This window comes from Paenibacillus sp. Marseille-Q4541 (genome assembly GCF_018310695.1).
Classification (GTDB): domain Bacteria; phylum Bacillota; class Bacilli; order Paenibacillales; family Paenibacillaceae; genus Paenibacillus.
On the sequence record NZ_JAGXCY010000005.1, the window covers coordinates 1 to 57,671 of the forward strand.

Consider the following 57,671-nt stretch of genomic DNA (forward strand, 5'->3'; position numbering starts at 1 on the left):
ATATGAAATCATATGTAATGGATTGAAATATTGGAAATTCAAACTTTCGAAATATACGTATGAAATCATATAAAGGTGGTTGTTCTATGAAAAAAATAATACTCACAATTGTGATTGTGTTGATTACCATTCTTCTATTAATGGTTGCCAATATTCTTATTTATACTTTTGGATTGAAGGGAACAACTTACTGAATAATACATAATACGGACAGGGCTTGAAGGGCAGACAACATGAAAAATATGAAGATTTCACTTATCGCTGTAATTTGTATTATCGCTTCCATTGTCGTTTACATGAGACTCAATGGAGGAGAATACAATATCTTTGTTAAACCAACGAAAGAGTCTATTGATTCAACCCTCTCTGTTCATTTAAAGAAAGAAATAGATACGAAAAAGATCGTATCACTAGACAAGGAAGTTTTCTTCGTTGCTATGATGAATGATCAACCAGGGTTAGGTCACCTCACGAAAAAATGGGGTGAAAAGTATAGCTTTGAATTCCTTAAATCGAGTGCCGAATCATTTCAAGATATGATCTTACAAACCAAAGAGGGAGCATACTATGTTGCTGGCGGTCAGAATAAGGAGAATGCCGGGATGATCAAAGTTTTAATTGAGGATCAATTCTACGATCTTCCTATACCGGAGGGGGAGCATTATATTGCTTATGCACCCATTCAGTCTACAGATGTAGAATCTCGTTCTGGATATGTCATGTACGACCGGGAAGGCAATGAACTAAAGCAACTGCTGAGCCAAGAAGAGAAAGAAAAATTGAAGCAAGAACAGGAATCAATACTTCGATAAAAGAATGTAGACAGGCAGAAGCATGTTACCCCTATAAAATGGTGAGAAGTAGCCCAAAAGGAGACTTGATCTGCATATGAGTGATAATATACGTTATCCCATCGGTACATTTAAGCCTGTCTCTATTCAAACTCCTGAAGAACGAGCCGAATGGATTGAGCAAATGCCAGAACTTGCAAGCAAGTTTCGTAAATTAACCGCGCCGCTTTCGATTGAACAGCTTCGCATTCCTTATCGTACGGATGGATTTCGTTTTTATACGCTGCTTAGAACATTACACCACGAGCAGTTTTAGCGAAAGTTACGAACAGAATTGCTGGGGAGTATCTCACTTGATATAGCACTTCAGCGCTTTGTGTGGCATGGGCACCATCACTTGTCCCAGATGGAAGCTTTTTGTACCAGACAGGGATTGTAAAAGGCTTTTTTATTTGTTTTCACTGTCATTTTGTTCTCTTCCGGCTATCAGTTCTTTTCGAAATAAAGATATTTCCCCAAAGAATCAAACGAAACTGCATTGGTCTTGTTTATTAAAGCAAGGGAGTTTAGCGGAGAATTCGGACGGAGTGCTTTTAGGCTTTTGCTGCTGGATAAGGGTGAGGTGGAATACGAAATGAAAAGAAAGTATACAACACAACTCTCCAAAAAAGAATGTATCTCTTTCGTCAAAGATAACGTTGATTTTATTCGGTTTGATTTTTCTAATGAATATTTTCGGGGATGGACCAAACTTGGAATTTTCAGTATTTCCTATCACGATGGAAAACGCGAGCGAGGAAGAGGAGTCTACAATAAGGCTATAGGTAGAATTTCCGTGAAGAATGGGAAAACACAAGTTCAGTTTCGTTTATATAAAGGGTGGACTGACTTGTTTTCAATTCTATACACGGTTATGCTTTCCACATTTGTCGTGTTCATTTCGGGACCTCCATTCATTCCTTACGCTTTTCTAATCACTTTGATTCTACTCCCGATCATTATGGTTCCTTACACGTGGTTGTATACGACCTTATCAAATGATGGTCATTATAATGAAGTGACTTTACTTACTTATGTGGAACGTGTATTCGAACTTCAACCTGTGCTGGAGGAGCAAGAGGTGTCGTCTAATTGAAGCCTATCAGATGGAAAAAGCATTTCATATATTACGGCTGCTGGACTGTTGCTATTATTTGTCTGGTTGCAACTCTATATTATCATCGTGATCTTCCGTTCAATAAAAGCTTTGACGCCATTATCTATTCTCCGGATACGACTTTTGTGAAGCAGACTGTCGTGACGTTAGTTGGCGAGAAATACAGAAGATTATCCGGTAAACACCGGATTGCAGGTGATATTACCTTTGACCAAGATGTGTCGTATCCCTTTACCGCTGATCTTGATGGGAATCAGTATGAATCGATGATTCCTTATTGGTCTGAGGACGGAAGTCAGCTCACACTTGGTATTATTCATATTTCCAAGGACTTGGACCAAGTGTGGATCAAGTCGAATGAAATCATTAGCCGTTATCAGCTTCAAGACGGGTATGTGTATGGTCCGGCAAGTTCAAAACAGGACGTGGGTAGGTCTTTAAATAAGATGCTATACGGCAAGTAACCACGGCAAGCCTGTTCTATTTTTGATACAAGGAGATTTGAGTTATATGTTTGTTATTTCGATGGCTGCAAGAGCTCAGGGACATTAAAGAAATGCTAGAGGAAAGAAAGATATAACTTTTTTGAGAGTAAAACTTAATAATAAGGATTCTCGTCTTAAGTGGAGCCGTTTTAGGGAAGCAGGCAGATATACATACATCACGAATGAACATCAGGAGGACAATAGCAGCAATGGACGTCGCAGATGTAAAAACAACCCCGATTCCATGGAGAAGATATTTTGCCAGAACGTTTGATTATATCATTCACCTCACCCTTTTTATATTGGTTTGGGCATTGATCGATTACGAAAAAATGATGCGAGTAATGGATTACGGCTCGGCGGCTATTGATTTCATAATGGTTTTTGTATGGATTCTTTTTGAAGGGATCTACATGGCTACGTTTAGAACAACGCCCGGCAAAAAGCTTATAAACATTCAAATAGTTCACCCAGATGGAAGCCCGATCGGCAGATATGAAAGTTTTGTTCGAGCGCGAATGGTTTGGTTTCGGGGGATGGGTATTGGGATTATGATCTAAGACTTATGGTGCGGCATGGACGACTTGGCACTTTTCGGATCGTTTTATACATGATTTGTGTGTGTATTTGTTTCTTTTCAATGTTATTTCTATTTGTTAGGTATCATCTCTCTTTAATTTAGAGAAAAACGGTGGTGCAGTCGGACAAAGTACCGTATGATATGTACAGTATGAATTAAGACCTTTATTAGGAAAAGAGAGGGATACATCGTATTCATGAAGATTACTATTGATTTAACGAAAGAAGATTACTGGAAACTAAACAAGTTTGTTATGTTTCATATGCCCAAATACCGAAATATGCTGTTGTTGACCATCATTAGTTTGCCTATCGTCATCATTGCCTTGTTTCGGTTCGTGCTGGATTATTCTTGGCTATTTTCCGTCATTACCGGAATACTGGTGAGTGCACTTTCCATGTTCTATATGATGTTTTCGATTAAACGAAAAGTGATGAGACTCGTGAAAACGAACGACGGGATCGTGGGTGAGCATGTCATTGAGCTGAATGCGGAAGGATTACATGAATCCACCGTATATAACCAAGCCCATTATTCATGGAAAGGCATTGAAGATGTCAAATCAGATAAGGATTATATTTATATTTTCGTAAACAGTATTCAAGGAATTAACATTCCGAGACGTGCTTTTGCGGATCAAGAACAAGAGCAGGCGTTTGTCAAACAGTTGGAACAATATACGCACAAAAAAGTGTCATAATGATTTGAACTAACGTAGGCTGCATCATAGACGAATCTGAGAAGGTGAGTCAGGAATGAGAAAAGACCATGAGCGAATTTGTGCTGATGGTCTTTTTTTTTTGATTTTGACAGGAGAGTCCCCTGAAGATCACGAAGAGAAAACAGAAGACATCGTCATTTACATATTTAGGAACTCATAAAGTAAATAAACATACAAAATATGGATTAGAACGTGAATGGGTACGAATTCAAGGGAGGTAGGAAGGATGGAACAAACCACTTCGAACATGACCTTTTTCCGGGAGGAATTAAAGGTGCAGGTGTATGCTGACCGTAAACAGATGGGCCAAGATGCGGCTGCCCTTGTGGCAGATCAGATGAGGAATCTCTTGCAAGAGCAGGAGCGGATTCGCATGATTTTTGCGGCTGCGCCTTCCCAAAATGAATTTTTGGATGCTTTAGGAAAAGCGGAAGAGATAGACTGGAGCCGTGTCGATGCTTTTCATATGGATGAGTATGTCGGATTGCCTGAGTCTGCGTCGCAACGTTTTGGGCATTTTCTCAAGCGAGGTTTGTTTGACCGCGTTCAGCCTGGGAGCGTTCATTACATTAACCCATCTCATAAGGCGGAGGAAGAATGTACTCGTTATACGGAGTTACTGACTGCTTCCCCAGTAGATATCGTGTGCATGGGAATTGGGGAAAATGGCCATATCGCCTTTAACGATCCACCGGTGGCTGATTTTACAGATCCGTTCTGGATGAAGCGCGTGGAACTCGATGAAGCATGCCGTGAACAGCAGGTGAATGATGGTTGTTTTTCGCACCTGAGTGAAGTGCCAACCCACGCTTTAACACTAACGATTCCAGCACTTTTATCTGGCAAACATATCTATTGTATGGTCCCCGGTCCCCTCAAACGAGCAGCAGTAACAGCAACCCTAACAGGTCCGATTAACACAAGCTGCCCTGCTTCCATCCTTCGTACACACCAAGGTGCCATCTTGTTCTTGGACGAAGAGTCGTATGATGCTGAGCTCTCTCTTGGGAAGGAATGATCTCATATGATGAACGAATGGATTGATGACTCTGTGGATGGAATTCATTACAGAACTGGGGAACGGATTAGAATCAACTTCCTGGATGGAAGGATTAGTGAAATCAGGGTGCTATCGCTACCAGTTGAAGGAGTTAGTGAGCTGAACAATCATCTTCATCTGAAGAAGAGTGAAGCACTACCTCTTATTGGTCCCGGACTGGTTGATCTACAGATCAATGGTTTTCGGGGCTACGACTTGAATGATCCTCTTCTAACTCCAGAAACGGTAGTAAAGGTCACGAGCTTACTTCAGCAGGAGGGAGTTACTTCTTATTATCCGACCCTGATTACGAGCAGTTCGAATCACATTGAGCAAGCCCTTCTTGCTATTGCTACTGCCTGCGCCGAGGATGAAGATGTGGCGAACATTATTGCCGGGATTCACGTGGAAGGTCCTTATATATCACCTAAAGATGGAGCAAGAGGAGCTCATGCAGCCGAATGGGTAAGAAGGCCATCTTGGCAAGAAATAGCACGTTGGCAGGAGGCAGCGAAAGGCAGAATCAAGATACTTACGTTGTCTCCGGAATGGAAAAATGCTGAGGATTTCATCCGAAAATGTGTTGATGAAGGAATAACAGTATCGATTGGTCACACTTCCGCGTCGTCCGCACAGATCAGAACAGCGGCAGCTGCGGGAGCTTCGATGTCAACACATTTTGGCAATGGCATTCAGCCGCAGCTTCCTCGGCATCCCAATGTATTATGGGATCAGCTTGCGGCAGAGGAGTTGTGGTGCTGTCTCATTGCAGACGGATTTCATGTTCCTCAGGAAGTGCTCAAAGTGGCTATGAAGGTAAAAGGGGACCATGCTCTGCTCGTTAGTGATGCTGTTGCACTCTGCGGGATGCCGCCAGGGTACTATAACACCCCCGTTGGCGGGAAAGTTATCCTTACTTCAGAAGGAAGACTCCACCTTGCCGATTCCCCTGAACTTCTGGCGGGTTCTGCGCAGCTGCTGACAAGAGGGATTGAGTATCTTACACGTAGCAGAATATGCAATCTTCACACCGCTTGGGACATGGCTTCTGTACGTCCAGCAGTTAAGATGGGGCTGGCTACAGCGCTCGGGCTTAAAGTTGGTGCACCTGCTGATTTGCTACTTGCTTCTTGGGATGGAGATGCTTTCAAGGTTCATGGAACTTATAAGGCGGGGAAGCTTATTAAAAACGCACGGTTATAAGACTTATGTAAATATTTATTTATCTAAAAAGCAACCTCACCCTTTCTGTTGACGTTATTATTACATACGTGCATAAACATAGAAGATAAACATAACAGAGAGCGGAGTGTGAGCGTTGTGAGCGTTGTAGCAAATGAGCCTGCTGGCTTTTGGATACGTTTAGGAGCAAATATATTGGATGGACTCATCCTTTCCATCCCATTATCTATTTTGTCTTGGATGATCACGGGATCTGGCGATGAAAATGTTGTGACGGAAACGATCACCTTTTTATATATTTTGCTGCTTCCGGTTTTCTGGAATGGTTATACCGTAGGCAAATACATTTGCGGAATCAAGATCCGAAAAGTAGGTGTTGAAGATCCTCCTGGTATTGTAAATATGCTCCTTCGTGTCATTATAGGAAATCTTGTGTACGCCTTTACTTTTGGAATAGGTACCATCGTTAGCGTCTGTATGGTTGCTTTTCGGGAAGACAAACGGTCTCTTCATGATTTCATTGCAGGTACGGAGGTTGTACGTAATTAAGCAGGGGGAGGTTACTTTGCAACTCCTTGGGTTACCGTGCTCCTTACAATTCGAGATTGGATCAAACCGACTGCTGCATGACACGTAGTCGGTTTTTTTATACGGAAAAAGGTAACAAAACACACCATTAGAACGTCCTTTACTTATAACCTAACAAATTTTAACATTTGCTCTGTAGAGAGGGGACTTCATTTGGTAAAGAACGCGGATAAGAAAAAAACTTCTCTTAAAAAATGGCTGCTGGTGCTCGGTATTATGATGTTGATCTTCATCGTAAGCAATCCAGATCAAGAAAATTATTATGCTTGGCTGGAACGGGAGTACGGCATCTCGTTAAATGAGTACAACTATGTAGATGGCAGAACATTCATAAAGGATGGAGAACAAGTATACGAAGTGGGGCATATACGAAACACTTTATTTTTCACGCAGAGAGAATCGGAATATTACTCGGTAGACGATAATGAGCTTTTATTAGAGATAAAAACGGTAGGTGTATTACGTACATTTTTCGATGTGGGATCATAAAAAAAGGGAGCTGGAGGTAACCATGAAGCCAGTCAAAAGATCTAAACTTCGTATAAAAATAGGAACGGCATACTATCGAAGCAGAAGGTATATAGAGTGGTATTTTGGAAGGACTCGTTTTGCTGAAAAACGAAGCCATACAATCCTGCCCTATGAAATTGCGAAGCACCAGACTCCGCTGCTACGGAAATTGAAAGACGTAGATATGTGGCTGCAATATAACAAGATAACAAATTTAAAAATTGCGATGAAACGTTTGAACGGCATTATAATTCAGCCAGGGGAAACCTTTTCCTACTGGAAGCTAATCGGTAATCCCAATCGCAGCAAGGGATATGTTGAAGGAATGGTACTATTTTACGGGGGGTTCAAACCTGGGGTTGGAGGTGGCCTCTGCCAGTTGTCTAATCTCATTTACTGGATTACTTTACATACACCTCTGCAGGTAACGGAAAGACATCGTCATAGCTATGATGTATTTCCCGACTCTGGACGAAGTCAACCCTTCGGAAGCGGAGCAACCTGTGCCTATAACTATCTCGATTTACGAATTACCAATGTTACGGATCAGCCCTATCAGCTTATTCTGCAAATAACGGATGAATTTCTGATTGGGTCGTGGAATAGCGTAGTTCCGCAGGAGCAGGTTTATGAAGTGTACGAGAAGGATCACAAGATTACTCAGGAACACTGGGGAGGTCATATGAGACATAACCTATTGTATCGACGTGTCTGGAATCAGCATGAGGAGCTAATTGATGATCAGTATATTACAGAGAATCACGCATTAATGATGTATCAACCTTTTTTAAAATCAGAGAATGAGCCTGCGGCGAAGTCGGAGTAACGAGTAAATTCAAGGGGAGGATCCTATGGAACATATTAAAGCCGTTATTTTTGATTTGGACAATACACTGCTGGATCGAACAACTACATTTCGCCGGTTTGCAGAGAGGTTTATGAAGCATTACTTTAGTCATATCGAATCGGCTGATCTTGATCTGCTGCTGGAGAGGCTGATTGTCCTAGATGAAGATGGCTACAAAAATAAGCCTGTATTATTTGCAGAGTTACTGAATGAATTTCCTTGGAATAAGGAACGGAATAAACCTCTTGTTGATGATCTAATGGAATATTATGCTGAGAACTATGTCATAAGTGCAGTGCTTATGGAACAGGCAGAAGAAGTCATTACTCATGCCAAAGGAAAGTATAAGATGGGGATCATTACGAATGGTAGAAATGCGGTTCAGTATGGGAAGATTGATCATCTTGGGATAAGGGATCATTTTGACGTCATTTTAGTATCGGAAGAAGCCGGATCCAAGAAGCCTGACCCACGTATTTTTCAATTGGCAATGGAACGACTGAACGTAAGACCTGAAGAATGCTTATTTGTAGGAGATCATCCCATTAATGACGTGGAAGGGGCTTACATACTAGGGATGCATACGATCTGGATGAAGGTAAATCAGCCTTGGTCTGAGAACAACACCGCTAAGCCGCTGCATACGATCCATCAGATTCAAGAACTGCTTAGCATTATGTGAACATCTTTATACAAAACTTTTATATGTTTTTTGGTAATTAATTTTGTATTAAGAAAGGGTGCATTTTAATGGCTTTTTCCTATTCGATTCAGATCAATGACAAATTGGAAGATCATGAAGTTCCCGGACTAAGAGAAAGTGTGGGATGGGCAAGAAGGGATGAAGATTACCCGGCACTTATCGATCATTGTTTGCTGTGGGGGAGTGCACGGGACGAATCTGGAAGGCTAGTTGCCTTTGGGTATATCACGGGGCCGGGTTTTGCATTTGAACATGGTTACATGGAGGATGTGATCGTGCATCCGGATGAGCAGGGAAAAGGATTAGGCAAATCTCTTGTACGCTCGTTACTGTGGGCAGCAGAGGGAAAGGGGCTTTCTATCGTAACGGTTAATTACAGTAAGCGGCATGAATCGTTCTATAAGGAAGCTGGATTCACACCATGTGGTGGGGCGGTTTGGAGAGCTGAAGAAGCTGAAAAGGAATGAAGATGACAGCGTCGCGACTAAAATTAGGTGCTGGCATCGTGCTCGTTCTGATGGGCATCTTCCTCCTAATGTCAGGAAACAAGGAGCAAGATTCGGAGATCCTAACTGCTACCCAACTAGAATCAAAAGATAAGACTCAACTTTATTTGCTGGACGGTGCAGGGGAAAAGTGGAATGTTCAAGACTATACCATACTGATTGGTGAGGGTCAGATTATGAGGGGCAAAGCAGAACTCACGTTTAAAGGAGACCCGAGCGAGCTAGAGAAGACACGTCATTTCGAAGTCGTTTTTTACGAACAGACAGCGGATGGGGAGAAACAGGGTGTTTTTTCTACGGAGTATCATGTGATGAGCACAGCCCAAACTCCGCTGAATATTATTACTAACGTAAAAGAATTAGGCTTCTTTTCACAAGAATATTCCTACGATGAGTTAAAAAAGGATGTAACCACATATGAGTCCACATTTGCTGAAGTTAAGTGGGATGATGAAACCGGAAAGGCACATGAGGAAGTGATTGAGCTTAATATCCGCAAACAAGCGGAACTTGCTGACTACTCGGATGAAGACAAATCATCAATAGATAAGTAGGGGATTACTTGAAGCAAAAAAATAGATTTCTTAAAGTATTAACAGTTCTGGTGCTTTTTTGGCTGGCATTTTATTGCTATTATTCGTTCCAAGGCTATGTTTTGACGGAACAAAAAGCGCTAAACTCGTTACTGAGAGGTAAGGAAGCGCAGATTGTATATAAGAAAAAGGTGGATGAAGAACACACATTACTCATGCTGCAAGAGGGACAATATGAAGAGGCTATTCATATCTCGACCCGCTTAGGAATGTGGTATCGTGTGGATGGAAGTATGTCTTTGAGTAAGAGGCCACCCGAAGATTCAATGGATTATACATGGTCTGCCAGTACCAATCCGAATGGAAATTATGATCTAATGGTAGCCGTAAAAATTATGGATCCTAAAATCACGAGAGTTGTAGTAAGTAATGATGGAACTTATGAATTTGGCATTGATCCTGAAGAAAATTTAGATGACATTATGTTTTTATCCTCGGTTCATATGGATCTTGAACTGGAGGACGGGTACGGAATAGCATATCGGGAAATTCCAATCAATGAAAGTACAGCAATGGTCTTCCGTGGTCTTGATAAAGACGGAAATATGATCAGCAGGTTATGGTGAGAAATGAAATTCATAAAGTTTTTTAACAGAATCTCTGTTGCTTAAGTGACGTTTCAATGGATGAAAGCTGAGACAAAAAGCGAGACAAAAAAGATGAAACGGAAATAATACCCGATTCACCTTGATCTATCATTTTATTTAGATCTTATATTTTTCAGTACAATGTTGCTATGAGGGAGAGAAGGCATGTCGTTAAAGCTGTAACTGAAATCTTGCTCTGGGATGTCATAAGTTATCTTATTGGCAAGATAATCAAGGCTTTCCTTCATGATTTCAAGGGTAATAAATTCTCCTGCACAGCGATGTCCTGTGTCGTGATCACCGCCGCCTTGCGGAATGAAATTAAACGGCGTCCCTCTCCAGTCTTTGAAACGATCTGGCTTAAATTGTTCCGGCTGATCCCACAGGTCAGGATGGTGATTAGTACCATATAGATCAAGCAGAATAAGTTCACCTTTCTTGAACTCATAACCTTGCCATGTGAAAGTTTCCTTCACTCTGGCTCCGGTGAAAGGGAAGAAAGGATAGAAACGTCGTACTTCCTGGACAAAGTTCTGTAAATAGGATTCATCCCCAGCTGTGAGTTTCTCACGTTCTTCTGGCTGCTGGATTACCGCTAAGGCAGTAAAGGTGATATAGATGGACACTGCCACAATTGGACGTATAATATTAATAATTTCGACTGCTGCTGTTTCGGCATCCAATAATTCGCCTTTTAAATCCCGATGCCAAGAGAAAGTATACAGTGTGGTATCTTCTGCCTGATTTATATTGCCCTGACGGACATCTTCCACGATGCTTGTCATCCATTTTTCTGCTTTGGAACGCGCTCTTTTGCCTTTCATATGAGCTACGCCAATGGCGGCAGTTGCTTCAATCATGGCAGCAAGCCATTCACTCTTTTCTTTCACTTCATCGATAGATAGGGGGACTCCTGCCCATTCACAGGCTACCCGGCACAGAATTTCCTGGGATTCCTCATAGATTTCTATTTCTTTTTTTGTTTCCCAGCGCCCCACAGCAAGGCCCCAATGTTTGTTTGTGATCTCTCTCATTTTGCGGAGACCCTCACGAGACATAAGGGACATGAACATGGCTTTCCGGTGGTGATGTTCATCCCCATCCAGTGTTTGTACGCCATTTTCTCCAAACAACGTTTTTAACACACGTTTTGGAGCAGCACCATCTCTGATGAACTTTTCATTGTCATAAAAAAGCTGAGCCGCTTCTTCACCGCGCATACAGATGGCTTTTTCTCCAAGGAGACGTGTTTCAAATAGATCGGATTGAAATCCGATCGTTCGGTTGGTGATGTATAAATAGCCTTCTTTTAACACACTCAGGGTATTATCTAATCCTTCTTCTTTTGGAAACGGTTTTGTTTCTTTCACTTCAAGTGACACCTCCTGAAATCTCGCCCTATGTAAATTAGTATTATCTAATTAATACCCTGATAAGTTTTTTTATAACAGGAAGGAAGAAAAAGGGAGGTGCCAATTTCGTATTTCAATTCATTACCAAAATTTTTATTACTAAATGTAATCCATTTATTTATGTAATCGTTTCACTGCTGACCGCCACTGTCCCTGCGGGTATCATATATGCGCGGTAGCTGCCATCCTCCATAATTTCAAGCGCATTTAATTGTTTTCCATAAGCACATGCCCCATCAATTCCGATCTTATCATCCTGAAACCAGATGTCTGCTCGCTCGTGTAAATGAAGGGTAGGGGTATGTCCGAAGACAACCATTTTGTCCAAATGGGTAGCTTGGTCATGAAACATTTCCCTTATCCAAATGAAATCATCTTCTGGTTGATCCTTAAAATCAGTATAGAAGGGATTAATACCGGCATGTACAAAGAGATGAGTGTCCGTTTCATAATAGTAAGGCAAAGAAGTAAGGAATTCGAGATGATGGGAAAAGTGTGTTTTAATATAAGCTTTTGCTTCTTCGTATGTTGCTTGATCTAGCTGTTCGGGAGATAAGGATATTTCGCAATAACTTTCTAGCGTCTGACGAGCACCATTCCTGATCCATCTTGCGTCTTCATTCTTTAGGATGGCGTCCAAAAATAACTGATCATGGTTGCCTCTAATAACAACGATTCCATGTTCGCGCTGCAGCTGCATAATTTGATCGACTACCTCTTTACTGCGGGGTCCGCGATCAACGTAATCACCTAGAAGGATAAGCTGATCCTGCTCGGGTTGATATTTTACTTTGCGGAGTAAGGCGTTAAACTCGTCATAACACCCATGTAAATCACTGATAACAATTGTTCTGATACCGAGCACTCCTTTCAAGGGTATAGATGAACAATGAGTCGAATTCATTATTATAAATTATATCTGAATCGAATGGATTTTGGGATCTTTTATGAAAATATGCGCAAATCTGATAGATACACGTTAAGAGATGAGTCAGGGGGATTACTGTGGGTTCACGAATGATGCATTATTGTATTTCTAGTCTAATTAGCAGGCATTTAAAAGTAGCAGAGAATGAATTTCTACTAGGTGGTATAGCACCTGACGTTCACAAAAATATGAATGAGCCGAAAAAATCCTCTCATTTTATTCGTGAGAATGAAGCTGGCATTTCTTTTGTAGACGATCAGGCTTTCTACCACAAATATTTGACGCACCAATATACTGATTTTCATTTGGGTTATTATTGTCATTTAATTTCGGATGAAATCTGGTTGCAAGAAGTTTATATGAAAAAAATAAAGTGGCTGCCGCCAGAAAAAAAGAAAGAAGCTCAGCACCAATCCTATCGTGATTTCTTACGTTTAAATGGGAAAATAGCTGATTATTATGATCTCCAGCCAAGAGAATTTCAGATTGAACCGGTGCATGTGGATGAAATCGACTACCGCTACTTACCAGAATTGATTCGTGATTTACATCGTGATTTTGAAAAAATGGATGAAACGAAGGGGGAGGCACTTGAACTGCTGGATTTTGATGAAGTGGTAGCAATTCTGAATGATTCGGTACAGGCATGTTTGCATGAGGTGAGAGGTTTTTTTGAGTGAAGGGTAAGATGGTCCATGCTGTATTTGTCCAATCTACCAATCTATCGTTTATAAATCCCTTGATACGTTTAATTATCTAGCAACAACAACAATAAGGGAGAGACAGATCATGGCAGAGAACAGAGATCATCTAAAAAAGCGTAAAAGTAAAATAACTTACGGCGTAATCGTAGGAGTAATCCTTATTGTAGCATTCTTTTTATATTACTTTGCTAACTTAACAGCAGTAAATGGTGGCTAGCTAATAAGTTTGATGATATCGAAAATGCTACATATAGTTTTAACAACCCTCGCATGATGCGTGGGTTTTTTTGTGTTTTTTTAAGAGATCAATAATAAAATATAGATATCCCAGAAATTAGAGGTTAGACTAATGAAAAGGAGGCGGAAAATGAACCTAGCCCATCGAATTACCTTTGCTAGAATTGCACAGATTCCCTTATTCAGTTCGTATGTGGAGCTGAATGTTTCAGCTGGGAGACTGCAGGAAACTTGGACTTCTATGAGCTATGTTCTGACCGTGTATGTGTTTCTACTTGCTGCTTGGAACGGATACGCTCGTGACCATGTTCTCTGGTTGTAACTACATTATCCGTAACCTTACCTATATTAAATAATGAGATGACTTACTGTGATGGAGGAATCATAGGTGATGAAATCGTGATAAGAAGTAAAGACATCGCGGAACATTATATCTGGGGAGAAGGCTGTGATGGTTGGAAGCTAGTCAATGATCCGGATATAAGCATCATTCATGAAAAGATGCCTGCGGGGACATGTGAAACAAGACATTACCACGAGACCGCAAGACAATTTTTCTTCATTCTGTCTGGTACAGTAGAACTGGAAATAGACGGAGTTACCAGCTCCATTTCGCAACAGGAAGGGATGGAAGTTCACGCAGGAACGCCGCATCAAATATTTAATCGTTCCCATGAAGAGGCAGAGTTCCTAGTCATTTCTTCACCAAGATCAGCCGGTGATCGGATCGAGCTTCCATAAGATGATTGTACCTTGTAGTCAAACAAAAAAAGGGAGCTGTCACTCCCTTTTTAATTACTTGCTTTGAAATTATATAGAGGTTTAATAATCTCTACAATGTCTAGTGCGTCCTTCGTATTCTCCAAAATCTCTTCTATTGGCTTATATGCCATGGGTGCTTCATCGAGCGTCTTCGTACTCACGGAAGAGGTCCACACATCTTGCATCGTGTCTTTGAAATCATTCATGTGGATCACGTCTTTAGCACGGGAGCGGCTCATTAATCTTCCAGCTCCATGGGGAGCGGAATAGTTCCAGTCTGGATTCCCTTTTCCGATGGCTATGATAGATCCGTCCCGCATATTGATTGGGATAATAACTTTCTCGCCTTTTTTCGCCGAGATCGCACCCTTACGAATCATCTTATCTTCGGGATGAATATAGTTGTGAATCGTAGTGAATTTGTCTAGGTTCCTGTAGTCGAGTTGCAAAAATTCAGCAATTGCTTTGGACATGCCTTGGCGATTCAGTAAAGCAAACTCTTGAGCAGCATACATATCCTCCAGATATTCATCTGCCCCTGCTCCTTCAAGGAACATAAGCGGTTTCGGTACTCTGTATAATTCGATCTCATCATCATACTTTTGAATAACAGATGGAATACGGTCTATCTCCTCCGACTCACGCAACAGGCGAATTTCTTCTTCACGTTGCTGCGCAAAATCCTGTAACCGACCCGAGCAATAACGTTCTGCCTTCTTCTGATGGTGAGTTGCTACCTGAAGTCCCAAATTGTGGATTCCAGAGTGAATAACTACATAAAATTACTCCTTACGATCACCGTTATTAATTTTAGTGAAAGTGTATCGTCCAGGTATTTCCTTGTTAAAGCTAATATTTGTTTTAAAACATTCTATCTTGTTATTCTTTGATGACGAGTCCGAAAATTTTGGTGAATAAAATGGCTTGTGCAGGAGAAATAATGCATCCCTGAAGATCCTCAAGTGTGACGCCCAGATTGAAAAATTCGGTGTTACTGAGATCAATGCCTTTGAGACTTGTTCCAGAGAACTGTGCCTCGTTCAGCATACAGCGGCTAAATTCAACCTTCGTAAATTCCGAATGATAAAAGTCCGATTTTAGCAAAGAGTTGTCTTGGAAAGAAACCAGTTTCATGTTACTGAATCGGAAGGTAGCATAATCCCCGGCGCAATCTGTAAATACAATATTTCGAAGTGTGGTAGCTGTCAGGTCCATACCGATAATTTTGCAATGCTCAAATCTTACCCGATGAAGGACAGACTCGCTAAAATCAACGTTAGATAAATCACAATGGGAGAACACGACATCGGTTAGCTCTGCATGCGGAAAGGATACATGGCTAAAGGTTACGTGGTGGAATTGCATTTGATCGAAAAGTACTTTGTCCGCCGTAACGTAAGACAGCTCTTGTTCCTCGCATACTGACTGTGCTAATTCTGATCGGTCGTCGATCGTCGTTTGGGTTAGGTCTAGAGTTTCAAGGTGTTTAGGCAGCTTGGGACGTATGATTTTGAGAGGTGCAGTTTCTGTGTTAGACATGGAATGCCTCCTATGAATAGATGGTATATGTAAATAAATGATCTGTCATAAACAATGAGTGTGTCTTCATTGTATTGTAACAAAGAGCGCTGATCAACGAGGAAGGATGTCGTAAAATGAAATGGAGACCCGTCGTGAGAAGCAGGCGGACAGTATTTTTTAACCCCGGACTTGGTTTCTTAAATATAGTGAATGATGGCCTATTCGTGAAACCTGATTGGTCTTGTTATAATAGGGGTAACGGAGCATATTAGCGAATGGTGACGAAGAACATAAAACCGTGTATGTGATTTGCATATATATTATAAATAGGGAGTGCTTGTGCAATGAGACAACAATTTCTGATGAGTTCTTGGAAGACTGCTTCCAAGTTGATATCGTCCTATTTCAAGAAAAACTGGTCCATTCACGACTATCCTACTGAATGTAGACAGCTATCAGGTCAGGGTTTGCCTGGTGCGGGGGAGGAGCCGTTTACATGGGAAGCCCGGATTATTAACTGGTACTGGATGAGTGGAAAAGGTCATACCAAACAAGAAGCTTATGCAGCTTTACAGAATAGTTTTGAAGCCTATCAGGCAGAAGGAAATGAATTGCCAAGACCAGGCAGTAAATCTGGCATCGTATTTACCCGTGTCGATCAGATTAACTATCTGGAGCCCGAAGGGATTATTCTTTTCAAAGAAATATTTGGGATGGATTATTATGGTATGTTTGTATCAGATGAATCTACGTTGTATGACTTTTGTGATTCAAAAGAGAAGATACAGCGGCAAATCGCCAAAATTCAGGAGAAGTATGGAATTCGGATTGAGGATATTACAGGTCTCCGGATTGTCGGTATTCTGGAACGCATGAGGGAAGCGGGAGTATGATCATTTAATTAATTTCCTTAGGGAAATATCTTCTGGTTTGGAAGGAGAGATTTCTTTTGCAGATGCCAACACACATCGTTGCCGCAGGCGGTATCGTTGAAGATGGGATGGGTCAGATCTTGCTGGTAAAGACACACCATGGTGGCTGGGTTTTTCCTGGAGGACAAGTAGAGGTCGGCGAGAACGTGATGGATGGTCTGATTCGGGAAGTAGAGGAAGAGAGTGGAGTCCACATTGAGGTCCTGCATCTGATCGGAGTCTATTCTAACACAGGGGTGCATATGTGGCATGATGGTCAAACCGAGGTGCCAACAAAGGTGATGCTTGATTTTATATGTAGAAGCGTCGGTGGAGAACTACGTATTTCCGATGAAACTTCCGAGGTTCTATGGGTGCAGAAGGACAAGGTTCTAGATTATATTACATCGGGTGCCATACGTGCTCGGTATGAGGTATACCTTGAATATCAAGGGGCGGTAAGGTATATGGAATATGTAACAAAACCAGCATTTGTAATGAAGGAAAGCCGAGATATTTAGGTTATTTTCGCTGGTAAATTGCTATTACAATACACCATTATAAGGAGATGGCATCTCAAAAGTGTAATATCCTTGGTGTAGTGTCGATGATGTGCGCTGGAGGTATTATGAAGAAATCGGTTATAGCAAGGAGAAAGAAAAGGAACTACGACAACAATTTGGTTTTGAAGAAGTGTACAAGTATTGGAAACCGTTTGAAGCTTATGCAGTAACACAAATCTTGAAGGAATACGATAACCATGTCATTGATTTTGGGGCAGGGCATTCTGTATATGAAGAGCAATGTGCAGAAGAAGTTATTGAAAGGTTAGTCCTGTAGTAGATAAATTGGGTAGACAAAAAAATTTGCAACATGGTACATATATCAACCACAATAGTAACGAGATAGCATACGAAAAGAGCTATGAAAACGGGCATCACATTCCGTGGAAATAGCTCTTTTTTGATGTGAAGAAGGAGACGGCTAAGAACATCGCGAAAATGAGAAGTAGATTGAAGGGCTGAAAGTGAAGTAGTGAGATGTCTACAATACGACTGGGGGTAAGGTAGTGGAGCAATTCCGTGTTTATCATTATGATTCATTTACGTCTATTCCTCATCAGGGTAACCCGGCGGGAGTTGTTTTTAAGGCAGATAGGCTATCCGATTCTGAAATGCAGCTTATTGCTCATCGTGTTGGCTTTAATGAAACGGTGTTTGTACTAGAATCAAATCGAGCGGATATCAGACTACGATACTTTACACCCGGTCATGAAATCGGTCTATGCGGACACGCAACGATCGCGTCTATCTATGGTTTACACTCTAATGGCATGTTTGGCGATGTAGATTCGATCACGCTAGAAACGAAAGATGGCATTTTGCCAGTGTCGTTTTCCAATAAAGATAACAAACTATATATTAAGATGAAACAGCACAGTCCCCAGTTTCTTCCTTTTGAAGGGAAGGTAGAAGAACTTTCAGCATCGATTGGGATTTCTCCTTCTGAAATGGAGATGACTCTTCCTATCGTATATGGTTCAACTGGAGCATGGACGTTACTAATTCCGGTCAAAAGGTTATCTAGCTTCAGAGAAATGAAGCCGAATAATAATCAATTTCCGAATATACTTAAAGAGATGCCAAAAGCGTCAGTACACCCTTTTTGTATGGAGGTAGTGAACTCGTCTTCTCTGATGCACGCTAGACATTTTTCATCTCCATTCTCGGGAACGACAGAAGATGCAGTTACGGGTACAGCTTCGGGTGTGATGGGTGCGTATTACTTGGAGTATATGGATAATGAGAAGGATGAAGTTCAGTTCATCGTTGAGCAGGGTCAAGAAATTGGTAAAGATGGAAGGGTTCATGTGGATGTAAGGAGGAATCCTGAAGGAATCGACGTCTATATTGAAGGAACCGCTGTATATGTAGGTGAGGTCAATTGGAAGAAATGATCATACAAATGAAGGTTAGCCCGGTCTTGAAGATTCCAATATCTGAAGGCAGGGCTTTATTATTTATGAGGTGCGAAGACGAAAGCTCAGGAGGCAGATTATGTTTGTAAAAATGTACATCTATCATGTGAACCTCTCCCGGCTAGCGGAATACAGAAAAATTATGAAAAGTGCCGATGAGCTGTATAAACGTTATGTGGACTATGAGCTTTTTTATATGGAGAGTGAGGAAACACCAGGGAAGTTTGTTGAAATTCAGACTTATGCCTCGGAGGAATCGTATGTTACAAGTCAAAAGCTGATTACAAAAGACCCGGAGATAACAAACTTATATGTATCTTTTGAAGCAGTATTGACACCGGATAACAAGCAGATTAAAGAAGAGACGCTTCGTGATGGTTATTAGTTTGCAGTAATTACTTGGAATGAAGAAGCGCCATGAAATATTCATGAGTGCTTCTTTCTTGCGGAGAAGAACATGCCCCTATTGTGCAGTTGCACAATAAAAATCGTCCTTTTCCCAATATATATTTTTCTCAATCCCCTCTATACTGAAAGCGTATTCAGAATACGCATTCAAAAATTTAAAATTTGACACATAGGGGGTCATACACAATGGATGGATTAACAATTAGCTGGATCGGGGCTCTTGCCGGGCTCGCCATTGCGATCATTCTTATCCTGAGAAAGCTGAATCCGGTGTATGCATTATTTCTAGGGGCCATCGTTGGTGCACTTATCGGCGGAGCCAATCTGGAAGAAACAATTAACGTACTTGTAAGCGGAACACAAAGTGTAATGGGCACCGTACTTCGGGTACTCGCAGCGGGTGTACTTGCTGGTGTTATGATGGAATCGGGTGCTGCCGAAACGATAGCTCAGGCCATCGTGAAAAAGTTTGGCGGTGGCAAAGCGATACTTGCTTTAGCACTTGCAACGATGATTATTACCGCAGTTGGTGTATTTATTCCGGTAGCAGTTTTGATCGTGGCGCCTATCGCTTTATCTGTAGGTAACAAAATGGGCATTTCGAAAATCGCCCTACTGCTCGCACTCTCAGGTGGGGGTAAGGCAGGAAACATTATCTCACCGAATCCGAATACCATTGCGGCTGCGCGAGGTTTTGATCTTGATCTTAGTCAGGTGATGATTGCAGGATTTGTACCTGCCTTATTCGGACTTGCTGTAACCGTTATTGTCGCTACGTTATTGAAGAAAAAAGGGGTTATGGTAACAGAAGAAGAGGCAGCTGGCAAAGGAGAAGCAGACATGTCTTCCTATCCGCCGCTCAAAAGAGCCATTGTCGCTCCGCTCGTTGCAATTATTCTGCTAATGATCAACCCTATTGGAGCCATTCTTGGTATCGATGCATTAGAAGCTTTTAAAGTGGATGCACTTTATATTCTACCGATCGCTGGTGTAATTGGAATGCTCGCTATGGGAAAAGCAAACAAGATATTGGATTATTCCGCATCCGGTCTGAACAAAATGACAGCTACCGTGCTGATTTTGATTGGTGCAGGGGGAATTGCAGGGCTGATCTCGAATTCTGATTTGTCTACTCAAGTGGTTAGTATCATTGAAGCATCGGGAATTTCAGGGACTTTCCTTGCTCCGATTGCCGGTATTCTGATGGCGGCAGCAACGGCTTCGACATCAACAGGTGTAATTTTAGCAACAGGTTCCTTTGGAGAAGCTATTCTTAATATGGGAACAGCACCTCTTGCCGCAGCAGCAATGGTACACACCGGGGCGACGGTTATTGACTCCCTTCCACAAGGTAACTACTTCCATGTCACTGCAGGAAGTATGAATATGTCAATTAAACAACGGATGGGACTCGTACCTTACGAAGCCATTGTTGGTGGAACGATGACGATTGTAGCAACGCTCATGTACGGATTTTTTTCATAAAATAGGTTAAGAGGTGATCATATGAAACAGCAAACATTTGTACTCGCACCTGATTCTTTTAAAGAAAGTATGACGGCTAAAGAAGTGTGTGTTGCGATGGAAAAAGGATTGCGTAAAGCTTTTCCGGATGCAAATTACTTGCATGTTCCCATGGCTGATGGGGGAGAAGGCACCGTGCAATCTCTTGTGGATGCTACGGGCGGAAAAATGATCGAAAAACAAGTTATCGGTCCTCTTGGAAACCTGGTAACTGCGAGATATGGTATTATGGGAGACGGCACAACAGCTGCTATAGAAATGGCTTCGGCTAGCGGGATCCATTATGTAACCAAAGAAACAAAAAATCCGCTGATTACGACCACCTATGGAACTGGTGAGCTCATACGCGAATGCCTCGAGCAGGGGATTAAGAAAATTATTATCGGCATTGGTGGCAGCGCAACAAATGATGGCGGAACAGGTATGGCGGAAGCGCTTGGTACAAAATTTCTCGATAGCGAAGGAAACACACTTCCTCGTGGTGGGGGCAGTTTAGGTCAGCTTCACTCCATCGATGTCACAGAACTTGATCCAAGACTACAGCAAGTAGAAATCATTGTGGCTTGTGATGTAACCAATCCACTGTGCGGTGAGACAGGTGCTTCTCATGTATTTGGCCCGCAAAAAGGCGCTACGCCGGAAATGGTTCTTGAGCTAGATACGAATCTTGCCCATTACGCGGAAGTAGTGAAAGCACAGCTGAATAAGGATGTTCGTGATATTCCTGGGGCGGGTGCGGCAGGTGGCCTTGGCGCAGGACTTCTTATTTTTACAAAAGCAACATTACAAAGAGGTATCGATATCGTCATTGAGTACACAGGGCTACGTGAAAAACTTGCGGGAGCAGATTATTGCTTCACGGGAGAAGGCGGAATAGACTTCCAAACGAAATTTGGTAAAACTCCTTACGGCGTTGCCAAAGCAGCAAAAGAAAAAGGAGTTCGAGTCATTGGACTTGCTGGATATATTGGAGAAGGCGTGGAAGTATTGTACGAGGAAGGGATCGATGCGATCTTCGGTATAGTCCCTGGAGCGTCTGAGATTGATAAGCTGCTTGCCGAAGGTCCTCGGAACGTGGAGCGAACCAGTGAAAATATCGGCAGATTGCTCAGAATGAGTATATAAAGAACACGAATGAAGTTAGGAATTTAGATAGAGAGATAGAGATAACATTGGATAGAGTGGTTTCATAGAAAAGCACAACCGGGACTCTTCACTTGCGAAGAGCACTGGTTGTGCTTTTTAGTAGCGTAATCTTAGCGTTTTTGTACTGTACCATGTGTTACTTGAATAGAGCTAGTAATCCATGTGTTAATTCAAACAGTTCAAATACATTTCGGGGGTCTTTACCCGTGAGGTCGTGAATTCTTTTTAGTCGATATTGAAGGGTATTGCGATGAATATTGAGATGTGTAGACGTCAAGGATACGCTCCCATTATTATTAATGAAAGTCCGCAGAGTATCCAGTAGATCTACTGACTCCTTGTCTTCCAGCTTCATGATGAGCTGCTCCGAATGAGTTAAATTCGCATGGCTTAGTTTTACCAGAAATTCAACCTGAGGATAGGGAATCATGCGATTTTGCAGCTGAAGAGCTTCAGCAACATGCATAGCGGATTGGGCCTGGTGATAACTGTCTGCGATAAAAGGTTCATGTTTTCCCATACTTATTTTGCACCGCTCATCTTTAAGAAGCTGTGTTATCATTTCATCCACTGCACTTGTCGACTGAATAAGAAATATATACGTGTTTGTGCTTTCATCGATAAGAAAAGAGGGATGCAGCATCAGCAGATGGGATCGATCTTGGTTTACTCGAAGTCCCTTAATGTATAGGACAGTTGTGGGTAGCGTTAAGTTAATCTTATAGAAGAGCGCTTCTTTTCTCAGCTTCTGGGTGTACAATCCACGTTGATGGAGCAAAATCTCGAGTAACGCTTTTTTCTGCTTCTCTTCATTTTGGATGGTATGGAGGGCGATTCCTTGTTCGATTAGAAGAACAACCGTAGTTCTGACAATATTGCAAAAAGGACGTACTTCTTCCGGATTACCGGTAATTCCAATGACACCAACACGGGAATTTCCAATAACAATGGGTTCGTTGGTCCCTTTTTTCTCGTATTCACCATCTTCCCACACTTCAATCATCTCACCGCTGGACAAAGCACGTACAGCACCTTGATGTTCGGTCCCGACGCGCTTTCGGTTTCCGCTTCCAATAATGATGCCTTGTGCATTCATAATATTAATATTGTAAGGAATATCCTTCATCATTTTATCCACGATATCTTGTGCTAAAGTTTCTGATAATTGATATAACATAAGGCATTCGCTCCATATCAGCTTGGTCTCTTCCTATTTGTGTCCTATTCTAAGAATTAGTATAACGCAGTTGTGCATGTGAATGAAGGAAGCGAAAGGGAAATAGTAATCTACTAAAAGAGGGATTTATGTAATAATGGAAGAAATTAGGGGTGGAGGAACCCTTCTTGCGGAAGTAACGTAGAGAGAACTTTTTGATGAACGGAGGACACCCTATGAAATCGACAACGAACATAGCAGGTTTGTTTATTCTTTTTATTGTACTTAGCTATCTGCTTGTGTCGTGTAGTTTTGCTTCTTCCGATTCATTCAATCGCAAACCTTACGATGGAAGGATACTGAGTATTGGTATAGTCGGTGAAGTGCCCGATGTGAGGGAAAAACACATTTTATTTCAAAAAATACATCTTCATCAAATGAAAGAAGCGAGTATAGGGCATAACTTGGATGCAATTTTCATAAGCAAAGAATTTTTATCGGCTGCAGCGGCACCCGAGTTTGCAAAAGTATATAAGGGAGCAGAGATCCCGGTGTTCTTTTTGGAATCCGAACGAGGTTATGTTCCTTTCTATTATGAAGGGATTAGTTATGAAGATGCGCCGGACACATTTGATCTTACATACGCTACTGCGCTTGTCCCGGAGTCTGGGAATGAAATGAAGTATTGGGGCTTCGGGCTAAACAATGACAAGAAGAACAAGAAAAATATTCAGTCAGCGTATTCGGATATGTTCCAAGCCATTGACAAGGGATCTCTTAATAATGAATAAGAGGATTTAGGAGGGAAAACATGATGGATACATTTTTAGTAGAACCAACGCAAGAGTATAAGCGGGAATATTTGGAAATGATTGCGGAGTGGAGAAATACGAAAGAAAAAATGGTTCCGTTTGTGCTGCGATCAGATCCTACGGATTATGAAACGTTTCTAATGGAAATGGAGGATTTAAAAACGGGCAGGAATCTGACTCATTTGAAAGTCAAGAGTTCGACTTTTTGGCTAGTTCGATCCGATCGAACCGTACTAGGTGCCGTAAATGTACGGCATGAGCTGAGCCAGCGACTTCTCGAAGTCGGTGGACATATTGGATATGGAATCAGGCCGAGTGAAAGAAAAAAAGGATATGCGTCCCGTATTTTGGCTCTTGGGCTAGAAGAGGCACGGAAATTAGGAATTCGCAGGGTACTTGTGACCTGTGACAAAGAGAATACGGGATCAGCAAAAACGATTATGAAAAATGGCGGTGTTCTAGAATCGGAAGCCGATTTGGATGGGATACCGATTGAAAGGTACTGGATAGAGTTAGATTAAAAACTATAGCAATAATCATATAATTTTTTCCATATTAATAGTATAATAGGGAAAAATGTTTGAAAGGACTTGAGCGCCGAGGCAAGCAAGTCCTTTTTATTTTTACAGTCTAACAAAAAAGTGGGGGATATAACCATGGATCAAGGCATGGGAGTAATGTACGGTTTTAGTATAGTAGCCATACTTTTTCAGCTATTGTATCTCGTCTGTATTGGACTAGGAATTTATGGTTTGGTGTTGTTCATCAAACTAGCGCGCAGGGGTATTACTGCACTCGAAATATATATCGGGAAACATAGGGATCCTAACCAACGTATGGATCAGAACAATAGGGTATGAGATTACCCCATTCAGTATCATTACTTTTTATACGGATTACTTAAGATTCACAGAAAAGGAAAAACAGCATTTTTATGTACTCTTCATTTTAGGAGCAAGTCAGTTTTTTGGAAATGATCAAACGCCTGTAGATCTTATAGTCATGCTCGGTGTAGCAAAAAGTATTTCTTTTCTTTTTTCATTCTGATATTTTGCATCATATATGGAGTTCTACGCTGGAATGAGCTGGGCGAGGAGTAAAATCATTGTCATTATCGTTCAATTAGAAATGTGAAAATAACAATAAAAAGTGGATTCATTTTTCGGAATGAATCCACTTTTCACTTTTTTCTTCAAACACTCATTTTTCCTGTTTTACTGTCGTAATGCCTGATCCATCGCGGTTATTAGGGTTGAAGTCGGGTCACATGTATACTCCCAGAACATGATACCAGCAAGATTTTTCTCTCTGACATAAGTGCTTTTATAGGAGAGGGATTCGGGATCATCATAAGTGATAAAGGTACTCCCATCGAACAGAAAAGGCGCTTTGGCTTCATCATCCCAGTATCTTGTAAACGTTCCGCCTCCGATGTATTCCTGCACAAGTTTTCCGTAGTTTGGACCGTAACCTCCGGATGATGGACTCATTTGTAGATATCCTGAGTTTGTACTCGGGACATTCTTCCACATTCTTGAATAAAAAGCGGCACCAATGACAAGTTTATGAGCCGGAACCCCAGCATTCATGAATATTTGAACAGAAGCATCTACACTAATACGGAATAGATCTCCTGTTGAAGTGTAGAGGTTCGTATGATGGCCGGTTAGTGTCTGAAATCCGCCGCGCATATCGTAAGTCATAAGTTGAACATAATCGAGATAGGGGTGAACAAGGTTCATTTCAGTTCCATCTACATAATATTGATCTGCTCCTGCAGCAATAGTAAGTAAGTAGTAACGACCTGTCTGTTCGCCGTACTGATCGAGCCTCTGCCTAATTGTTTTCAGCAGCAGGGTGAAATTGGTTTTATCCGCTGGGGAGGATGTAATCCCCGCTTCTGAATAACACGGGTACTCCCAGTCAAGATCAATTCCATCGAACGGATATTTACTTAATAATTCTTCGCAAGATTCAGCTATTTGAATACGGCTTTGCTCAGAAGCAGCTGCTTCCGAGAATCCTCCAGCACTCCACCCCCCAACAGAAATCAATATTCTTAGATCAGGGTTTATTGCTTTTAGCCTCAATACTTGCTGAATGGTAGCTCTGCTATCATAGTGAATTCTTCCATTAACAATGTGTGCGAAAGCAACATGAATATGGGTAAGCTTAGCTGCATCTTGTTTTGTTACATCGGATAGCCCAGCGCTTGTCACATAACCGCAGAGAATGTAATCTGACATGTGTATTTTTACCTCCTTCAGATTTAGCATTAATGAGAGTGATTCGCACTAAATGTAGTCTGCAAGGAAAAAGATGTCAATGAATTTGAACTCTATACACGAAAAAAGAGAGAAATTAGGAAATTGTTAACCTGTCGAAAGTGTTCTTACACATGGTAAGCTAACTTATGACAATAGGTTGTATTTGTTTTCTGCTTTCAACGATTAACATTGCAGCAAATTCAACACACTATTTTGCTAAATAATTAAGTGTCATGTCATTAAATATAACACAAGAATGGCCTATAAACGGCTTTAATAGCGAGAAAATTACGTATTTACGAATTTTAGGAGAATAGATAAACTTTGTATGAATGCGATTCCATTGCTTTCATATCAAGGTTTTGCATCTTCATTTCGCGCTTTCTTTGTTACCACACTGGATTTTATATGTGTTAGGTAATATAACGAAGGGAAAGCGAAGAAACCTGCTTATTTCATTAGAACAAAGGGGTGAGGCATACCTAGTAAGGCGGCAGTATAACTGCACATCATCGAAGATTCAGGCTTTGCTTTTTGTATGTCTTTTAGAAGGCAAGTTGTATTTGGGTGTCATGATTGGTTCAACTTATGAGCTGATTCCTGTTATTTATTTATGTAGAGAAACAGAGAAAAGGGAGGATATTTCATGAATAAAAAGCTTCTGAAAACCGGTTTGGCTTTGACATTGTTCACCTCACTTCTAGCAGGTTGTGGTACACCTAAAAGTGCCAGTACAGGTCCGTCTGATACAGCAGCAAATGTAAGTAAAGAAGGGTTTCCGATTGTAGAAAAGCCGATTACACTCTCCATGATGGGTAAAGATACGGGTATGCAAAACTGGAACGACATGGTCGTATTTGACGAAATGGAAAAACTTACAAATATTAAATTGGAATTTAGAAATGCACCAATGGATAGTTTTGATACGAAAAAGAACTTGGTCTTCGCTAGCGGTGATCTTCCGGATATGTTCTATGCAGCAGAATTGACGAAGGCAGAAGAAGTCAACTATGGTACTCAGGGAATTCTGATTCCTTTGGAACAGTTAATTGAAGATTATGCTCCTAATATTAAAAAAGTATTGGAAGAAAATCCGGATATTAAAAAATCAATCACTACACCGGATGGACATATTTATTCTTTGCCAAGAATTGACCTTACGGCTGTGTGGAATCATGGACCTATCTGGTATAACGGAGCATATCTAGAAGCACTCGGTGTAGATAAACTCCCAGAAACTACAGAAGAATTTTATACGTACTTGAAACGTATTAAAGAAGAAGATCCGAATGGAAACGGTAAAGCAGATGAAATTCCGCTCGTATCTGTAAAAATAGAAGATATTCGTCGCTATTTTGAGGGTGCCTTTGGACTTTATGATGAAGTTATCTATACGGACGACGACAACAAAGTTCGTTACACTCCGATGGAAGAAGGGTATCGTGGATATCTGACTTACCTGAACCGTTTGTGGGAAGAAAAGCTGCTTGATCCAGAAACATTCTCTCAAACCGACGAACAGAAAAAATCAAAAGGGAAGTCTGATCGTGTAGGTCTATTCTCTGACTGGCATCCATACTTCACGCTTGGCGGTGAACCGGACACAGCTGACAAAATGATGATCCCACTGAAGAGTGATATGGTGGACAAGCCTGCCTATGGTAAAAGTACGGGGCTGAGCACAGGTGCATTTGCCATTTCCAGTACGAATCCGGCTCCTGAAGCGACAATGCGCTGGGTTGACTATCTGTACACGTATGAAGGATCCACTTTGTTTGATAAAGGCCCAGAAGGCACGATGTGGAAATACGTAGGTGAAAATACGAAAGAAAAAGAAGAAGTGGCTATTCCAGGTGGCGGTGATCGCGAAGAGTTCCGTGCTACGTTGACACCTAACTATGGTATCGTTTCGCCAGGTATCACGATTCCAGAAGTAAATCTAGGACTTAAAACTGAATTTGATGAGTGGGTAGATAAAGAAACAGCAGAGAAATTGGCTCCAATTGCTCGAGTTCCTTATCCAAACGTCTATCTGACACCAGAAGAACAAGAAGAAGCATCCCGTCTGCGTTCTGATCTGGATAAATATGTAGAAGAAATGGAAGCTAAATTTATTACAGGTCAGGAATCTCTTGATAAATGGGATAGTTATGTAGAGCAACTGAAAAAGATGGGCGCTGAACGCGTAGCTGAAATTTATCAGGGTGCTTATGACAAATGGGCACAACAACCAAGCTAAGCTTTTGCTTAGAATCAATCAAACCGTAGAAATAGCCGCTTTCAGCCTTGTGCTGGAGGCGGTTGTTTTTTTGTGGACTTGTTATCGGAATTGTCGAAACAAAGTGGCTATCCATCACGTTAATGTTCATGTAGACTAGACATTTCCAATACAACTTTATAGAGGAATGAGACACGGATGATGAGCGGGAATTATGCCTCTATCAACATTGAGAAATATACAAGGTAACGCACGACTCGCTATCCTGCTTATTTTGATTACGATTGTTGCTGTCTATCATGAACCTTTCCTCATGCCGAGGTATAAGGAATTTGTAGATCAGAAGACCATGATTCAATCGTTTACTTTATTGGAGCATTATAAAAGGAGTGGTATTTCTGATTCGTGTTCAGACAGAGATTACAATTAAAAGACCGATTGAGTGTTGTTTTGACGCAGCGAGAGACTTGGATTTACACACTCGTACGGTATGGAATCATACACAAGAAAAGATTGTTTCCGCTAATGAGGGGCTGATTGGCCCTGGAGAGATAGTAACCTTTGAGGCGACTCATTTTTTTGTGCGGCAGCGACTCACATCGAAGGTTATCGACTTTGAGCCTCCCTATACGTTTACGGATCAAATGCAGCAAGGTGCGTTCCGTAGCTTGATACACATTCACGAATTTGAAGTTCTTCACCAGAATGAAACATCCATGAGGGATACGCTTCATTTTGAAGCTCCTTATGGATGGATGGGCAGGCTGGCGGAACGTTTTATTTTACAATCGTATATGAAAAACTTTCTTGAATACAGAAACAAGCAGTTGAAGAAGATGCTAGAATCATAGTGTACAGAGTACATATATATAAGGAGACGACGACACAATGTCAAACCGATCAAATGATATTGAAGTTAAATTGTACACCATGTGCGTAGTACGAGACGGGGACCGAATCCTATTAATGAACCGGCCTAATGAGAAAGGATTTCCAGGGTGGATTGCTGCAGGAGGAAAAGTAGAGTTTCCGGAGAGTTTGACAGAAGGGGCAATACGAGAAGTAAAGGAAGAAACAGGCCTTACCGTAAGCAACTTGATATACAAAGGGCTTGATGAATTTGTAGACCCGAATAAGCGGTATCGGTACATGGTATTTAATTATATTACAGATTCATTCGAAGGTGAGTTGCGAAATGATCCTCCTGAAGGAGAGCTTCAGTGGGTTTCGCTCGGTGAGTTGAATGACTATCCGATGCAGGATTGGTTCAGGGAGCGGCTAACTTATTTTTTTGAAGACGGAACCTTTGAAATCTATGCCCTCTGGGACGAAGATAAACAGGATACACAAAAGCAGACCATAACTAAATTATAAATGATACAAAAATAGCTCCGTTGTGCTGGCCGATCAAAGATACAATACACAACAACAGACATAGAAACATATGGGGGCAAAAAACAACAATGAATCATATTCCTTTTGGAAATCTTGATTATTTACTTGAGGGCAGTGAAGTGCAGCAAGCAGCATACCGAGTGCTTAGAAAATACAAAGTGATGGAGATTCTATCACCTTTTACTCCCGTCTTAACGGGTACCATCCCCATTCATATTGATATTGAAGGCAGTGATCTTGATATCATCTGCGAGGTATATGATTTTCACCATTTTGAGCAATTACTGCGTTTTGAATTCGGAAATCGGTCTGGCTTTGTTTTGAAGGACCATGTTGTGCAGGGGATTCGAAGGATGAAGGCGAATTTGCAGCTTGATCAGTTTGAGATCGAGATCTTCGGTCAGCCGATTCCGGTAACGGAGCAGAATGCCTATCGCCATATGATCATCGAGGATCGTATACTGCGATTGTCAGACGAAGAATTTCGCCAGATGGTTCGTTCACTCAAAAGAGATGGATACAAAACAGAACCGGCTTTTGCCATACTGATGGGTTTAGAGGGGGACCCGTATGAAAGTATGTTTGAAGTGAATCAGTGGACTGACGAGAAGATTGCAGAGATAGGGTGTTCTTTTACTGAGATCGTCACTAGAGTATATGAATTTACTGAAAAAAAGGAGTATCACTTCCCGCTAGATACGAGAAACATAGAGTATACAGGAGAGGAAGAGAACCGAGAATTATTTGCTGAGAGGTATCATAAAGATCATTCCATTTATGTATCACGTGGGAAAAATCGGAATGAAGCACATCTGTTCTTTCGAGGTGCTAGCGATTTTACTTGTCGTTGTACCATTCTGGATCTATCACAGGAAAAATTCCCGATTCTTGAAGCGATGGAGGCCAGTGTCATTGAAGACACGAGCGATGATAATTATGACTATTATGATGTTATCGATACATTTGGTGTGATTGAAGTGACGAATTGGGAATGGAGTACCCTTATTTCCTCAAATGTGGAGAAGCAGGGTACTGAGTTTTTTGGATTTATCGAATCTTTTTTGCTTACCTATTTTCGTCAGCTCGTCTTTTCAGCTAAAGACATGGAAGGGCTAGAAGTATTCATGAAGCAGACTTTACCTTGGGCCAAGTCTTTTTACTATGAAGGTGAATTGTACTATAGATTTAAATACTTCTGATTAGGTTAGTTTTGGTGAATAAGAAATAGAGTGAAACCATTGTTGGTTTACAATCCATAGGTGGATATTAGTACCTGGCAGGAAGGATCTTTTGGCGAATAGGGCCGAAAGATCTTTTTTCATATATAGAATCAGCTTTACTGGCAAGGTAACTTAATCAATGATAAACTTATCATTTTGGATGATATAGCGCTTACAATAGGCGAAAAAGGAGGGGAACACAAAATATACCAACGTATATATGTGGAATTTGCTTATGACATTGCTATGAAAGATGGGAGGTCAGGTAAAAATTCAATTGTCATTTCGTCAGAATACTGGATTAATTCCTAATTCAAACAAATCAAACACACTATTTCACAATTAAGCGCGATTTTATGTGAGGAAAGATAACGACGTAATAGCGTTTTCATTGCTTATTTATTCCAATAGACAATCGAAAATGACATATTGTCGAAAAAGCGGGGAATGAGTAGTATTTTACATGAAGGCGGTATCAATCCTTTCCTGTCCACGTTTGCAAGCTCTATATCCTATAAAACACGGAAATCCAGATGAATCAGTTTGGAGAACTGAATAGTGATGTGGTGTTAAGAAAGATTACAAACATTCAGTGGAAAGGCGCCAATATTTTGGAAAAGAGGTGACTCGATGCAACAAAATGGACAAGTGACAGCATCAGTTTCAAAGGCTGCGATCCCACGGAGAAAGGGACTCGTGAAAAGAATCCTTCAAAACTGGGAGTTGTACGTGCTAATCGCACCGGCTTTCTTCTATTTTTTAATTTTCCAGTATGTACCGATGTACGGAGTTCAGATCGCATTTAAGAACTTTATTCCTACGCTCGGAATCAATGGAAGTCCTTGGGTTGGATTCGATCACTTTGAGCGTTTCTTCAATTCCTATTATTTCTGGGATTTGATATGGAATACGCTCAGCATCAGCTTGTATGAGCTGGCTGTAGGTTTCCCGTTGCCGATCATTTTGGCATTGGCTTTCAATGAGGTGAGGAATGGAAAGTTCAAAAAGACAGTACAGACTGCTACTTACGCACCGCATTTTATTTCGGTCGTTGTAATGGCAGGGATGATCATTACCTTCTTGTCTCCCTCATCCGGGATCATCATTCACCTGATTGAATGGCTAGGCTTTAGTTCACCCGATTTCCTGACGGATCCAGCATGGTTTAAGACGATGTATGTTATCTCAGGGGTTTGGCAAAGTACGGGCTGGGGAACGATCATTTACCTAGCGGCATTATCCGGGGTAGATCCACAGCAGCATGAAGCTGCAATTGTTGACGGAGCTTCCCGCTTCCAGCGGATTTGGTTCATTAACATTCCGGCGATTGTGCCTACCATTACCATTTTGCTCATTCTGAATATGGGCGGTTTGCTTGGTGTCGGGTTTGAGAAAATTCTACTCTTGCAGAATTCACTCAATATGACATCTTCTGATGTCATCTCTACGTTTGTTTACCGATCAGGTTTGCTTGATGCACAGTACAGCTTCTCGACAGCAGTCGGATTGTTTAACTCTGTCATCAACGCATTTATGCTTGTCCTGGTGAACCAGATTGCTCGTCGTACAAGTGAAAACAGCCTATGGTAAGAGAAGGGAGTGAAGGGTAAATGTTGTCTGGAGTAAAAGAAACGAAGCGTGACAAAATTTTTATGTTTTGTAACTATCTCTATCTGACGATTGCTTTTGTGCTTGTCGCATACCCGCTTGTTTACATTTTGAGTGCATCGATCAGTGATCCGAGAGTAGTTAGCTCAGGAGAGATGTGGCTTTTCCCGAAAGAAATTACGTTTGAAGGTTATATCAAAGTGTTTGAGAATAGCAAAATATGGAACGGTTATCTGAATACGATCATTTATACGGTGGTAGGTACGCTAATTAACCTAGCCGTTACGATTCCAGCGGCTTATGCTATGAGCCGTAAAGACATGGTAGGTCGTAATTTCTTTATGGCGATGTTCATGTTCACGATGTTCTTCAGTGGCGGACTCATTCCTACATACCTGCTTATCCGTGATCTTGGGATGATCGACAGCATGTGGGCACTTATTTTACCTTCTGCTGCTTCGATTTGGAATATTATCGTGTCGCGTACGTTCTTCCTGTCCAATATTCCGAGGGAACTTCAGGAAGCTGCACAGATTGATGGATGTACGAATCTCCGGCTCTTCTTCAAAATTGTCATTCCGCTCTCCATGCCAATTATTGCGGTTATGGCGTTGTTCTACGGGGTTGGTCATTGGAACAGTTACTTTAGTGCTTTGATCTATCTGAATACAGAAGATAAATATCCACTTCAAATGGTGCTTAGACAGATTCTAGTCTTGCAAGAGATGACAGCTGAGACAGGTGGAGCTAATGCAACCGTTGCTTCTGCACTGAACAGTAAGGCAGAAATTGCAGCGCTTGTAAAATATGCAGTTATTATCGTATCCACTCTTCCAATCATTATCGTTTATCCATTCTTGCAACGTTTCTTTGTTCAAGGTGTCATGATTGGTTCTGTAAAAGGTTGATTGTAAACGGTTAAAAATCTCATTACTACATCTCTAGATTAGGAAGGTAGGATTTAAATGAATAAAAAGTTATATAAAACAGGAGCAACTGCTCTTACGATTACACTTCTCGGTTCATTGCTTGCAGCATGTGGATCTTCCGGTGATTCAGCGGGATCATCCAATACAGCAGCTGTTGTAAATAAGGACGGATATCCGGTCGTGGAAGAACCGATTACCCTTACGATGATGAGTAAAGATACAGGGATGCAGAACTGGAACGATATGGCTGTATTTGATGAAATGGAGAAGTTGACTAACATCAAATTTGAATTCGCAAATGCACCTATGGATAGTTTTGATACGAAAAAGAATCTCGTGTTTGCTAGTGGCGACCTTCCGGATATTTTCTACGGAGCTGATCTGAAACCAGGCGAAGAAGTAACCTATGGTAGTCAAGGAGTCTTGCTTCCTCTAGAGGATCTGATTGACACTTACGCGCCGAACCTCAAGAAACTACTGGACGAAAATCCGGAGATTCGCAAATCCATTACAACACCGGACGGACATATCTACACCTTGCCTTCCATTAATCTTTCATCCATCTGGTACCAAGGTCCAATCTGGTATAACGGTGATTTCCTGAAAGCACTGAAGGTTGAAGAACTGCCGAAGACGACAGAGGAATTCTACACTTATCTGAAAAGAGTGAAGGAAGAAGATCCTAACGGCAATGGTAAAGCAGATGAAATTCCGTTAACTTCCGTAAAACTTACAGATATCCGTCAGTTCCTATTGGGAGCATGGGGCATCTCTAACATGGAGTACTATGCGGATGAAGAAGGGAAAGTTCACTACACACCAATGGAAGAAGGCTACCGTGAGTACCTTACTTTCATGAACCGCCTATGGAATGAAAACCTTCTGGATCATGAAACATTCTCTCAAACGGATGAGCAGAAGAAATCCAAAGGTAAAAATAATCAAATTGGTGCATTCTCTGACTACCATCCATACTTCACGTTGGGCGGAGAACCTAGTACTGACGATAAAATGATGTACCCCCTGAAAAGCGACATGGTAGATGAGCCAGTCTATGGCAGTCATCCAGGTATTACAACAGGTACATTTGCCCTTAGCCTTACGAACCCTGCTCCAGAAGCAAGCATCCGCTGGGTAGATTATCTTTATTCCGTTGAAGGAGCTACCATGTTCGCAAGTGGACCAGAAGGCGCTCTATGGGATTATGTAAATAAAGAAACGCATGAGAAGAAGTGGCTGCCGTTAGAAGAGGGTGTTGACCGTGAGGAAACACGTGCGACCCTGACACCTAACTATGGTATTGTGCCTCCTGGTCTTGAAAATGAGGAAGTTAAATTAGGTCTGAAAAATGACTTTGATGAATGGATCGATAAAGAAAACGAAGAAAAATTAGTTCCTTATGCAAGAGTGGGCTACCCGATTGTTTATTTGTTACCAGAAGAGCAGGATGAAGTATCACGTCTTCTCTCCGATTTAAAAACTTATGTTGAGCAAATGGAAGCGAAATTTGTAACTGGACAAGAACCACTAACGGGCTGGGATAGTTACTTAGCACAAGTTAAAAAGATGGGCGGAGATCGCATAGCAGAGATTTACCAAGCTGCTTATGATCGTTGGAATCAGACCGGTAAAAAAGAGTAATTAGTAATAAAAAAGGGAGCGGCAAGCCTGACGGCTACCGCTCCTGAACATTAGTAATCTCTTGATCGTCCTCAGCGGACGCATGCAGTTTTCGATATTGACCGGGTGTATGCCCTGTTTCCTTTTTAAACTTACGAATGAAGTTTGGCGTATCTTGATATCCGACTCGAGTAATGATTTCTTTTAATGGATCGCTGCTAGTCGTCAGTTGATGGATGACTTCCTGCATTCGTTTCTGCCAAATGTATTGAGAGAAATTAACTCCGACCTTCTCTTTGAAGGATCGGCTGAAATAGGAAGTGGAAATAGAGAACTCCTGAGAGATTGTTTCCAGGCTCAACTCGTATTCCGTGTAATGTTCATCAATGTAAGTAACAATCTGATCCATCAGAGAACGTTCTTCGGTCTCTTCATTGCTCTCTACCTGAACACAGATAAACGAAGCTATCGTTTGTAAGTAATGTTCAAGGTCTTGCGTAGAATGGAAATCAGATGGATTGCGAATATCATGAATCACACTATGAATTCCTAGTTCTGACGCAGTTTTCAGCAGTATATTCAATAGATCAAAGCTAATGCATCGCATAAGCTGTAGTGGCATCTGTTGAGATTGAAGTGTTTCAATCGCTGTCGAAATCGTTTGTTTTGCTACATCATAGTTTCCTTGTTTTAAACTTTGAGACAACTTGAGCAAGACATCCTTTGAGATCCAGAACGCTTCATCTTGTGAGAAAGATAATTCTTCAAAGAAGGCGATTACGTTATTACCATTCACCAGCCTTGATTCGTGAGCAGAATATGCCTCGATAAAGGATTGGCTGAGCGAAGTAGCTTCTTGATAAAAGGATCCAGCTCCCATTTCGGGCGGTGTGCCAACGAGTTTCGTAATCCGTTCATGAATCGCTTCGACAAGGCGATGGTATCTGTCGGCAGAACCTTCAACCTGATCATCATCAAAACCGACGATAAATGCCATCTGGTTGGTTTGGGTAAGCTCTACTCCGTATACTCTTGCACCCATAGTAGGGAATTCCATGTCTGTCATCTGGCTGACCGTATTCATCCGTTCTGGTTGCACCAGTGGAGTTAGCGATGTATCCTTCCATTCCGTAATTAAAGCGAAATAATGACTGCGATCAAATTGGATCCCAAGGGTATCCATCAGTTTCTTCGGAATCATTCGTCCGCTTTGACCATATTTCAGCATCATTAATAAATAATGATTGCGTGCATAAGGTTCATGGAGATTGGCCCGGAGATTTTGCTCCTGAAGTGCTCTGCGAATATGTTCTAGCTCGTTCCCTTTTCTTTCATAAGGTACGTCCTTACTAGTCGTAGAGGTGGAGTAAGCATACTGAGCAAGATCAAAGATAGGATGAACCTGTTTTCTGGCAAAAAGAATGGCCATGATGGTTCCAATAAGTAAGACAGCAGTAAACAAAATAAGAATGAAGCTGCGTATATGTATAACACTGCTGAAGAATTGATCGCTAGGCATGAGGGTCACATAACTCCATCCGTTGTCTTCGGATTTGACAGTCACAACAGAGTGTTGTTCGTCATTAATAATCCGATTATGAATTCCAGATTCAAGTCCTGCAATCTCAGCTGCTTCGGGATCAGTAAGTGTTTCTCCATTGCGATTATTCGCGAGTATCTGACCATTGTTATCAAAGATATAGGTCATCCCTTGGTAATTGCCGAGAATGGATGAGATTAGTCCAGTTAACTCTTGCTCAGGAATAAGAAATAGTACAGTTCCATAAGGATGAGGATTGTTGGGTGTAATCGGTACCATATAAGACAAAAGGGATTGCTGCCGTGTCGTATTTAAAGTAACCATATCCGCAGGACGAATTGTAGGAAACGTAACGTTATTCATATCATCAATCAGTTGATCAGGGTTCCAGTTTCGAAAAGCAAACTGGTCTGTAAATACATTCAGGCTGGACGTGCCGTCCGCGGAGTAGATCGTATCGTCTCCATGGAAGAAGAGAAACATGTCCCCAATGATAGAGCTGATAGATTGATATTTCTCAAGAGCCTGAACAGCTTCAAAGCTGTAGTAAGGATGATGGGCACGGTACGATGTCAATTGCTGATCGTAAGCCATTTGGGAAGCAATTTGATCCAGTTCTTTCATCCGGCCATCAATGATTGTCTTAGCTTGAGTCAACTGATTCAAATTGGATCGTTCAATCTCTTCTCTCAAATTACCGGCTGCATTGTGGTACATAAGCACGGTGAGAAGAAGTAAAGGAATCAACAAGATACAGAGGTAAGACAAGGTATATTTCAAAAACAATTCGGACTTTAAATAGTTTCGCATTTCTTTATCTGCCTCCTGTTGGTTGTCATTGTGTGTGGGAAATAGATTCATATTAAGGAGTACTCGAATTGAAAAATTACACTCATAAGATTCATCATACCAAATTTCTTCTAATTTGGAACCAAAAAAATGATGAATTATGGGAGAAGTGGAGATGATTGCGCTTGAAAATGAGTGGTGTTCCTGTACCTCAGATCCCATTCTCACCGAAGCATTATTACTGTCAAAGAGCGGTTACTAAGCCTCATTTGGATGGACGTTTAGACAAGCCTTTCTGGGCAAATGTCCCATGGACAGAGGAATTTGTTGATATCGAAGGGGATCTAAAGCCACTACCTACGAAGCAGACTCGGGTGAAGATGCAATGGGATGACGAATATATGTATTTCGGTGCGGAACTAGTGGAAGATGAAATTTGGGCCACGCTGACAGAACGGGATTCCGTCATTTTTTACGATAATGATTTTGAAATTTTTATTGATCCCGATGGAGATAGCCATCAGTACTATGAATTTGAGATGAATGCCTTAAATACAGTGTGGGATCTCATGTTAGTCAAGCCATATAGGGACGGTGGTCCACCTGTGAACAGCTGGGATATACAGGGACTTCAGACCGCTGTACATATTGATGGTGAACTAAACAATCCAAGCGCGAATAACCGAAAGTGGACACTCGAGGTAGCCATGCCATGGAAGACTCTGAAAGAATGTGCGGCAGATGGCCGTGCACCGCTTACGGGTGAATACTGGAGGGTTAACTTTTCACGAGTTCAATGGACAGTAGATGTTGTTGACGGAGCCTATGTGAAGCGGAAGGATACAGAAACAGGGCGGCCACTTCCAGAAGATAACTGGGTATGGAGCCCGATGGGGATTGTGAACATGCATTACCCTGAACTATGGGGGTATGTGGTTTTTGTAGACAAAGCAAATTCTCATAAGGAATTCGTCCCGCATCCTGATGAACGGTTGAAATGGCAGCTCCGACAAGTTTATTATCGCCAGCGTAATTACTATGAAGAGCACGGTAAGTATTGCCCTGATCTTCAGTTGCTAGTCTCAGATGATCCTTGGAATGAGGATATTCAATTGGAGACGACAAGTGTTGGATTTCATGCTCAGGTTCTTTCAAGTGACAGAGACAGCCACATTCACATCAGGGAAGATGGATTGACTTGGAAGGATTAACAGGTAGAAAATAGCAATGAGCAGGAATTGGTAAAAACATCATGTCAGCAATACGTATTTCCTGGAAAATAATTATGGAAAAGAAAACCCTTAAGACAGATGTACGGCTCTTAGCTCTATAAAAAGTCGAAGGAGGAGCTGTAATGACAACACTATCAGCATATGGATTGGATACAACTGTACTGGAGCGGAAATTTGAGGAGAAGCGTGCCCTTGGGAGCGAAAGGCAGGAAGATTTGTTTGATATCTTTAATGCTTTGCTTTCAGAGGAAGAGGAGATCCTTCTTAAATTTTTATATGCCTATATGCCTGTTCATGATATGGCCGATTACGATGGAGTGTTTTTTCTAAACCATGTACGCAAGGCGCTTCAAGTCCGCAAGGAAATGCCATGGGGGGCAGCAATTCCAAACGAGATTTTCCTTCATTTTGTGCTTCCTTACCGGGTGAACAATGAGAATATCGATGATAGCCGCAGTGTAATTTACGAAGACTTGAAGGGCCGCGTATCTTCACTTGGAATGAAAGAAGCGGTTCTAGAAACGAATTACTGGTGTCATGAAAAAGCGACTTATGTCGGCAGTGATATGCGAACCGTATCACCGTTAACCCTGATGCGAACCGCGCTCGGACGCTGCGGAGAGCAATCTACGCTTGCGGTAACTGCGCTGCGAAGTATCGGGATTCCGGCGAGACAATGTTACACTCCGCGCTGGGTACATTGTGATTCCAATCATGCATGGGTGGAAGCTTGGACGGACGGAGAATGGCATTTCTTAGGCGCGTGTGAGCCAGAACCTATGCTTGATGAAGGCTGGTTCCGTGCACCTGCACAGCGAGCCATGCTTGTAAACACTCGTGTTGCAGCGGATTACCATGGACCAGAAGAGGTATGTTCCAGACAAGAATGGTATGAAGAAATTAACATGCTTGATCGGTATGCTTCCACAAGAAGAGTTACCGTCCTTGTGACAGATGAACAAGGAAAGCCGCTTCCTAAAGCTGAGGTTCATTTTCAGGTGTACAACTCTGCAGAGTTCTTCTCGATTGCCACACTCATGGCGAATGAAGAGGGACGAGTAAGCTTAACGACTGGTTACGGAGACTTGATTTTACACGGAAAAACAGCGGATCGTTATGGCTGGATAAAAGCAAGTGTACGGGAAACTGCCGACTTCGAGCTTAGGTTATCTATTCATCATGAGCAGCAAGAATATGTGGAATTTGATCTTGTTCCGCCCCCGGCAGCTCCTGCTTCCGAACAATCGGTTTTGGCTGAACAGCAGGCGAAGCACGATGAAAGGCTAAGAGAAGGAACGGAGATCAGAACTCGTTTTGAAGAGCAGTTCATTTCAGCAGAACAAGCTGCACGAATTGCTGAGCAGTGTGGTCTTCCTGAAGATCGAGTACAGCGTGTTCTTCAATTAGCGAAAGGAAACGGAGAAGAACTTGCTTCTTTTCTAAAAGATACATCGGAAGAATGGCGGGAACTTGCTTTACGTCTGTTGGAATCACTACGAGACAAGGATCTTGCGGATAGCAATAAAGCCATGCTGGAAGATCATTTAAAAGGGTCTAAGCAATACTCCGGTCAAACAAATGATGCTGCATTTTTTGATGAGTATGTGTTATGCCCTCGGGTGTACTTTGAGATGCTTGCTCCTTACCGAACCTATTTCCAGCAGCAATTTACGGAGATGGAGCAGTCCGTATATGCTATCAATCCGAAACTTCTTGCGGACCGGATTGATAGCATGGTGAAAGTCGTAGACGGATTCGATCGTTATCCTCGGATGGCTACACCAGCTGGTGCGTATCGCCTCAAAGTGACCGATTCTGGTAGCAGGGACATCCTTTTTGTAGCAGCTGCAAGATCGATAGGGATTCCGGCACGACTGGAACCTCATCACTTGGACCCTGAATATATGCTGGATGGGGAGTGGAAGCGCGTTTACGCTGATGTCGTCACAGCGGAGAACGATTTCCCTAAGGGGGCTGTTCGGTTCATCGAAACAGAAGGAGCAAGAGAGCCTGCGTCTTACTTTGAAAATGTGACACTGGCTCGTTTAGAAGAAGGTGTATACCAGACGCTGAACATGCCTTACGGAGAAAAAGACCTATACGACAAAGCCATTGAAGTGATGTCAGGTGAGTACCGCTTAACGACAGGAGTAAGACTTAGCGATGGTTCCGTGAAGGTACGTTTGGAGTTCTTCACCGTACACGCAGGTCAGGAAGTACAGCGAACGCTCATCTACCGTTACCAAGAAACAGAGGTTCCGGTCATTGGTCATCTAACGCCGGAGTTATTTCCACAAGTTCCAAGTACAGTGGGCGAAGAAACCATTTCTAACTCCAGCGGACTAATTCTCGCATGGATGGAACCGGAACGGGAACCGACGAAACATCTACTTCGTGAGCTGAGAGAGCTAAGAGCAGAGATGGAGGCGGAAGGCGCACAGATTTGTCTGTATGTGCAGGATGAGCACGACAATACCATGCTGCAAACAGAAGGACTGCCTGCAGGAACTTGTAAGATCATAGATCCTGAGCTCACATCTTTGCAGAAACTGGCAAAACGGATGGGGGAAAGTTTTGGACTGAGAGGCACAAACCGTCCGGTAGTTCTTTATGTAGATCAGGATAGCAATATTCGTTATTTTATTCAGGGCTACAAGCTAGGAATAGTCAAAGAGCTAATACAAACGATGCAAAACTTGAAAGTGAAAAACTAATTCAACATTTTTACCAACGGAGAGGGGAAACAACACATGAATCAATTGCCAACAGCGGTGACACGCACAATGGAAGAAGCGAAAACAATCCTTGCAGGGGAGCCAAAACTGCTTGAACTGTTCCTCAATTGTTTTCCAAATACACTGACAACGACTACGAAAACTCATGAGGATGGAACCTCTTATGTTTTTACAGGTGATATTCCAGCAATGTGGCTTCGTGATTCCAGCGCTCAAGTAACTCAGTACCTGACTCTGGCTAATGAAGATGAGGATATTCGTAACATTATCAAAGGGCTGGTCCGTAAACAGCTTGGTTATATCCAAATTGATCCTTATGCTAATGCTTTTAACGAAACAGAACTTTCGATCTCAGACCTGCATTATCAGGACGAAACAGAGCTGAATGGCTGGGTATGGGAGCGTAAATATGAGATTGATTCCTTGTGCTATCCACTGCAACTGAGCTATCTCTACTGGAAGGAAACCGGCGATGCTTCCTTATTCAATGATGAATTCAAAACGACAGTAGACATCATTACGAACTTGTGGAAAACAGAGCAGACTCACCGGGAAAGTTCATCTTACCGTTTTGTGCGTCATGATTGCATGCCTTCTGATACACTTCCGGAAAATGGGCTTGGTACTCCTGTAGCTAAAACAGGTATGACTTGGTGCGGCTTCCGTCCGAGTGACGATGCATGCCAGTATGGCTATTTGATTCCATCTAATATGTTTGCGGTAGTTGTCCTTCGTTATGTAGAAGAAATTGCACGTGACGTATACGGAGATAACGCTTGGGCTGGACAAGTAGCAGACCTTGCAACTGAAATTGATGAAGGTATTCAAAAATATGGTATCGTGGAACACCCAGAATTTGGTCCGATTTACGCTTATGAAACAGACGGTATGGGTAACCACAACCTGATGGATGATGCCAATGTACCAAGTTTGCTGTCGATTCCTTACCTTGGTTACAGAGACGCAAAAGATCCGGTATATCAAAATACCCGCCGTTTTATTTTGAGTGAAGAGAATCCGTATTATTATGCAGGAACGGCTGCATCAGGCATCGGAAGTCCGCATACGCCAAAAGAGTACATCTGGCATATCAGTCTTTCCATGCAAGGACTCACTTCCATTTCCGAAGATGAGAGAAAACAACTGCTTGAGACCCTTATTTCCACAGATGCAGGAACGGGATATATGCATGAAGGTTTCCACAAAGATAATCCAGCGAAGTTTACACGCGATTGGTTCGCATGGGCGAACAGTATCTTTTCACAGTTCGTCTACCAAGAGAAACTGAAGTCTGCACGCAAATCGATGACATCTTGATTTTACTTGAGGAGGATATTGACATGAACAAAAAAACAGCTCACGTTATTTCACATACTCACTGGGACCGCGAATGGTATATGCCGTATGAATATCATCACAAACTGTTAATCGAGCTTATGGATACACTGCTTGAAACGCTGGAAAAGGATCCGGAATATCGCAGTTTCCACCTCGATGGTCAGACGATTATGCTCGAAGATTATTTGCAAATTCGTCCTGAGAAGAAAGAGGAACTGAAACGTTACATTCAGGAAGGCCGCATTCATATCGGACCTTGGTATATCCTGCAGGATGAGTTTTTGACAAGCAGCGAAGCGAATGTTAGAAACTTGCAGATTGGACATAAAGACGCGCGCGAATACGGAAATATTTCCAAACTCGGCTATTTCCCGGACAGCTTCGGTAATATGGGACAAGCACCGCAAATGTTGAAACAAGCAGGAATTGATGTAGCTGTGTTCGGCCGCGGCGTTAAGCCAACTGGATTTAACAATATGGTATCGGAAGAAGCCGGTTATGAATCTCCGTTCTCTGAGATGGTATGGCAGTCGCCTGACGGTTCCGAAGTACTCGGAGTGTTGTTTGCGAACTGGTACTGTAACGGAATGGAAGTCCCTGTTGATCCGGAAGAAGCGAAGATATACTGGGACAAAGCGCTGTCTAGTGCTGAAAAATTTGCATCGACAGGACAACTGCTGTTCATGAACGGATGTGATCATCAGCCGATTCAGACTGATTTGTCAGCTGCACTGACTACAGCACGTGAACTGTACCCGGATGTAGATTTTGTTCATGCAAGCTTTGATGAATATGTAGAGGCTCTGCAAAAGGAACTTCCTGAGCGTCTTCAGAAAGTTCATGGTGAGCTGCGCAGCCAGCGTACCGACGGCTGGTATACCCTTGTTAACACGGCATCAAGCCGAGTGTACCTCAAGCAGATGAATGCGAAAGTACAAAATCTGCTAGAGCAAGTTGCTGAACCATTGTCAACAGCGGCATACCTGACTGGAAAAACTTATCCACATCACTTGCTGGAATATGCATGGAAAACACTGATGCAGAACCATCCGCATGATAGCATCTGTGGCTGCAGTGTGGATGAAGTTCACCGTGAGATGGTGACTCGTTTTGAAAAGGCACAGCATATGACCGAAGCAATTATTGATGATGCACTGAGCGGTATTGCCGGGGAAATCGATACGACGAAGCTTGGAAGTGAGCAGGAAACAGTGGAGATCTCAGGTGATGTTCCATCCCGTATTCCATTTACCGTATTTAACGGAACAGGTGATGAGCGAAGTGGTGTTGTAGAGATTACGCTTCAGCTAAATCGTCGTTATTTCTCTGAAAATTACCCGAATGTACTTGCTCGTGAACTGAGAGAACAGCCAATTCCTGCTGGACGTCTTGTGAGTGAAGACGGCAGTGAAATCATCTGTACAATTGAAGATGCAGGTGTTCAGTTCGGATATGATCTGCCTAAAGATCGTTTCCGTCAGCCTTACGTTTCACGCTGCATCAAGCTTACTTTTGAAGCAGAACAGGTTCCTGCTGTTGGATATCGTTCGTTTGCTTTTGTACCAAATAACAGTGTTCTCTCCCTAACGGATGCAGCAACACCGGTCATTCTTGGTGCAGATGCGAAAGTTTCATCTGACGACTTGTCCATTACTGCACGCTCCATGGAGAATGAATATGTACGTCTGAATATTGCGGAAGACGGATCTATTGAACTGACGAACAAAAAGACAGGTCAAGTTCAGACAGGGCTTGCTGTGATTGAAGATTCCGGTGATATCGGAAACGAATATATGTTCAAAAAGCCAAACGGCGAAGTTCCACTGACGACGAAAGGATCACAAGCCAGCATCCGCATCGTAGAAGAAACGCCTTATCGTGTAGCTATGGAGATTGTGCATGATATGCAGATCCCTGCTTCTGCTGATGAACTTCTTGAACAAGAGATGACTGGACTGGTTGGTTTCCCTGCCCGCAAAGCTGGACGTTCTGACGTTAAGGTTAGTCTTCCTGTTACTCTGCGCGTATCCCTTGAGAAATCATCACGTAGAGTCGATGTGGATGCAACGATTCTCAATCAGGCCAAGGATCACCGTGTACGCGTATTGTTCCCAACTGATTTCACGGCGACATCTCATCAAGCGGAATCTATCTTTGAATGTGCGGAGAGACCAAACATCCCTGCACCGGAGTGGGAAAATCCGAGCAACGATCAGCACATGCAGTCTTATGTCAGCATGAGTGATGGTACTCAGGGTCTTACGATTATCGGAAATGGCCTTAACGAATATGAAATTCTGAACGAGCGAAATACCATCGCAGTAACGGTACTTCGTTCAGTAGGAGAACTAGGGGATTGGGGCGTGTTCCCAACACCGGAAGCGCAGTGCCTCGGAGAACAAAAAGCAAGCTTCTCCATTGTTATTCATGAAGGCGATGTGATTACTTCAGGAGCATACAAAGAAGTGACATCCCGTAACACGCCTTGGTTTACAAAACAGCTGCCTGTGCAAGAAGGTACGCTTCCAGCTACACACAGTTTCTTGTCTTGGAACGGAACAGGCATGGCATTCTCTTCACTGAAGGTGAGTCAAGTGAGTGGAGATGTCGTATCTCGCTGGGTGAATCTGACGGGTGAGCAGCAAGAACTGAGCTTAGAATCGTTAACGAAGGGTACGGATGCTTACCGGAGTAACCTTCTGGAAGAACAGCTGGAGAAAGTAGCTTTCTTGAATGATAACAATGGACTCTCCCTCCCAGTACAGAAGGCAGAGATCGTAAGTATCGGATGGAAACCAGCTAAAGTATAAAAGTACAACCGAATCTAAGCCAGAAAAGGAGCTGTATAGAGTGGGGAAACGAATTCATTATGTGAATACACTTCAAGGTACGGACTCAACTTATCCTTTTTCCAATGGGAATACACTTCCTTTGACGGGCATGCCTTTCGGAGCAGGCGCATGGACGCTTCAGACAAATGAAGCGGGCGGGGGCTGGTTTTTCAGCCCTCACCATAATCGTCTCGAAGGAATCCGCTATACTCATCAGCCGAGCCCGTGGATTGGTGATTACGGACACATGGTGTTTATGCCTCAGACAGGGCCACTGAAACTAGGTGCGATGGAACGTTCTTCTTCCATCCGCCTAGGTGACCTGGTCACAAGACCGGATTATATTAGTACTCATTTACTGCGTTACCAGACACAATTTGAACTTGTGCCGACGGAGCGTTGTGCAAAGATACGACTTACGTTTTCAGACCTAGAGGCAGCAAAGACAGCAAGATTCATATGTGCTCCATTTGTCGGGGAATCTGCTTTTACCATTGATTCAAAGCAAGGGTTGATTACAGGATATACGACTGCAAAAGCAGGCGATACCCCGGTTCATTTGAAACAATACTTTGTAATTCGCTTTGATTGTCCTGTAGTAGAGCAAGAAAGCAGCTGTTTTACAGCGCAGTTTAAGCCTGTCTCTACGAATGCTCAGGATGCAAAAGGGGAACGAGTTGGAGCCTATGCCGGACTTGAAGTACCGGAAGATGGCATCGTTCATGTCTCTGTTGCTACTTCACTGATTAGCATTGAACAGGCATGGATCAACATGGAGCGTGAGCTGGGTGAACAATCTTTTGCGGATATAGCACAGCAAGCTGAGGAGAGATGGGAGAAGCAACTGGGCGTCATTGAAGTAGAGACGGCAGGAGTAAACGAACAGGAAGATGAGCGTAACCTGCGAACTTTTTATTCTTCCCTGTACCGGACTTCCCTATTCCCACATGCAATTCATGAATATGATGCGGATGGCAAGAAAGTTCATTACAGCCCATATAATGGCAAGATAGAAGATGGGCCGCTTTATGCGGATATCGGGTTCTGGGATACCTACCGTACCTCGTTCCCGCTGTATAGTCTTTTGTATCCGACCTTTATGAGCGAGATGATGGAAGGCTGGGTCAATGCCTATAAAGAAGGCGGATGGATGCCAAAATGGGTATCTCCAGGCGAGCGAAGCTCCATGCCGGGAACGCTCATTGATGTATCTTTTGCCGATGCAGTCATGAAGGGAATTACAAATTTCGATCTGGAGTCAGCATTTGAAGGCCTGTACAAACATGCGGTGACCCCGCCTCCTCATCCGGGGCTCGGCCGAAAAGGCCTCACCGAGTACTTGGAGTACGGGTACTTGCCAGCAGACATCCATACACACGAAAGTGTATGTAATACGCTGGATTATGCCTATGGTGATTTTTGTATTGCACAGATCGCGAAAGTACTAGGTAAGACAGAAGAATATGAGATGCTAATGGAGCGTTCTCGTAATTATCAACTGCTGTTTGACCAAGAAATTGGATTCATGAGAGGCAAACAATCGGATGGTTCTTGGATCACTCCGTTTGATGCTTACGAGTGGGGCGGTCCTTATTGTGAGGGAGGTCCGTGGCAAAGCAGCTTTGCTGTACAACATGACTTACTTGGACTAGCAGGTTTATATGGAGGCAAAGAAGAGATGAAGAAACAGCTGGATCTTCTCTTTACGTCACCACCTGTCTTTAAAGTGGGTTCTTACGGTTTTGAAATTCATGAAATGTCGGAGATGGCAGCCGTAGATTTCGGGCAGTTTGCGATTAGTAATCAGCCAAGCTTCCATCTGCCGTACATTTATACAGCTCTGGGTTATCCGGAAGAAGCCAACTATTGGGTAAGAAAAGCAATGGATGAGCTCTTTAGCGCTGAAACGAGCGGGTTCCCAGGCGACGAGGACAATGGTAGTATGGCTGCCTGGTATTTGTTTGGAGCAATGGGATTTTATCCGCTGAGCCCGGGCGTTCCTGAGTATGTTCTCGGATCACCACTCTTTGCCAAAATGACCGTTCATCTGGAGGATGGAAATACGCTGGTGATTCGTTCTTTACCGGAAGCAGGTAGTGAATCTGCTGAAGCGGTTCATGTAAGTCAAATTCAGATGAATGAAGAGCAGGTAGAATCCCTCTCCATTTCTCATGATGTTTTGAAAGTAGGCGGTGAGCTTACTTTCACGAAATCCGCTTCTTCACCACAGAAGACGTGGAAAGAAAGCCAGCTCCCTTACTCGATGTCTAAGGAAAAGGATTCTATCTCAATTAAATGATGAAATCTTCCGTAAGACTAGAATAAGGCTAATGCAATATAAAAAGAGTCGCTGCCATATGGCAGCGACTCTTTTTATATAGGTTAGGCCTTTTTCTTGAAGTTCTCTTTCAGTACAGCGAGTGACAGCTCGGCAGTGGAAGATACGATCAGATCTGCTTTTTGCATTTGTGCAGGTGTTCCTACACCAACCGCATACATTCCGGCAGAGAGAATCGATTCGATTCCTGCTTCTGCATCCTCAATACCGACACAGTTCTCGGGGGCAATCCCTAGTTTGGAAGCACCGGTCAAGAAAATTTCCGGGTCTGGCTTGCCTTGCTTGATTAAATTCACATCGACTACATGATTAAAATAGTGAGTGACTTCCAGACGATCTAGAATAAATGGCGCATTCTTACTTGCCGAAGCAAGTGCAGTGCTAATACCGGCTTCTTGCAGCTCTTTTAGAAGCGATTCAATCCCTGGGAGCAAGTCAGCAGGTGTGACTTTCTCAATCATTTCTTTATAGAGATCATTTTTCTTCTCAGCCAGCGCCTTTTTCTCTTCATCGGAGTAAGTCACATCACCTAGAGAAAGAATGAGTTCCAGTGATTCCATCCGGCTAACACCTTTTAGCTTCTCATTAAATGATTTGTCAAAAGGAAGCTTCAGTTCATCCGCTAAACTTTTCCATGCAAGATAATGATATTCTGCTGTATCGGTAATGACCCCATCGAGGTCGAAAATAACGGCTTTCATCTTTTCTCCACCTTTTTCTTAAACGCTTAGGAAGCGGTTTTTGTATGCAATGGCTCTTCGTCTGTAATGAGCACTTCTTTATCGTATAGTTCCATGGTAAGTGGCGCACCCGAAACAAGCGTTATTTTCACTTCATTTTGATCTACGCTTACGTTAATCAGGCGTTCTCTATAGTTAATATGGAAGCTGTATTTGGTCCATCCCTTTGGCAAGAATGGTGAGAATCGAAGTGTATCGCCGTACGTACGCATGCCGGCAAATCCTTGAACAATAGCAAGCCAGCTGCCTGTCATAGAAGTGATATGCAGACCATCTTCGGTATCATTATTGTAGTTATCAAGATCGAGTCTTGCCGTACGTTTGTACATTTCCACTGCTTTTTCTTCCATCTTAAGTTCCGCAGCAAGTACCGCATGAATGGAAGGGGAGAGTGAAGATTCATGAACCGTCATCGGCTCATAGAAATCGAAGTTACGTTTTTTCTCTTCCATTGTAAACTGATCACCGAAGAAATAGATTCCTTGCAGTACATCGGCTTGTTTAATGAATGGAGAACGTAAAATTTTATCCCATGACCATTTTTGATTCAGCGGAAGGTCCGCCTTATCGAGTGCAGAAACCGGGCGCAGATCCTTCTCAAGGAATGTATCATGCTGTACATAAACACCAAGCTCTTCGTCATATGGGAAGTACATGCGATCTACAATATCCTGCCAGTGGGCAAGTTCTTCTTCAGAGATATTGAGCTGATGTTTTTTTTGTTCACTGATATCGTTAAGACTGTCCATCGTATACTTAAGCACCCATGTTGCCATGGTATTGGTGTACCAGTTGTTGTTTACGTTATTCTCATACTCATTTGGTCCGGTTACGCCGTGGATCATATATTTGTTATGACGCTTTGAAAAATGCACCCGATCCGCCCAGAAACGGCTGATTTCGGTAAGTACTTCAATTCCTTCGTTTTGAAGGTACGTCTTGTCACCGGTATAATTCGTATAGTTATAGACGGCGTAGGCAATGGCTCCATTACGGTGAATCTCTTCAAATGTGATTTCCCACTCGTTGTGACATTCTATTCCTGTGAAGGTAACCATCGGATAGAGTGCACCTTTCAGGCCTTGCTGGCGTGCATTATGTTTCGCACCGTCCAGCTGATTATGACGATAGCGGAGCAAATTCTCAGTCACGCGTTTGTCAGCAAGCGCGAGATACATAGGTACAGCGTAAGCTTCCGTATCCCAGTAGGTTGCACCGCCATATTTTTCACCTGTGAATCCTTTAGGTCCGATGTTAAGGCGCTCGTCATGTCCGTAATAAGTAGAGAAGAGTTGGAAGAGGTTAAACCGAATCCCTTGCTGTGCCTCTACATCGCCTTCAATCGTAATGTCCGCTTTCTCCCAGCGCTTAGCCCATTCTTCAATATGCTCTTCTTGAAGGAGTTTGTATCCCTTATTCATCGCTTCCGTCATGAGGCGTTCAGCCGTTGGAATTAGGTCTTCTTTTTCCATATCCCGCGAGGTTGTAACTACAACAAATTTTTGAACCTCTGCTGAAGCTCCGGATGGAATTTCATATTCATAATGAACAGCTGCGTATAGGCCTGCTTCTTCTGTTGTTTTGGAAAGGACGTTGTCCGTTGCAACCCCCATGGTTGCATTGATTGTAAACCGCTCGATATCAAATGCATTTTCTTTCGTCATGGCAGCAAGACTGATATAAGGTTCGCCGACTTTACGGTCCGCCTCTACCCAGAATGTTTCCTCGTAATTAGAGTCCTCGTTTTTGGTGTTGCCATCTAAGTAGGGAATGAGATTAATTTTGATATTCTCGTCGGTCAAGTTTGTTACACGATATTGAATGAGACACAGCTCAAGGAAGGAAACACTCAAGAAACGTTCAGTTTCAATGCGTACTTGATCATTTACCGTAAATGAACGACGCAAGATCCCTTCTTTCATATCCAATTCCTGATAAAAATCAGTTACTCTGTCTTGGTAAGTATCGATTTCGTGATCATTAACGAGCACTCTTATTCCTATGAAATTCATGGCATTAATGACTTTACCAAAATATTCGGGATAGCCGTTCTTCCACCAGCCCACCTTCGTCTTGTCAGGATACCAAACACCAGAAATATAGGTGCCTTGATGGCGATCACCGGAATACGTTTCTTCGAAATTCCCACGCATCCCCATATATCCGTTCCCGATAGAAGTCATGCTTTCCTGTAATCGCAAATCTTCCTTGTGAAGTGTAGTCGTAGTGAGTTTCCAGGCGTGAGTGTCAAAAATACGGTTATATGACATATAAATCCTCCTTGAGGGAGTGTGAGTATCCACAACTCCTGTGTTAGTTATCGCTGTAAACCTTGAATACCTCATCGTCTTAGTAAAGCCTTTTCTATATCATCAAATTCATACCTGTGATCATATGAATTGCCCTGATCACCTGCTTCAAAAAGCTTGCAATGGAGCATCATGAAAGTGCTGTCATTTAATTGCGTTTTCAGTATATAGTGCAACCGTTTGCCCTGTCAACCCAAAAAAGAACGGTTGCGTATTAGACTTTGCTTTGAACGTAAGGAAAAACCGCATGTTCATTCTGTAACCTTTATATTCTGTGATTCAGCAAAACTTTTCGCTGTTACAGAAGGGAGATCACTTGTTGCAAAATCTTGAGCTTGACCGTTCTTTTCTAATTTGAGCAGATCTGTCTATATCATTAGTTTACTTATCTTCACCTGCTATTGCGTATAGAAGAAGCTCGCTCGACAATCCGGTGAGGGACAATAATATGTTTTGTCATTTCTTTAGGATCTAAAATTTTCTCAATCAAACTTTTGGCTGCCTGATACCCTAATTTGAAGATATCAATATCTACCGAAGTAAGTGGGGGATTCAACATTTCAGCAAGACTGAGGTTGTTGAAGCTGACTAGAGAGCAAGCCTCAGGCAGGGAGAATCCGAGCTGACTCAGCATAGTTTGAAGGGGAAGAGCATGCATGTCATCTCCAACAATAAGGGCAGTTGGAGGGATCGAACGATGAAACAGTGATTCTAAATCTGTTATTGAAAAGTTGGGGTCTAAGATAAAGGTCTCATCCACAGAGATGTTTGCTTCCTCGAGTGCTGCCTGATACCCGCGGACCCTTTCTTTATGAACCGTGCGGCTCACATCCGCCCCGACATAAGCAATGCTGTCATGACCCAGTTGAATTAAATATTGCGCTACGTCTTTACCCGCCTGAAAATTGTCATTATCTACATGAGTTGTCTCGCTTACATATTGCTGCGGTTTACCGATCACGGTATAAGGGATTTTCTCGTTATGGAAGTAATCGATTACCGGGTCTTCCGGTTTGGAATAGAGGACAATAAAGCCATCAACCCGGTTGGCTCGGGTCATCATTTTCACACGGACCAGCAGTTCTTCATCTGTTCTTGCCGTAACAATCGCCATCGTAAAATTTTTTTCATTCGCCAGATCACTAATTCCCCGAATACTTTCTAGGAAGAATGGATTCTGAAATACGGCTACATCGGCTTCAGGCATAATAATCCCGATCGATTGCGTCATTTTGTTAGCTAAACTTTGAGCAGAGAAATTCGGTTCATATCCGAGCGCTTTCATTTCTTTACGGACACGTGCCTTTGTCGCCTCACTAATCTTGGGACTGTCCTGTATGACACGGGATACGGTGGAAGTAGCAACATTTGCACGCTTCGCTATATCTTTAATTGTTACTGCCATCGTGTAACGCTCCTTTAATATATTCTTTTGACTATATCATACACACACCTTGCCAAATGAACAACGATAAACCGTTCTCGAAATGTAGCATTAATAAAAAAGTATTGCCAAAAGAAAGAGATGCTATTTATAATAATCCTGCAACCGATTGCACAAATATTGCACGATTTTGCAAAGAAGCCGATATAAATTTGAGTTATGCTTTAAAACTACGTTGCAAACGCTTAAGCGATTTTAGATCAGAGATTGCTTATGTCCTGTAACTTTAGAGCGAACACTTATGTAAGGGATTTCTGAATGCGATATCAATACAAATTATGCTAATGGGGAATCATTATGGATAAAGTGAAGGTTGCGAAATAATAGAACAAGAGGGTACGCATATGAAAAAACTGTTATCTTTTGAGTTTTGGCAAAAGTTTGGTAAAGCGTTACTAGTTGTTGTGGCCGTTATGCCGGCTGCTGGTATTATGATTTCGCTTGGTAAAGTGCTCGCCATGTTCGGAGCAGATATTCAGTTCCTCGTGACAGCGGGCGGTGTCATGGAGAATCTCGGCTGGGGAATCATTACGAACCTTCATATTCTCTTTGCGGTTGCTATTGGCGGATCTTGGGCAAAGGAACGCGCAGGAGGAGCTTTTGCTGCACTCATTGCCTTTATCTTGATTAATATTACGACAGGTACCATTCTTGGTGTGAACAACGAGATGCTTACCCAGGAGGGTGCGACAACATCAACTTTGTTTGGTCAGCAAATTCTCGTATCGGGATATTTCACTTCCATATTGGGGGCACCTGCACTGAACATGGGTGTGTTTGTCGGAATTATCTCCGGTTTCGTGGGAGCCGTGATCTTCAACAAATATTATAATTATCGTAAATTGCCAGAAGCACTGGCGTTCTTCAACGGAAAGCGATTTGTGCCTTTCGTCGTTATTTTATGGTCCGTTATTATTGCTGTAATTATGGCTGCGGTATGGCCATTCGTCCAAACAGGAATTAATAGTTTTGGTAAATGGCTTGCTGCATCTAGTGAATCGGCTCCTTTTATCGCGCCATTCCTGTATGGTACGTTAGAGCGCGTTCTCTTACCATTCGGTTTGCATCATATGCTTACGATTCCAGTAAACTACACCGAGCTTGGAGGCATATATACGGTACTTACGGGGGCAGGTGCCGGAGGAACAGTCGCAGGACAAGATCCGCTCTGGCTTGCATGGGCGAGTGATCTTGCTAATCTCCGAGGAACAGATCCGGCTGCTTATCAACAGCTACTTTCCACGGTGACTCCTGCACGTTTCAAAGTAGGACAAATGATCGCCGGTGCTGGTATTTTGATGGGGATTGCCCTTGCGATGTATCGCCGTGTGGATAAAGACAAACGTTCCAAATACAAATCTATGTTTTTGTCCGCAGGACTGGCTGTATTTTTGACAGGGGTAACCGAACCACTTGAATTTATGTTTATGTTTGCAGCACCTCTTTTATACGGTGTGTATGCGGTAATTACCGGCCTTGCTTTTGGTATGGCAGATCTGATTGACCTTCGGTTGCATTCATTTGGTATGATAGAACTGTTGACCCGAATCCCGTTATCCATTAATGCTGGTCTCGTAGCCGATATTATTAACTTTATAATAACAACTGCCGTGTTCTTCGGAGTATCCTATTTTATTGCGTACTTCATGATTGGTAAATTTAAAATGGCTACTCCGGGAAGACTTGGGAATTATACGGATGAGGAGTCCGATAAAGCAGCTGAGGGGGCCGGTTCTGTGTCAGCTCCTGAAAAGGCAGCAGAAGGCGACGACCTTCCTTCTAAGATCATTACGATTCTGGGCGGACCACAGAACATCGTCGATGTTGATGCCTGTATGACGCGTCTGCGGATTACCGTTAATGACGTTGAGGCGGTGGGTAATGAAGAGGAATGGAAGAAGCTTGGAGCACTCGGGCTCATCAAAAAGGATAATGGTATTCAAGCGATCTATGGTCCCAAAGCGGACGTACTAAAATCCGATATTCAAGACAAATTAGGGTGATGCGATTTTGAAAATTTTAACATTGAACACGCATGCATGGATTGAAGAAAATCAGCTTGTCAAAATAGAGCAGCTTGCTCAGTTTATTAACGAGCACGATTTTGATGTGATTGCACTTCAGGAAGTGAATCAATCCATGCAGGAAGAAGCACTTCCTGCTTCCGAACTTACCTATTTTCATGAAGCGGAGGAAGGCACGGTTGTTAAGGCAGATAACTATGCCTACGTACTTCGTAAACAGCTTCATACCGAATACTACTGGACGTACATTAAGGTCCATGTAGGATTTGAAAAATACGATGAGGGGCTGGCTATTCTGTCCAAGACGCCTATTCAGGAAGCGTTCGGATCCTATGTATCGGACATGCGGGATTATGAAAATTACCGTACACGTAAACTTCTAGGAATCAAAACTGCAATTTCTGGTAAGGATACTTGGTTTGTGAACGGTCATTTCGGCTGGTGGCATGATGAAGAGGAGCCATTTGAACGTCAGTGGCAACATTCTCTTGCTGTGCTGGACAAGCACGTGGATTCTCTTCCTGCTTTTATTATGGGTGATTTCAACAATGCGGCTCATATTGAGGGCGAGGGTTACACTCATGTAATTCAGAGCGGGTGGCATGATTGCTTTGAGCTTGCCGCTCAGAAAGACGAAGGCTATACCGTTGTCAAAGCGATTGCGGGCTGGGAAGAGAACAAGCAAAAACTACGAATTGATTATGTGTTCTCGAATCGTCAAATTCCAGTGAAAACTTCTAAGGTTGTACTGGATGGGGCGCATAGTCCTATTGTGTCCGACCATTCTGGCGTCGCTGTGGAGATCTAACTATCAAATTTAAAAAAAGCACACATCCTTGGTAAGGGGATGTGTGCTTTTTTATTCTTATAAGGTCATAGTTGGTTTAGCAGACATGATTTCATTGTGAAGATCTTTAATCGTGGCATACAGTGGAACATAAGTTTCCTGGCCGTTGAAAGATGGGATAGAGCTATCTTCAGATGTTTCTTTCTTCTGGCTGAAAGTATTGCCTGTCCTTAGATCGTCTGACATTTGCAACAGTAGTCTGCTGTACTCGTGCAGCTCCTTGTTGTTCTCGGCTTGTGGATGACTTCTAACGGTCAAAATTGCAAGATAACCCACTTTCTGAATACGGATCAGCAAAGGAAAATCTTCTTCTATATGGTAGGGCCGATGGGTAATTTCATTAAAAGCTTTATCGTACAAGGTACTAGTTCTTTTCAAAGACATTAGGACGATATTAGATAAGATATACAGTTCTTTTTCGTTATTCTCCAGCTGGTCATTCTGTATTTGTGAAGTAGAAAGTAAAGAAACTCTTTTAGCAAATTCCTCAAGTAATTTGGCTTGAGCGCTTAAAGCTGCTGCAAAAGTCTGATTCAGCCGTCTAGAAGCGGAATGAGGCGATAACACTAGCATCCCCATCAAACCAATGGAGCAGCCAAGCAGAATGTCAATAATTCTTGCGTTCACAAAAGCGAGCGGCGAATGAACGGGATGAGCCAGTGCTACAAGCAGAAGAGAAATTGGTGTAATGAAAATTGCTGCCAGTGCATAGTTTTTGGCGACTAATGTTTTAATAGTGAATTGTAGCAGAGCAACAACGAGCGCGACGATGAGACCAGTAGGTTCTAAAAATAACAGAATGGATGCGAGCAATCCCCCCAGGCATGTTCCCAGCATGAGCTGAATTCCTCGGTAAAAGCCAGCAGTCGCAGTTGTAGCAATAAGTACTGATGCGCATCCGATAGGAACCCAAGAAGGATGCGGTGCACCGATCATAAAGGCAATTGTATATGCTGCAAGGACGAGTATACCCATTTTCATAGAAGCAGAGAAAATCGTAGTGTACTTGTAAAGGTCTTTTAGACTCCACCTTGTTTGAATCTCTGCTTCTAGTGAATGTATAGAAACATCCAGCTTCACTGGAGGGCGCTCGATTACTTCAATTACGTAATGAATGGCCTTCCTCAAATCAGGGGGAAGTTTATCTTCCTCACTAGGTGTTTCTTTGATCTGCGTAATGCTCTCTGTTAAAGGTGAAGAACGATCCGGCAATCTATTGGCTATCTTTCTCAGTATGTTTGGATAGGCTGAAGGCGCCGCGAGTAACTTATTCTCTGAGGAAACGATAGCCCAGAACAACTGATCTGTAGCCTTTGTTATATAGTAGAGCTGAATAAGAGACGAAGTCTGCTTTCGCTGATTCCAAAAATTAGCATAGATCTTCTTCTTCGTGTGCTGTATCATTTCTCCTGTTTCCAAGCGGAGTAGCGGGTAATCGTCTGTATTTAAGGACTCAAGCATATCTGCAAGTTTTCCATACACCATCGCTAGCATTCTTTTCTCAGGGCCATATGGGTGGACAGCAATGGGTAACATGCATAATACAAGAGCGGGAATGCCGCCAAGAAGTACGACAAACCCTCGCTCGGCAAAAGATCCGGGATCAGCGGGAAGTGCAGTTGCCATACCACATACGAGCACAAACATATACCCTGCGGGAAGTAGAACCCCCGTCACTCCACATAAAAAAGTAGCTGCTGCACCAATAAGACTCAGTACGACAGCACTTGCAATCAAGGAGGAGCCAGCAAGGGTACCCAGCATTACACTGATGACAAGCCCCAGTAAGATGCAGGTCAACTTCAAAAATCGATGTCTTGCCGTTTCATCTCTCATATAAACATTCACAAAAGCTCCCGTAGTTGCGAGCAAACCTAATCCAGGCTCATGAAATGCAATTCCGCATAGAAGAGGTATGCCGGAGCTGAGTCCGGCAATCACTGCCGGCCCCCAAGGGATAGGGGCTTTATTAATACGAAAAGCTCTCTTGAGGTGCTGCGCAATATAGGTTCTTGTCTTAGGTATTGATTTTGCATTTGAATCCAATGATATTGCACCTCTTCAGCATACGGTAATTTTAAGTAGATATATCATATCCAAATACTCTATTTTACCACTTAACTTCCGAGTTTAAACAAACGTTAGCTTCCGCATTCTTATACGACTTGATGAAATTGACTATGGTACAGATCATAGTAGGGTCCTTTTGCCGCCAGTAGTTCTTCATGTGTACCTCGTTCAACAAGACGGCCTTGTTCTAGATAAAGAATACAATCGGCGTCCTGAATCGTACTTAGCCTATGGGCAATAACAAAGCTGGTTCTACCCTTCATAAGCAGTTTCATCGCCTCTTGAATATGCATTTCGGTTCGTGTATCCACACTGCTCGTAGCTTCATCGAGAATGAGAATGGCTGGGTCAGCAAGAATGGCCCTTGCAATGGTAAGCAGTTGCCGCTGA

At 42.5% G+C, this 57,671-nt stretch carries 55 protein-coding genes (1 of these 55 running past the window's edge); 43 read left to right on the top strand and 12 right to left on the bottom strand.

Going from position 1 to position 57,671, the window contains the following annotated elements:
* Positions 1-233: 233 nt before the first annotated feature.
* From KFT32_RS07885 to KFT32_RS07955, 15 genes are all read left to right on the top strand, one after another.
* Positions 234-812 (top strand): hypothetical protein, encoded by a 579-nt coding sequence (locus KFT32_RS07885; RefSeq protein WP_211746607.1) that lies wholly within the window; start codon positions 234-236, stop codon positions 810-812.
* 76 nt (positions 813-888) lie between these two features.
* Entirely contained in the window at positions 889-1,107 is a 219-nt protein-coding gene (locus tag KFT32_RS27190; RefSeq protein WP_249435743.1) for a DinB family protein, read from the top strand.
* Positions 1,108-1,425: 318 nt separating this feature from the next.
* Positions 1,426-1,926, top strand: coding sequence for a hypothetical protein (locus KFT32_RS07895; RefSeq protein WP_211746608.1), 501 nt, complete (start codon positions 1,426-1,428; stop codon positions 1,924-1,926).
* Entirely contained in the window at positions 1,923-2,411 is a 489-nt protein-coding gene (locus KFT32_RS07900; RefSeq protein ID WP_211746609.1) for a hypothetical protein, read from the top strand. Before KFT32_RS07895 ends, KFT32_RS07900 begins: the two co-directional genes overlap by 4 nt.
* Positions 2,412-2,641: 230 nt before the next feature.
* A complete protein-coding gene (locus tag KFT32_RS07905; protein ID WP_211746610.1) occupies positions 2,642-2,992 on the top strand; it encodes an RDD family protein in 351 nt (116 codons plus the stop codon).
* Positions 2,993-3,208: 216 nt separating this feature from the next.
* On the top strand, positions 3,209-3,712 hold the full coding sequence (locus tag KFT32_RS07910) for a YcxB family protein (protein WP_211746611.1): 504 nt from the start codon (positions 3,209-3,211) through the stop codon (positions 3,710-3,712).
* Positions 3,713-3,959: 247 nt separating this feature from the next.
* On the top strand, positions 3,960-4,751 hold the full coding sequence (locus KFT32_RS07915) for a glucosamine-6-phosphate deaminase (RefSeq protein ID WP_211746612.1): 792 nt from the start codon (positions 3,960-3,962) through the stop codon (positions 4,749-4,751).
* 6 nt (positions 4,752-4,757) lie between these two features.
* Entirely contained in the window at positions 4,758-5,975 is a 1,218-nt protein-coding gene (locus KFT32_RS07920; protein ID WP_249435744.1) for an N-acetylglucosamine-6-phosphate deacetylase, read from the top strand.
* Positions 5,976-6,092: 117 nt separating this feature from the next.
* On the top strand, positions 6,093-6,503 hold the full coding sequence (locus KFT32_RS07925) for an RDD family protein (protein ID WP_481856313.1): 411 nt from the start codon (positions 6,093-6,095) through the stop codon (positions 6,501-6,503).
* A 192-nt stretch (positions 6,504-6,695) separates the two neighbouring features.
* Positions 6,696-7,031 (top strand): hypothetical protein, encoded by a 336-nt coding sequence (locus KFT32_RS07930; protein WP_211746614.1) that lies wholly within the window; start codon positions 6,696-6,698, stop codon positions 7,029-7,031.
* Between the two features lie 22 nt (positions 7,032-7,053).
* Positions 7,054-7,878, top strand: coding sequence for a VanW family protein (locus tag KFT32_RS07935; RefSeq protein WP_211746615.1), 825 nt, complete (start codon positions 7,054-7,056; stop codon positions 7,876-7,878).
* 25 nt (positions 7,879-7,903) lie between these two features.
* The gene (locus tag KFT32_RS07940; protein ID WP_211746616.1) at positions 7,904-8,581 is read left to right on the top strand and encodes an HAD family hydrolase; all 678 of its coding nucleotides are present in this window, start codon (positions 7,904-7,906) and stop codon (positions 8,579-8,581) included.
* A 68-nt stretch (positions 8,582-8,649) separates the two neighbouring features.
* Positions 8,650-9,069, top strand: a complete 420-nt coding sequence (locus tag KFT32_RS07945; RefSeq protein ID WP_211746617.1) for a GNAT family N-acetyltransferase — start codon at positions 8,650-8,652, stop codon at positions 9,067-9,069.
* Entirely contained in the window at positions 9,066-9,662 is a 597-nt protein-coding gene (locus tag KFT32_RS07950; RefSeq protein WP_211746618.1) for a hypothetical protein, read from the top strand. The genes KFT32_RS07945 and KFT32_RS07950 overlap by 4 nt, the downstream gene beginning before the upstream one ends.
* An 8-nt stretch (positions 9,663-9,670) precedes the next feature.
* Positions 9,671-10,267, top strand: a complete 597-nt coding sequence (locus KFT32_RS07955) for a hypothetical protein (RefSeq protein WP_211746619.1) — start codon at positions 9,671-9,673, stop codon at positions 10,265-10,267.
* A gap of 134 nt (positions 10,268-10,401) precedes the next feature.
* On the opposite strand, the gene cypC is transcribed toward KFT32_RS07955, so the two are convergent.
* Together cypC and KFT32_RS07965 are read right to left on the bottom strand one after the other, a co-directional pair.
* Positions 10,402-11,658, bottom strand: coding sequence for a CYP152 family fatty-acid peroxygenase CypC (cypC, locus tag KFT32_RS07960; RefSeq protein ID WP_211746620.1), 1,257 nt, complete (start codon positions 11,656-11,658; stop codon positions 10,402-10,404).
* A gap of 160 nt (positions 11,659-11,818) precedes the next feature.
* Positions 11,819-12,604 carry a metallophosphoesterase family protein gene (locus tag KFT32_RS07965; RefSeq protein ID WP_211746621.1) on the bottom strand — a complete coding sequence of 262 codons (786 nt, stop codon included), beginning with the start codon at positions 12,602-12,604 and terminating at the stop codon, positions 11,819-11,821.
* A gap of 101 nt (positions 12,605-12,705) precedes the next feature.
* On the opposite strand from KFT32_RS07965, the gene KFT32_RS07970 reads away from it, so the two are divergent.
* The 4 genes from KFT32_RS07970 to KFT32_RS07980 all read left to right on the top strand — a co-directional run bounded on the left by KFT32_RS07970 (position 12,706) and on the right by KFT32_RS07980 (position 14,310).
* Positions 12,706-13,308 carry a hypothetical protein gene (locus tag KFT32_RS07970; protein ID WP_211746622.1) on the top strand — a complete coding sequence of 201 codons (603 nt, stop codon included), beginning with the start codon at positions 12,706-12,708 and terminating at the stop codon, positions 13,306-13,308.
* A 109-nt stretch (positions 13,309-13,417) separates the two neighbouring features.
* A complete protein-coding gene (locus tag KFT32_RS27420) occupies positions 13,418-13,549 on the top strand; it encodes a hypothetical protein (protein ID WP_283246421.1) in 132 nt (43 codons plus the stop codon).
* Positions 13,550-13,699: 150 nt separating this feature from the next.
* Positions 13,700-13,891 (top strand): hypothetical protein, encoded by a 192-nt coding sequence (locus KFT32_RS07975; RefSeq protein ID WP_211746623.1) that lies wholly within the window; start codon positions 13,700-13,702, stop codon positions 13,889-13,891.
* Positions 13,892-13,968: 77 nt separating this feature from the next.
* The gene (locus tag KFT32_RS07980; RefSeq protein ID WP_211746624.1) at positions 13,969-14,310 is read left to right on the top strand and encodes a cupin domain-containing protein; all 342 of its coding nucleotides are present in this window, start codon (positions 13,969-13,971) and stop codon (positions 14,308-14,310) included.
* Between the two features lie 50 nt (positions 14,311-14,360).
* Here the strand turns inward: KFT32_RS07980 and KFT32_RS07985 are convergent, their stop codons facing one another.
* Positions 14,361-15,101, bottom strand: coding sequence for an RtcB family protein (locus KFT32_RS07985; RefSeq protein ID WP_349304884.1), 741 nt, complete (start codon positions 15,099-15,101; stop codon positions 14,361-14,363).
* Positions 15,102-15,210: 109 nt separating this feature from the next.
* Positions 15,211-15,870: a pentapeptide repeat-containing protein gene (locus tag KFT32_RS07990; RefSeq protein ID WP_211746626.1), complete on the bottom strand. Its 660-nt coding sequence runs from the start codon at positions 15,868-15,870 to the stop codon at positions 15,211-15,213.
* A gap of 326 nt (positions 15,871-16,196) precedes the next feature.
* Here KFT32_RS07990 and KFT32_RS07995 point away from each other — a divergent pair, with 326 nt between their 5' ends.
* The 7 genes from KFT32_RS07995 (at position 16,197) to KFT32_RS08025 (ending at position 21,798) form a co-directional block, all read left to right on the top strand.
* Complete coding sequence (locus KFT32_RS07995) at positions 16,197-16,745, top strand: hypothetical protein (protein ID WP_211746627.1); 549 nt, start codon at positions 16,197-16,199, stop codon at positions 16,743-16,745.
* Between the two features lie 62 nt (positions 16,746-16,807).
* A complete protein-coding gene (locus tag KFT32_RS08000) occupies positions 16,808-17,284 on the top strand; it encodes an NUDIX hydrolase (protein ID WP_349304885.1) in 477 nt (158 codons plus the stop codon).
* Positions 17,285-17,375: 91 nt separating this feature from the next.
* Positions 17,376-17,603: a hypothetical protein gene (locus tag KFT32_RS08005; RefSeq protein ID WP_211746629.1), complete on the top strand. Its 228-nt coding sequence runs from the start codon at positions 17,376-17,378 to the stop codon at positions 17,601-17,603.
* A gap of 229 nt (positions 17,604-17,832) precedes the next feature.
* Positions 17,833-18,720 (top strand): PhzF family phenazine biosynthesis isomerase, encoded by an 888-nt coding sequence (locus KFT32_RS08010; protein WP_211746630.1) that lies wholly within the window; start codon positions 17,833-17,835, stop codon positions 18,718-18,720.
* 100 nt (positions 18,721-18,820) lie between these two features.
* Positions 18,821-19,126, top strand: coding sequence for a hypothetical protein (locus KFT32_RS08015; RefSeq protein WP_211746631.1), 306 nt, complete (start codon positions 18,821-18,823; stop codon positions 19,124-19,126).
* A gap of 209 nt (positions 19,127-19,335) precedes the next feature.
* The gene (locus KFT32_RS08020) at positions 19,336-20,634 is read left to right on the top strand and encodes a GntP family permease (protein ID WP_211746632.1); all 1,299 of its coding nucleotides are present in this window, start codon (positions 19,336-19,338) and stop codon (positions 20,632-20,634) included.
* A gap of 21 nt (positions 20,635-20,655) precedes the next feature.
* Entirely contained in the window at positions 20,656-21,798 is a 1,143-nt protein-coding gene (locus KFT32_RS08025; protein ID WP_211746633.1) for a glycerate kinase, read from the top strand.
* Between the two features lie 157 nt (positions 21,799-21,955).
* Here KFT32_RS08025 and KFT32_RS08030 read toward each other — a convergent pair whose 3' ends face one another.
* Positions 21,956-22,996 (bottom strand): CdaR family transcriptional regulator, encoded by a 1,041-nt coding sequence (locus KFT32_RS08030; protein WP_211746634.1) that lies wholly within the window; start codon positions 22,994-22,996, stop codon positions 21,956-21,958.
* 215 nt (positions 22,997-23,211) lie between these two features.
* On the opposite strand from KFT32_RS08030, the gene KFT32_RS08035 reads away from it, so the two are divergent.
* From KFT32_RS08035 to KFT32_RS08045, 3 genes are all read left to right on the top strand, one after another.
* Positions 23,212-23,766 carry a hypothetical protein gene (locus KFT32_RS08035; RefSeq protein ID WP_211746635.1) on the top strand — a complete coding sequence of 185 codons (555 nt, stop codon included), beginning with the start codon at positions 23,212-23,214 and terminating at the stop codon, positions 23,764-23,766.
* A 20-nt stretch (positions 23,767-23,786) separates the two neighbouring features.
* Entirely contained in the window at positions 23,787-24,308 is a 522-nt protein-coding gene (locus tag KFT32_RS08040) for a GNAT family N-acetyltransferase (protein ID WP_249435746.1), read from the top strand.
* Between the two features lie 135 nt (positions 24,309-24,443).
* The gene (locus KFT32_RS08045; protein WP_249435747.1) at positions 24,444-24,647 is read left to right on the top strand and encodes a hypothetical protein; all 204 of its coding nucleotides are present in this window, start codon (positions 24,444-24,446) and stop codon (positions 24,645-24,647) included.
* A gap of 354 nt (positions 24,648-25,001) precedes the next feature.
* Here KFT32_RS08045 and KFT32_RS08050 read toward each other — a convergent pair whose 3' ends face one another.
* Positions 25,002-26,033 (bottom strand): glycoside hydrolase family 18 protein, encoded by a 1,032-nt coding sequence (locus tag KFT32_RS08050; protein WP_211746636.1) that lies wholly within the window; start codon positions 26,031-26,033, stop codon positions 25,002-25,004.
* 667 nt (positions 26,034-26,700) lie between these two features.
* Here KFT32_RS08050 and KFT32_RS08055 point away from each other — a divergent pair.
* The 7 genes from KFT32_RS08055 (at position 26,701) to KFT32_RS08085 (ending at position 35,065) form a co-directional block, all read left to right on the top strand.
* A complete protein-coding gene (locus tag KFT32_RS08055) occupies positions 26,701-28,293 on the top strand; it encodes an extracellular solute-binding protein (protein ID WP_211746637.1) in 1,593 nt (530 codons plus the stop codon).
* A 368-nt stretch (positions 28,294-28,661) separates the two neighbouring features.
* Complete coding sequence (locus KFT32_RS08060) at positions 28,662-29,123, top strand: SRPBCC family protein (RefSeq protein WP_349304880.1); 462 nt, start codon at positions 28,662-28,664, stop codon at positions 29,121-29,123.
* Between the two features lie 37 nt (positions 29,124-29,160).
* Positions 29,161-29,646: an 8-oxo-dGTP diphosphatase gene (locus KFT32_RS08065; RefSeq protein ID WP_211746638.1), complete on the top strand. Its 486-nt coding sequence runs from the start codon at positions 29,161-29,163 to the stop codon at positions 29,644-29,646.
* A gap of 89 nt (positions 29,647-29,735) precedes the next feature.
* Entirely contained in the window at positions 29,736-30,866 is a 1,131-nt protein-coding gene (locus KFT32_RS08070; RefSeq protein ID WP_249435748.1) for a DUF4269 domain-containing protein, read from the top strand.
* A 651-nt stretch (positions 30,867-31,517) separates the two neighbouring features.
* Positions 31,518-32,477, top strand: a complete 960-nt coding sequence (locus KFT32_RS08075) for an ABC transporter permease (RefSeq protein WP_211746639.1) — start codon at positions 31,518-31,520, stop codon at positions 32,475-32,477.
* Between the two features lie 20 nt (positions 32,478-32,497).
* Positions 32,498-33,403 carry a carbohydrate ABC transporter permease gene (locus KFT32_RS08080; protein ID WP_211746640.1) on the top strand — a complete coding sequence of 302 codons (906 nt, stop codon included), beginning with the start codon at positions 32,498-32,500 and terminating at the stop codon, positions 33,401-33,403.
* 57 nt (positions 33,404-33,460) lie between these two features.
* The gene (locus KFT32_RS08085; RefSeq protein ID WP_211746641.1) at positions 33,461-35,065 is read left to right on the top strand and encodes an extracellular solute-binding protein; all 1,605 of its coding nucleotides are present in this window, start codon (positions 33,461-33,463) and stop codon (positions 35,063-35,065) included.
* A gap of 34 nt (positions 35,066-35,099) precedes the next feature.
* Here the strand turns inward: KFT32_RS08085 and KFT32_RS08090 are convergent, their stop codons facing one another.
* Complete coding sequence (locus tag KFT32_RS08090) at positions 35,100-37,394, bottom strand: AraC family transcriptional regulator (protein ID WP_211746642.1); 2,295 nt, start codon at positions 37,392-37,394, stop codon at positions 35,100-35,102.
* 164 nt (positions 37,395-37,558) lie between these two features.
* Between KFT32_RS08090 and KFT32_RS08095 the strand changes: the two genes are divergently transcribed.
* From KFT32_RS08095 to KFT32_RS08115, 5 genes are all read left to right on the top strand, one after another.
* Entirely contained in the window at positions 37,559-38,584 is a 1,026-nt protein-coding gene (locus KFT32_RS08095; RefSeq protein ID WP_211746643.1) for a carbohydrate-binding family 9-like protein, read from the top strand.
* 143 nt (positions 38,585-38,727) lie between these two features.
* On the top strand, positions 38,728-41,319 hold the full coding sequence (locus KFT32_RS08100) for a transglutaminase domain-containing protein (protein ID WP_211746644.1): 2,592 nt from the start codon (positions 38,728-38,730) through the stop codon (positions 41,317-41,319).
* A 36-nt stretch (positions 41,320-41,355) separates the two neighbouring features.
* Entirely contained in the window at positions 41,356-42,657 is a 1,302-nt protein-coding gene (locus KFT32_RS08105) for a glycoside hydrolase family 125 protein (protein WP_211746645.1), read from the top strand.
* Positions 42,658-42,680: 23 nt separating this feature from the next.
* Complete coding sequence (locus KFT32_RS08110) at positions 42,681-45,488, top strand: alpha-mannosidase (RefSeq protein ID WP_211746646.1); 2,808 nt, start codon at positions 42,681-42,683, stop codon at positions 45,486-45,488.
* Between the two features lie 40 nt (positions 45,489-45,528).
* Complete coding sequence (locus tag KFT32_RS08115; protein ID WP_211746647.1) at positions 45,529-47,808, top strand: GH92 family glycosyl hydrolase; 2,280 nt, start codon at positions 45,529-45,531, stop codon at positions 47,806-47,808.
* An 83-nt stretch (positions 47,809-47,891) separates the two neighbouring features.
* Here KFT32_RS08115 and pgmB read toward each other — a convergent pair whose 3' ends face one another.
* The 3 genes from pgmB to KFT32_RS08130 all read right to left on the bottom strand — a co-directional run bounded on the left by pgmB (position 47,892) and on the right by KFT32_RS08130 (position 52,301).
* Positions 47,892-48,548, bottom strand: coding sequence for a beta-phosphoglucomutase (gene pgmB / locus KFT32_RS08120; protein WP_211746648.1), 657 nt, complete (start codon positions 48,546-48,548; stop codon positions 47,892-47,894).
* A gap of 26 nt (positions 48,549-48,574) precedes the next feature.
* The gene (locus KFT32_RS08125) at positions 48,575-50,857 is read right to left on the bottom strand and encodes a glycoside hydrolase family 65 protein (RefSeq protein ID WP_211746649.1); all 2,283 of its coding nucleotides are present in this window, start codon (positions 50,855-50,857) and stop codon (positions 48,575-48,577) included.
* A gap of 430 nt (positions 50,858-51,287) precedes the next feature.
* Complete coding sequence (locus KFT32_RS08130; protein ID WP_211746650.1) at positions 51,288-52,301, bottom strand: LacI family DNA-binding transcriptional regulator; 1,014 nt, start codon at positions 52,299-52,301, stop codon at positions 51,288-51,290.
* A gap of 383 nt (positions 52,302-52,684) precedes the next feature.
* Here KFT32_RS08130 and KFT32_RS08135 point away from each other — a divergent pair, with 383 nt between their 5' ends.
* The gene (locus tag KFT32_RS08135; protein WP_211746651.1) at positions 52,685-54,343 is read left to right on the top strand and encodes a PTS transporter subunit IIBC; all 1,659 of its coding nucleotides are present in this window, start codon (positions 52,685-52,687) and stop codon (positions 54,341-54,343) included.
* Between the two features lie 7 nt (positions 54,344-54,350).
* The gene (locus KFT32_RS08140) at positions 54,351-55,172 is read left to right on the top strand and encodes an endonuclease/exonuclease/phosphatase family protein (protein ID WP_211746652.1); all 822 of its coding nucleotides are present in this window, start codon (positions 54,351-54,353) and stop codon (positions 55,170-55,172) included.
* A 57-nt stretch (positions 55,173-55,229) separates the two neighbouring features.
* On the opposite strand, the gene KFT32_RS08145 is transcribed toward KFT32_RS08140, so the two are convergent.
* Both KFT32_RS08145 and KFT32_RS08150 read right to left on the bottom strand, forming a co-directional pair.
* A complete protein-coding gene (locus KFT32_RS08145; RefSeq protein WP_211746653.1) occupies positions 55,230-57,257 on the bottom strand; it encodes an FUSC family protein in 2,028 nt (675 codons plus the stop codon).
* Positions 57,258-57,367: 110 nt separating this feature from the next.
* Positions 57,368-57,671, bottom strand: partial view of an ABC transporter ATP-binding protein gene (locus KFT32_RS08150; protein ID WP_211746654.1) — the 3' portion only. 1,487 nt of this gene lie beyond the right edge of the window; only the last 304 of its 1,791 coding nucleotides appear in the window; its start codon lies off the right edge, out of view; it ends in the stop codon at positions 57,368-57,370.

What these genes read in the sequence shown, in the direction of transcription:
- KFT32_RS07885 (WP_211746607.1), top strand. Translation starts at nt 234, where the DNA reads ATGAAAAATATGAAGATTTCACTTATCGCTGTAATTTGTATTATCGCT.
- KFT32_RS27190 (WP_249435743.1), top strand. Translation starts at nt 889, where the DNA reads ATGAGTGATAATATACGTTATCCCATCGGTACATTTAAGCCTGTCTCT.
- KFT32_RS07895 (WP_211746608.1), top strand. Translation starts at nt 1,426, where the DNA reads ATGAAAAGAAAGTATACAACACAACTCTCCAAAAAAGAATGTATCTCT.
- KFT32_RS07905 (WP_211746610.1), top strand. Translation starts at nt 2,642, where the DNA reads ATGGACGTCGCAGATGTAAAAACAACCCCGATTCCATGGAGAAGATAT.
- KFT32_RS07910 (WP_211746611.1), top strand. Translation starts at nt 3,209, where the DNA reads ATGAAGATTACTATTGATTTAACGAAAGAAGATTACTGGAAACTAAAC.
- KFT32_RS07915 (WP_211746612.1), top strand. Translation starts at nt 3,960, where the DNA reads ATGGAACAAACCACTTCGAACATGACCTTTTTCCGGGAGGAATTAAAG.
- KFT32_RS07920 (WP_249435744.1), top strand. Translation starts at nt 4,758, where the DNA reads ATGATGAACGAATGGATTGATGACTCTGTGGATGGAATTCATTACAGA.
- KFT32_RS07935 (WP_211746615.1), top strand. Translation starts at nt 7,054, where the DNA reads ATGAAGCCAGTCAAAAGATCTAAACTTCGTATAAAAATAGGAACGGCA.
- KFT32_RS07940 (WP_211746616.1), top strand. Translation starts at nt 7,904, where the DNA reads ATGGAACATATTAAAGCCGTTATTTTTGATTTGGACAATACACTGCTG.
- KFT32_RS07945 (WP_211746617.1), top strand. Translation starts at nt 8,650, where the DNA reads ATGGCTTTTTCCTATTCGATTCAGATCAATGACAAATTGGAAGATCAT.
- KFT32_RS07950 (WP_211746618.1), top strand. Translation starts at nt 9,066, where the DNA reads ATGAAGATGACAGCGTCGCGACTAAAATTAGGTGCTGGCATCGTGCTC.
- KFT32_RS07965 (WP_211746621.1), bottom strand. Translation starts at nt 12,604, where the DNA reads ATGAATTCGACTCATTGTTCATCTATACCCTTGAAAGGAGTGCTCGGT.
- KFT32_RS27420 (WP_283246421.1), top strand. Translation starts at nt 13,418, where the DNA reads ATGGCAGAGAACAGAGATCATCTAAAAAAGCGTAAAAGTAAAATAACT.
- KFT32_RS07975 (WP_211746623.1), top strand. Translation starts at nt 13,700, where the DNA reads ATGAACCTAGCCCATCGAATTACCTTTGCTAGAATTGCACAGATTCCC.
- KFT32_RS07990 (WP_211746626.1), bottom strand. Translation starts at nt 15,870, where the DNA reads ATGTCTAACACAGAAACTGCACCTCTCAAAATCATACGTCCCAAGCTG.
- KFT32_RS07995 (WP_211746627.1), top strand. Translation starts at nt 16,197, where the DNA reads ATGAGACAACAATTTCTGATGAGTTCTTGGAAGACTGCTTCCAAGTTG.
- KFT32_RS08000 (WP_349304885.1), top strand. Translation starts at nt 16,808, where the DNA reads ATGCCAACACACATCGTTGCCGCAGGCGGTATCGTTGAAGATGGGATG.
- KFT32_RS08015 (WP_211746631.1), top strand. Translation starts at nt 18,821, where the DNA reads ATGTTTGTAAAAATGTACATCTATCATGTGAACCTCTCCCGGCTAGCG.
- KFT32_RS08020 (WP_211746632.1), top strand. Translation starts at nt 19,336, where the DNA reads ATGGATGGATTAACAATTAGCTGGATCGGGGCTCTTGCCGGGCTCGCC.
- KFT32_RS08025 (WP_211746633.1), top strand. Translation starts at nt 20,656, where the DNA reads ATGAAACAGCAAACATTTGTACTCGCACCTGATTCTTTTAAAGAAAGT.
- KFT32_RS08030 (WP_211746634.1), bottom strand. Translation starts at nt 22,996, where the DNA reads ATGTTATATCAATTATCAGAAACTTTAGCACAAGATATCGTGGATAAA.
- KFT32_RS08035 (WP_211746635.1), top strand. Translation starts at nt 23,212, where the DNA reads ATGAAATCGACAACGAACATAGCAGGTTTGTTTATTCTTTTTATTGTA.
- KFT32_RS08040 (WP_249435746.1), top strand. Translation starts at nt 23,787, where the DNA reads ATGATGGATACATTTTTAGTAGAACCAACGCAAGAGTATAAGCGGGAA.
- KFT32_RS08045 (WP_249435747.1), top strand. Translation starts at nt 24,444, where the DNA reads ATGGATCAAGGCATGGGAGTAATGTACGGTTTTAGTATAGTAGCCATA.
- KFT32_RS08050 (WP_211746636.1), bottom strand. Translation starts at nt 26,033, where the DNA reads ATGTCAGATTACATTCTCTGCGGTTATGTGACAAGCGCTGGGCTATCC.
- KFT32_RS08055 (WP_211746637.1), top strand. Translation starts at nt 26,701, where the DNA reads ATGAATAAAAAGCTTCTGAAAACCGGTTTGGCTTTGACATTGTTCACC.
- KFT32_RS08065 (WP_211746638.1), top strand. Translation starts at nt 29,161, where the DNA reads ATGTCAAACCGATCAAATGATATTGAAGTTAAATTGTACACCATGTGC.
- KFT32_RS08070 (WP_249435748.1), top strand. Translation starts at nt 29,736, where the DNA reads ATGAATCATATTCCTTTTGGAAATCTTGATTATTTACTTGAGGGCAGT.
- KFT32_RS08075 (WP_211746639.1), top strand. Translation starts at nt 31,518, where the DNA reads ATGCAACAAAATGGACAAGTGACAGCATCAGTTTCAAAGGCTGCGATC.
- KFT32_RS08080 (WP_211746640.1), top strand. Translation starts at nt 32,498, where the DNA reads ATGTTGTCTGGAGTAAAAGAAACGAAGCGTGACAAAATTTTTATGTTT.
- KFT32_RS08085 (WP_211746641.1), top strand. Translation starts at nt 33,461, where the DNA reads ATGAATAAAAAGTTATATAAAACAGGAGCAACTGCTCTTACGATTACA.
- KFT32_RS08090 (WP_211746642.1), bottom strand. Translation starts at nt 37,394, where the DNA reads ATGCGAAACTATTTAAAGTCCGAATTGTTTTTGAAATATACCTTGTCT.
- KFT32_RS08100 (WP_211746644.1), top strand. Translation starts at nt 38,728, where the DNA reads ATGACAACACTATCAGCATATGGATTGGATACAACTGTACTGGAGCGG.
- KFT32_RS08105 (WP_211746645.1), top strand. Translation starts at nt 41,356, where the DNA reads ATGAATCAATTGCCAACAGCGGTGACACGCACAATGGAAGAAGCGAAA.
- KFT32_RS08110 (WP_211746646.1), top strand. Translation starts at nt 42,681, where the DNA reads ATGAACAAAAAAACAGCTCACGTTATTTCACATACTCACTGGGACCGC.
- pgmB (WP_211746648.1), bottom strand. Translation starts at nt 48,548, where the DNA reads ATGAAAGCCGTTATTTTCGACCTCGATGGGGTCATTACCGATACAGCA.
- KFT32_RS08125 (WP_211746649.1), bottom strand. Translation starts at nt 50,857, where the DNA reads ATGTCATATAACCGTATTTTTGACACTCACGCCTGGAAACTCACTACG.
- KFT32_RS08130 (WP_211746650.1), bottom strand. Translation starts at nt 52,301, where the DNA reads ATGGCAGTAACAATTAAAGATATAGCGAAGCGTGCAAATGTTGCTACT.
- KFT32_RS08135 (WP_211746651.1), top strand. Translation starts at nt 52,685, where the DNA reads ATGAAAAAACTGTTATCTTTTGAGTTTTGGCAAAAGTTTGGTAAAGCG.